48 protein-coding genes and 2 tRNA genes (2 of these 50 running past the window's edge) are annotated in these 57,671 nt (G+C 73.5%); 28 read left to right on the forward strand and 22 right to left on the reverse strand.

Annotation, left to right across the window (positions count from 1 at the left end; translation table 11 throughout):
* The 3 genes in view from HNR61_RS50215 to HNR61_RS35600 are tightly spaced (at most 15 nt apart) and all read right to left on the reverse strand, a layout consistent with a single transcriptional unit that may run on beyond the window.
* On the reverse strand, positions 1-3,062 hold the start of the coding sequence (locus HNR61_RS50215) for a DUF8616 domain-containing protein (RefSeq protein WP_182847543.1). The gene continues 7,567 nt to the left of window position 1, outside the view; 3,062 of the gene's 10,629 nt are visible here — the first part of the coding sequence; the start codon lies at positions 3,060-3,062; its stop codon lies off the left edge, out of view.
* Positions 3,063-3,077: 15 nt separating this feature from the next.
* Positions 3,078-3,383, reverse strand: a complete 306-nt coding sequence (locus HNR61_RS35595) for a WXG100 family type VII secretion target (protein WP_067813463.1) — start codon at positions 3,381-3,383, stop codon at positions 3,078-3,080.
* Positions 3,380-3,781, reverse strand: a complete 402-nt coding sequence (locus HNR61_RS35600; RefSeq protein WP_182847544.1) for a YbaB/EbfC family nucleoid-associated protein — start codon at positions 3,779-3,781, stop codon at positions 3,380-3,382. The genes HNR61_RS35595 and HNR61_RS35600 overlap by 4 nt, the downstream gene beginning before the upstream one ends.
* A 679-nt stretch (positions 3,782-4,460) precedes the next feature.
* Between HNR61_RS35600 and HNR61_RS35605 the strand changes: the two genes are divergently transcribed.
* On the forward strand, positions 4,461-5,636 hold the full coding sequence (locus tag HNR61_RS35605; RefSeq protein ID WP_182847545.1) for a cytochrome P450: 1,176 nt from the start codon (positions 4,461-4,463) through the stop codon (positions 5,634-5,636).
* Positions 5,637-5,779: 143 nt separating this feature from the next.
* On the opposite strand, the gene HNR61_RS35610 is transcribed toward HNR61_RS35605, so the two are convergent.
* Positions 5,780-7,024, reverse strand: coding sequence for an MFS transporter (locus HNR61_RS35610; protein WP_312898260.1), 1,245 nt, complete (start codon positions 7,022-7,024; stop codon positions 5,780-5,782).
* A gap of 200 nt (positions 7,025-7,224) precedes the next feature.
* Between HNR61_RS35610 and HNR61_RS35615 the strand changes: the two genes are divergently transcribed.
* Together HNR61_RS35615 and HNR61_RS35620 are read left to right on the forward strand one after the other, a co-directional pair.
* Positions 7,225-7,971: a sulfotransferase family protein gene (locus HNR61_RS35615; protein ID WP_182847547.1), complete on the forward strand. Its 747-nt coding sequence runs from the start codon at positions 7,225-7,227 to the stop codon at positions 7,969-7,971.
* Positions 7,972-7,987: 16 nt separating this feature from the next.
* Positions 7,988-8,809, forward strand: a complete 822-nt coding sequence (locus HNR61_RS35620; RefSeq protein ID WP_182847548.1) for a 3'(2'),5'-bisphosphate nucleotidase CysQ — start codon at positions 7,988-7,990, stop codon at positions 8,807-8,809.
* On the opposite strand, the gene HNR61_RS35625 is transcribed toward HNR61_RS35620, so the two are convergent.
* Positions 8,806-10,164 carry a DUF1266 domain-containing protein gene (locus HNR61_RS35625; protein ID WP_182847549.1) on the reverse strand — a complete coding sequence of 453 codons (1,359 nt, stop codon included), beginning with the start codon at positions 10,162-10,164 and terminating at the stop codon, positions 8,806-8,808. The genes HNR61_RS35620 and HNR61_RS35625 overlap by 4 nt on opposite strands.
* A 100-nt stretch (positions 10,165-10,264) precedes the next feature.
* Between HNR61_RS35625 and HNR61_RS35630 the strand changes: the two genes are divergently transcribed.
* Positions 10,265-11,074, forward strand: a complete 810-nt coding sequence (locus HNR61_RS35630) for a hypothetical protein (protein WP_182847550.1) — start codon at positions 10,265-10,267, stop codon at positions 11,072-11,074.
* A gap of 21 nt (positions 11,075-11,095) precedes the next feature.
* Here HNR61_RS35630 and HNR61_RS35635 read toward each other — a convergent pair whose 3' ends face one another.
* Positions 11,096-12,046 carry a DUF6177 family protein gene (locus HNR61_RS35635; protein WP_220510200.1) on the reverse strand — a complete coding sequence of 317 codons (951 nt, stop codon included), beginning with the start codon at positions 12,044-12,046 and terminating at the stop codon, positions 11,096-11,098.
* 164 nt (positions 12,047-12,210) lie between these two features.
* Between HNR61_RS35635 and HNR61_RS35640 the strand changes: the two genes are divergently transcribed.
* Entirely contained in the window at positions 12,211-15,168 is a 2,958-nt protein-coding gene (locus HNR61_RS35640; protein WP_182847551.1) for a glycosyltransferase family protein, read from the forward strand.
* Between the two features lie 27 nt (positions 15,169-15,195).
* Here HNR61_RS35640 and HNR61_RS35645 read toward each other — a convergent pair whose 3' ends face one another.
* From HNR61_RS35645 to HNR61_RS35665, 5 genes are all read right to left on the reverse strand, one after another.
* On the reverse strand, positions 15,196-16,989 hold the full coding sequence (locus tag HNR61_RS35645; RefSeq protein WP_182847552.1) for a DUF4434 domain-containing protein: 1,794 nt from the start codon (positions 16,987-16,989) through the stop codon (positions 15,196-15,198).
* A gap of 36 nt (positions 16,990-17,025) precedes the next feature.
* Positions 17,026-20,166 carry a hypothetical protein gene (locus HNR61_RS35650; protein ID WP_182847553.1) on the reverse strand — a complete coding sequence of 1,047 codons (3,141 nt, stop codon included), beginning with the start codon at positions 20,164-20,166 and terminating at the stop codon, positions 17,026-17,028.
* 48 nt (positions 20,167-20,214) lie between these two features.
* Complete coding sequence (locus tag HNR61_RS35655) at positions 20,215-21,360, reverse strand: glycosyltransferase family 4 protein (RefSeq protein ID WP_182847694.1); 1,146 nt, start codon at positions 21,358-21,360, stop codon at positions 20,215-20,217.
* A 110-nt stretch (positions 21,361-21,470) separates the two neighbouring features.
* The gene (locus HNR61_RS35660; RefSeq protein ID WP_182847554.1) at positions 21,471-22,757 is read right to left on the reverse strand and encodes a nucleotide sugar dehydrogenase; all 1,287 of its coding nucleotides are present in this window, start codon (positions 22,755-22,757) and stop codon (positions 21,471-21,473) included.
* Between the two features lie 29 nt (positions 22,758-22,786).
* Entirely contained in the window at positions 22,787-24,382 is a 1,596-nt protein-coding gene (locus tag HNR61_RS35665) for a glycosyltransferase family 4 protein (RefSeq protein ID WP_246444496.1), read from the reverse strand.
* A 181-nt stretch (positions 24,383-24,563) separates the two neighbouring features.
* Between HNR61_RS35665 and wecB the strand changes: the two genes are divergently transcribed.
* The 11 genes from wecB to HNR61_RS48595 all read left to right on the forward strand — a co-directional run bounded on the left by wecB (position 24,564) and on the right by HNR61_RS48595 (position 38,542).
* A complete protein-coding gene (wecB, locus tag HNR61_RS35670; RefSeq protein WP_182847555.1) occupies positions 24,564-25,646 on the forward strand; it encodes a non-hydrolyzing UDP-N-acetylglucosamine 2-epimerase in 1,083 nt (360 codons plus the stop codon).
* Positions 25,639-26,379 carry a hypothetical protein gene (locus tag HNR61_RS35675; protein WP_182847556.1) on the forward strand — a complete coding sequence of 247 codons (741 nt, stop codon included), beginning with the start codon at positions 25,639-25,641 and terminating at the stop codon, positions 26,377-26,379. The genes wecB and HNR61_RS35675 overlap by 8 nt, the downstream gene beginning before the upstream one ends.
* A gap of 258 nt (positions 26,380-26,637) precedes the next feature.
* On the forward strand, positions 26,638-28,806 hold the full coding sequence (locus HNR61_RS35680) for a glycosyltransferase (protein ID WP_182847557.1): 2,169 nt from the start codon (positions 26,638-26,640) through the stop codon (positions 28,804-28,806).
* A gap of 233 nt (positions 28,807-29,039) precedes the next feature.
* A complete protein-coding gene (locus HNR61_RS47010; RefSeq protein ID WP_220510202.1) occupies positions 29,040-29,900 on the forward strand; it encodes a helix-turn-helix domain-containing protein in 861 nt (286 codons plus the stop codon).
* A 255-nt stretch (positions 29,901-30,155) separates the two neighbouring features.
* A complete protein-coding gene (locus HNR61_RS35690) occupies positions 30,156-32,165 on the forward strand; it encodes a hypothetical protein (RefSeq protein WP_182847696.1) in 2,010 nt (669 codons plus the stop codon).
* 125 nt (positions 32,166-32,290) lie between these two features.
* Positions 32,291-32,362, forward strand: a tRNA-Gln gene (locus tag HNR61_RS35695).
* A gap of 36 nt (positions 32,363-32,398) precedes the next feature.
* Positions 32,399-32,471, forward strand: a tRNA-Glu gene (locus HNR61_RS35700).
* A gap of 66 nt (positions 32,472-32,537) precedes the next feature.
* Complete coding sequence (locus HNR61_RS35705; RefSeq protein WP_182847558.1) at positions 32,538-33,134, forward strand: class I SAM-dependent methyltransferase; 597 nt, start codon at positions 32,538-32,540, stop codon at positions 33,132-33,134.
* A gap of 170 nt (positions 33,135-33,304) precedes the next feature.
* On the forward strand, positions 33,305-36,253 hold the full coding sequence (locus tag HNR61_RS35710) for a helicase HerA-like domain-containing protein (protein ID WP_281400659.1): 2,949 nt from the start codon (positions 33,305-33,307) through the stop codon (positions 36,251-36,253).
* A 105-nt stretch (positions 36,254-36,358) separates the two neighbouring features.
* Positions 36,359-38,161: an AbeC-like domain-containing protein gene (locus HNR61_RS35715; protein WP_182847559.1), complete on the forward strand. Its 1,803-nt coding sequence runs from the start codon at positions 36,359-36,361 to the stop codon at positions 38,159-38,161.
* A 30-nt stretch (positions 38,162-38,191) separates the two neighbouring features.
* Complete coding sequence (locus HNR61_RS48595) at positions 38,192-38,542, forward strand: DUF5955 family protein (protein ID WP_182847560.1); 351 nt, start codon at positions 38,192-38,194, stop codon at positions 38,540-38,542.
* 4 nt (positions 38,543-38,546) lie between these two features.
* Here the strand turns inward: HNR61_RS48595 and HNR61_RS35725 are convergent, their stop codons facing one another.
* Positions 38,547-39,368: a hypothetical protein gene (locus tag HNR61_RS35725; RefSeq protein ID WP_182847561.1), complete on the reverse strand. Its 822-nt coding sequence runs from the start codon at positions 39,366-39,368 to the stop codon at positions 38,547-38,549.
* Positions 39,369-39,527: 159 nt separating this feature from the next.
* Positions 39,528-40,937, reverse strand: a complete 1,410-nt coding sequence (locus tag HNR61_RS35730; protein ID WP_182847562.1) for a hypothetical protein — start codon at positions 40,935-40,937, stop codon at positions 39,528-39,530.
* Between the two features lie 397 nt (positions 40,938-41,334).
* On the opposite strand from HNR61_RS35730, the gene HNR61_RS35735 reads away from it, so the two are divergent.
* Together HNR61_RS35735 and HNR61_RS35740 are read left to right on the forward strand one after the other, a co-directional pair.
* Positions 41,335-42,585 (forward strand): MurT ligase domain-containing protein, encoded by a 1,251-nt coding sequence (locus HNR61_RS35735; protein ID WP_182847563.1) that lies wholly within the window; start codon positions 41,335-41,337, stop codon positions 42,583-42,585.
* Positions 42,575-43,309 carry a type 1 glutamine amidotransferase gene (locus HNR61_RS35740; RefSeq protein WP_182847564.1) on the forward strand — a complete coding sequence of 245 codons (735 nt, stop codon included), beginning with the start codon at positions 42,575-42,577 and terminating at the stop codon, positions 43,307-43,309. Before HNR61_RS35735 ends, HNR61_RS35740 begins: the two co-directional genes overlap by 11 nt.
* Positions 43,310-43,337: 28 nt before the next feature.
* On the opposite strand, the gene HNR61_RS35745 is transcribed toward HNR61_RS35740, so the two are convergent.
* Both HNR61_RS35745 and HNR61_RS35750 read right to left on the reverse strand, forming a co-directional pair.
* Positions 43,338-44,351, reverse strand: coding sequence for a TerC family protein (locus tag HNR61_RS35745; protein WP_182847565.1), 1,014 nt, complete (start codon positions 44,349-44,351; stop codon positions 43,338-43,340).
* Positions 44,352-44,437: 86 nt separating this feature from the next.
* Positions 44,438-44,800 (reverse strand): DsrE family protein, encoded by a 363-nt coding sequence (locus HNR61_RS35750; RefSeq protein WP_182847566.1) that lies wholly within the window; start codon positions 44,798-44,800, stop codon positions 44,438-44,440.
* A gap of 191 nt (positions 44,801-44,991) precedes the next feature.
* Between HNR61_RS35750 and HNR61_RS35755 the strand changes: the two genes are divergently transcribed.
* The 4 genes from HNR61_RS35755 (at position 44,992) to HNR61_RS35770 (ending at position 47,822) form a co-directional block, all read left to right on the forward strand.
* Complete coding sequence (locus tag HNR61_RS35755; RefSeq protein ID WP_067820852.1) at positions 44,992-45,492, forward strand: heme-binding beta-barrel domain-containing protein; 501 nt, start codon at positions 44,992-44,994, stop codon at positions 45,490-45,492.
* A gap of 336 nt (positions 45,493-45,828) precedes the next feature.
* The gene (locus HNR61_RS35760) at positions 45,829-46,242 is read left to right on the forward strand and encodes a Fur family transcriptional regulator (RefSeq protein ID WP_182847567.1); all 414 of its coding nucleotides are present in this window, start codon (positions 45,829-45,831) and stop codon (positions 46,240-46,242) included.
* A gap of 21 nt (positions 46,243-46,263) precedes the next feature.
* Positions 46,264-47,244, forward strand: coding sequence for a CAF17-like 4Fe-4S cluster assembly/insertion protein YgfZ (gene ygfZ, locus HNR61_RS35765; protein ID WP_182847568.1), 981 nt, complete (start codon positions 46,264-46,266; stop codon positions 47,242-47,244).
* 74 nt (positions 47,245-47,318) lie between these two features.
* Complete coding sequence (locus HNR61_RS35770) at positions 47,319-47,822, forward strand: hypothetical protein (protein ID WP_182847569.1); 504 nt, start codon at positions 47,319-47,321, stop codon at positions 47,820-47,822.
* Positions 47,823-47,877: 55 nt separating this feature from the next.
* On the opposite strand, the gene dtd is transcribed toward HNR61_RS35770, so the two are convergent.
* Complete coding sequence (gene dtd, locus HNR61_RS35775) at positions 47,878-48,303, reverse strand: D-aminoacyl-tRNA deacylase (RefSeq protein ID WP_182847570.1); 426 nt, start codon at positions 48,301-48,303, stop codon at positions 47,878-47,880.
* A 44-nt stretch (positions 48,304-48,347) separates the two neighbouring features.
* On the opposite strand from dtd, the gene HNR61_RS35780 reads away from it, so the two are divergent.
* Both HNR61_RS35780 and HNR61_RS35785 read left to right on the forward strand, forming a co-directional pair.
* Entirely contained in the window at positions 48,348-49,151 is an 804-nt protein-coding gene (locus tag HNR61_RS35780; RefSeq protein ID WP_312898261.1) for a beta-keto acid cleavage family enzyme, read from the forward strand.
* 74 nt (positions 49,152-49,225) lie between these two features.
* On the forward strand, positions 49,226-50,200 hold the full coding sequence (locus tag HNR61_RS35785) for an asparaginase (protein ID WP_182847572.1): 975 nt from the start codon (positions 49,226-49,228) through the stop codon (positions 50,198-50,200).
* Between the two features lie 17 nt (positions 50,201-50,217).
* Here HNR61_RS35785 and HNR61_RS35790 read toward each other — a convergent pair whose 3' ends face one another.
* The 5 genes from HNR61_RS35790 to HNR61_RS35810 form a co-directional block, all read right to left on the reverse strand.
* On the reverse strand, positions 50,218-50,502 hold the full coding sequence (locus tag HNR61_RS35790; protein ID WP_182847573.1) for a hypothetical protein: 285 nt from the start codon (positions 50,500-50,502) through the stop codon (positions 50,218-50,220).
* Between the two features lie 89 nt (positions 50,503-50,591).
* Positions 50,592-51,839, reverse strand: a complete 1,248-nt coding sequence (locus tag HNR61_RS35795) for an MFS transporter (protein WP_312898262.1) — start codon at positions 51,837-51,839, stop codon at positions 50,592-50,594.
* On the reverse strand, positions 51,836-52,525 hold the full coding sequence (locus HNR61_RS35800; protein WP_182847574.1) for a FadR/GntR family transcriptional regulator: 690 nt from the start codon (positions 52,523-52,525) through the stop codon (positions 51,836-51,838). Before HNR61_RS35800 ends, HNR61_RS35795 begins: the two co-directional genes overlap by 4 nt.
* Positions 52,526-52,645: 120 nt before the next feature.
* Entirely contained in the window at positions 52,646-52,897 is a 252-nt protein-coding gene (locus HNR61_RS35805; RefSeq protein WP_182847575.1) for a hypothetical protein, read from the reverse strand.
* 80 nt (positions 52,898-52,977) lie between these two features.
* Positions 52,978-54,753 (reverse strand): DUF2207 domain-containing protein, encoded by a 1,776-nt coding sequence (locus HNR61_RS35810; protein WP_182847576.1) that lies wholly within the window; start codon positions 54,751-54,753, stop codon positions 52,978-52,980.
* 138 nt (positions 54,754-54,891) lie between these two features.
* On the opposite strand from HNR61_RS35810, the gene HNR61_RS35815 reads away from it, so the two are divergent.
* From HNR61_RS35815 to HNR61_RS35830, 4 genes are all read left to right on the forward strand, one after another.
* Entirely contained in the window at positions 54,892-55,785 is an 894-nt protein-coding gene (locus HNR61_RS35815; RefSeq protein WP_312898263.1) for a neutral zinc metallopeptidase, read from the forward strand.
* A 154-nt stretch (positions 55,786-55,939) separates the two neighbouring features.
* The gene (locus HNR61_RS35820) at positions 55,940-56,338 is read left to right on the forward strand and encodes a helix-turn-helix domain-containing protein (RefSeq protein ID WP_182847578.1); all 399 of its coding nucleotides are present in this window, start codon (positions 55,940-55,942) and stop codon (positions 56,336-56,338) included.
* A complete protein-coding gene (locus HNR61_RS35825; RefSeq protein WP_182847579.1) occupies positions 56,335-56,853 on the forward strand; it encodes a hypothetical protein in 519 nt (172 codons plus the stop codon). The genes HNR61_RS35820 and HNR61_RS35825 overlap by 4 nt, the downstream gene beginning before the upstream one ends.
* Before the next feature lie 190 nt (positions 56,854-57,043).
* Positions 57,044-57,412 (forward strand): DUF2516 family protein, encoded by a 369-nt coding sequence (locus HNR61_RS35830; RefSeq protein ID WP_245681721.1) that lies wholly within the window; start codon positions 57,044-57,046, stop codon positions 57,410-57,412.
* 71 nt (positions 57,413-57,483) lie between these two features.
* Here HNR61_RS35830 and HNR61_RS35835 read toward each other — a convergent pair whose 3' ends face one another.
* Positions 57,484-57,671, reverse strand: partial view of a TetR family transcriptional regulator gene (locus HNR61_RS35835; RefSeq protein WP_312898264.1) — the 3' end only. 454 nt of this gene lie beyond the right edge of the window; the window shows 188 of its 642 coding nt (coding positions 455-642); the start codon falls outside the window, past its right edge; the stop codon is at positions 57,484-57,486.

Raw genomic sequence — 57,671 nt, forward strand, 5'->3', positions numbered from 1 at the left:
GTCGGGTCGGCGCTCGTCGGGTCGTTGACGTCGCCGAGGGTCTGCGTTCTGAGCTGTTCCTGCTTCTTCGCGGTCAGCTCGGGGCTGTCCTTCGGCTTCCCCGTCTGGCCGTCGGCGTCCTCGTCGGCCCGTTCGCGCGGGTTCCCGTTCTCAGGGGCGCGGTCCGGGGAGTCCGGCTGCCGGCGGTCGTCGTCCTGCGGGGAGGGGGTGTCGTCGCGGCGGGGAGGGGCGTTCTCCTCCCGGCCCGGTGTGGAGTCGCCGTTGCGGGACGGTGTTCGGTCGTTCGAGGCGGGGTCGTCCGCCCTCCGCCCGCCGTCGCCGTCGGTGTTCGGGGCGTCCGGGCGGGGGTGGCCGGGGGCGAAGCCGTCGCGGCCGGACGGCGTTCTCGTGCCGTCGGGGCGGTGGGTGGTCCAGCCGCCGTCCGGGGGCCAGGTGGGCTGCGGGCTGTTGCCGGCGTCGGTCGTGGTGGACGAGGAGTAGACGCTGCCGTTGTCGTCGGTCCAGGCCTTGCCGTGCGGGGCGGTGACGGGGACGCCCAGGCGCTGGGCGAGCTGCCGGGCGAAGTCGCCGTCCCCGGTACGGCAGGAGATCAGCATGACCTCGCGGCCGTTCCAGTTCGGGTCGTTGCGGATCAGGTCGGCGACCTCGTCCACGGTCAGGTGGCGGCCGCCGGAGCGCATGCCGTCGGGGTTGCCGTGGCCGTCGAGGACGTAGCGGTTCGGGTCGGCGGGGACGCGCCGGGCCAGGTCCCGCATCTGGGGATCGGTGTGCAGGGAGCGCCCGGCGGGGGTCTCTTCGCTGTTGCGCCAGACGTCGCGCAGATTCTCCGGCAGGCCCTCCGGGACCGGCGAGGAGTCGTCGGCGCCGTTGTCGGTGGGGTCGGGCTCGGAACGCGTGGGGGCGTCGTCGGCCTCTCCGCGCGGGGCCGCCCCGGAGGAGGCGCCGACCGGGACCTTCTCGGAGCCCGAACGTTCGCGTGGCCCGCTGTCCGAGGGCGCGTCCTGCTTGTCGGTCGGGAAGCGCTCCGGTGCCTTCTGGGGCGGGGACGGCTGCTCGTTGGCGGGGGAGCGCCGGTCCGGGGCGTTGTCGGAGCCGGAGCGTTCGCGCGGCCGGGTGTCCGAGGGCGCGTCCTGCTTGTCGGCCCGGGGCCGGTGTTCCCCGGGGGGAGCCTTGTCGACGGGGGAACGCGTCGTCTCCGGGCGCGAGGGCGCTTCGGTGTTGGTGCGGGGGGCGCCGCCGGAAGGACGGTTTCCGCCGCCACGCGGGGCCGGGCCGGAGGGGACACCGGCGGGAACGGGGCCGGGCGAGGAAGTGCCGCTGGAGGGCGCGTTCGAGGGCGGGGTGCTCGCCGGGGCGCCGCCGACGGGGGTGCTGCTGGGGGTGGTGGCCGGTCCGGACGGAGTGGTGCTCGGTGCGGACGACAGGTTGGAGGCCTGCTGGTTCGAGGACGAGGAGGAGTTCGACGGCGAGTTGGGGGATCCGCCGTCGCCCGGGGAGGGGACGCTCGCGGGGGCCGGTGCGGGGGTGCTGGGCGCGGGGGTGTGGGAGGCGGGGCTGTGGGAGGCGCCGTCGCCGTTGTTCGTGCTCGCCAGGGAGGGGGCGGCGCCATCGTTGCCGCCGTTGCCGAGCAGGTTGGAGATGCGGTTGGTGTCGCCCGGGTTGTGCGAGTTGCCTCCGTCCCCCTTGCCGGTGCCGCTGTTGTCGCCGCCGCTGTTGCCGGGCGTGTTGCCCGAACCGTCGTTGGAGGAGGTCTGGGGAGAGCTGGTGTTCGTGTTCGAGCCGTTGCCGGGACCGCTGTCGGGACTGTTGCTCGAAGTGTTGGTGGACGAACCGTTGCTCGAAGTGTTGGTGGATCCGTCGCCAGAGCCGCCGCTGCTGTTCTGCGAGCCGTTGGAGCCGCTGCTGGATCCGTCGCCTCCGTGGTTGGAGGTCTGGGAGCCGCTGGTGGAGTCTCCGCCGGAAGGGCCGTTCCCGGTTCCTGAGCTGTTGCCGGACCCTGAGTTGTTGCCGGACCCTGAGCTGTCTCCGGATCCCGAACCGTTCCCGGATCTCGAACTGTCGTTGGGCCCCGAGTTGTTGCCGGAGCCGTTGTTCGAGCTGTTGTCGCCGGAGTTGTCGCCGCCGTTGGAGCCGTTGCCGTCGCCCGGTCCGCCGCCGTCGCCGCCCGCGGTGGAGGCCCGGTAGCCCTTGATGCCGTCGGTGCCGCCGCCGACCGCGCCGCCGGCGGCGCCGGAGGTGGCGCCCTTGGCGATGTCCTTCCAGCTCAGGTCCTCGCCGTTCATCCCGGCCGAGATGACGGTGCTGCCCACGCCGGCCAGGGCCTCGGAGGCGCCCTCGCGGACGGCGCCCTTGGCGAAGCCGCCCAGCGCGGAACCGCCGGGGCCGCTCAGGCCGGGGATCTTGCCGAAGCCGTGCCCGAGACCGCCCGACAGCGCGCCGCCGATCGCGCCGTCGATCACCGCGCCCCGGGTCTTCTTGCTGTCCCACTCGGTCCGGTCGCCCTTGATCGCCTGGATGGCCTGGATGAGCAGGTCCAGGCCGAGGCCCTCGGCGATGCCCATCGCCACGCCCATCGCGATGGCGCGCAGCAGCGCCCGGCCGATGAGGCGGGCGGAGAGCTGGGCCAGCGCCTGGACGATCGGAATGCCCGCCAGCGAACCGCCGAACGTGTGGATGGCGTTGGCGATCAGCCAGATGATCTCAATCGCCGTGATGATCAGCGTGGCGATGAACATGTACTTGGCGTACTCGATGTCGAGCGCGCCCTGGTCGAGCATCCTGCCGTAGCTGTCGCAGCCCTTCCGCAGGTTGGGAAGGTGCTGGGGGTCGACGCTCAGCCACTGCTCGAAGTACCAGCGGAACTCGTCGGCGCCCGCGCCCTCCAGGACGCTGAGGACCTCGTCGGTGGTCCGGCGCAGCTCCTCGATCAGCTCGTCGAGCTCGACGCCGGCGTCGTACCAGGCCTGCGCGGCGCGGCGCATGGCGGTCTCGTCGCCCTCGGGCCAGTCCGACCCGACGATCCAGGACAGCCACTTGACCGAGTCGGGGATCTCAAGACCCACTGATCACATCACCGGTCACCTGATGCGCGAACGTTCCTCGGCGTCCGCGTAGCGCTTAGCCATCAGCTCGATGTTGGCCTTGACCTTCTTGAGGCCGTCGGCGATGTCCGGGCCGCTGTCCTTGAACTCGTTCGCCTTGTTCGTGGTGATGTAGTTCTGGCTGAACTGCTGGCCGGTCTCGTCGCCGCCCCAGCACGCGCCCTCGGCGTCCAGACGGCTCCGGAGCCGGTCGAAGATGCGCCGCACCTGCCCGCTGGCGTCCTCGAACCCCTTGGCCGCCTTGCGCAGGGCCTCGGTCTCGACCTTCAGCTCGTTGCTCATTCGGGCAGCAGCCCGTAGTGCTTGCGGACGTCCTCGATGCTGGTCGGGGGGTCGGCCATCAGCCGGGCGAGGTCCAGGCCGGGCTTGGCGTCGTCGTCCGGGCGCAGGTCGGCCATCGCGTCCTGGACCTGCTGGGTGACGAGGGCGGCGGCGGCGTCGGACGCCTCCAGGATCGCCTCGGCGAGCTCCTCCATGCCCAGCCTGCGTCCGAGACGGGGGTTCAGCTCCAGCTTCCGCAGCCGGCCCTGGCGGTCCACGGTCACCTTGACCAGGCCCTCGGCGGCCTCTCCGGTCGCCTCGACCGCTTCGAGGCGTTCCTGCAGGTCCTTGAGCTTCTCGCGCTGCTTGGCGTAGGTATCCAGCAGTTCGTCGATATGCGCCTGCCACTCAGCGCGCACAGCGAACCCCTCACGGTCGTCGGAACACCTCACCGAGCCGCGACCATGGCGGGATCACAGACACGGATTCCGATCGTTTATAGGTCTTCGGGGTCGCGTGCGCAACTTGATCTATCTGTGACTCCTGGGGTGGTGCGAACGTTTTGCTACCTGCGTGGCGCTTTGGTGAGCGATGTGACATGCGCCGCAGCGGACCCCCGCCGGGCCCTGCCGCCCCGACGGCCGGGATGGCGAGGACGCGCCACCGGTCGCCCGTGCCCCACGACATCCCCGGTTTCCGCCAGTCCGGGCAAGGGCGAACGCGCGGTGACCTGATAAGCGGGAACCGATCCTTCGTGAACTTTGCACAATTGGCGACCATCCCTATCTGAAATATTCAGAGGAATGGCCAGGAAATTGAGTGCCGCAGGCATGCGCCGCGCCACCTCGGTGGCGGGGTGACATGCGAGGCCTTCCGGCGCAATGGAAACGTCCGGATACGGCCAGCCGACTGCCTCCGCGACTTCCGGGCCAGTAATACGCAGGATCAATCACGGACCGTTAGCGCACTTCCGAATTTATGATCCTTGACAGTCTTGATCTCTGCGGATGACCATGACCTGGGCCTGCTGGACGAAACCCCGACGGGGATCGCCGGCCCGGTTCCGGCGCCAATTCCTTGATGGCGACAGGAGTGCGCATGGCGGTTGTGGACGATCCGCTGGAAAGGCTGCTGACCCCGGCGGCCTTGGAAGATCCATCGGCGGTGTACGCCGACCTGCGCGACAACTCCCCCGTGTACTGGCATCAGGGCATCGATTCGTGGATCGTTTCGCGATTCGACGACTGCGCGCTCGTCATGAAGGACGACGCGCGGTTCGCCTGTGACGAACGGCGTTTTGAGGGAACGGCGTCGCAGAGCGTCGGCATTCCCGTCGAGTTGCTGAGCCTGCAGAGCCTGGATCCCCCCGAGAGCGGTCCGCTGAGGAGTCTGCTCGCCAGGGGGCTGCGCGCACAGATAACGCGAGAGTTCGAACGGAATCTGGCCGCGCGGGTCGAGCGGGTGGTCAGCCGCCGGGCCGGCCGGGAGTTCGACTTCGTCGCCGAGTTCACGGTTCCGATCGTGCTGGGCTCGATCGAGGAGATCCTGGGCGTCGAGCCGATGGAACCGTCCTGGTTCTCCGGAATCGCGGACGCCGTCACCGCGGCGATGGACTCGCCGTTGCGACCGGAACTCCACGAGCCGGGGGTCGCGGCGCGCGGGGTCCTCTCGGAGATGGTCGAGGGATGGTTCTCCCAGCCGCCCTCCGGCGGCCTGCTGGGGTACCTGGCCAAGAACCGGGACTCCGAGAAGGTGGACCGGAGAATACTGGTCAACTCGGTGCGCGCCATTCTGCACGCCGGTTACGAGAGCATGAACTCGGCGGTCAATCTCGCCATGGCGGCACTGCTGGACGCTCCCGGCGGGCTCGCGGCGCTGCCGGACGGGCGAAGCGATCCGGCGCTCCAGGAGCTGGTGAGGTTCACCAGCCCGGTGCGGATCGAGGGAAGGGTCCCGCTCGCCGACACCGTCCTTGGCGGGCAGCGGATCACCGCCGGGTCCTTCGTCACGATGATCATCGGCGCGGCCAACCGGGATCCGGCGCGCTTCGAACGGCCGGACGAGCTCGACCTGGCCCGGACCGGCAATCCCCATCTCGGGCTCGGCCGCGGACCGCACGCGTGCATCGGCACGCAGCTGGCCCTGACGCAGATGCGGGTCGTCTTCGCGACGCTCGCCCGGCTCCGCCCCACGGCGGCCCTCGTCGGCAGGCCGGACTACCGCTGCACCGCGACGATCCGCGGCATCGACCGCATGGTGGTCGCGTTCGACTGAGCCACCGGCACGGATCTCTGGCGAAGGGGAGGTGAGTGGTCATGCGGCACGTTCACTGATGATCGCGGATGAGTGTTCGGACGGGCCTGTCGGGCGATGGCGCGACAGGCCCGTCGCATGGGCGCCGCCGGAAGGCGGGGCGGTCAGGTGCTCCGCACGTCCGGTTCGTCGGCCTTCTCCGCCGCCAGGGCGTCCGGCGCCTCCCCGGACCGGCCCCGGGCCGAGGTCCGGGTCAGCCAGAGCGCGGAGCAGCCGGTGACGACGGCCATCGCGACCAGCAGGGTCCGGTAGTCCACGACCAGCGACACGCCCGCGCCGACCACGATCGAGATCGTCTGCGGCGTGCTCACGGACGCGATCGCCGCCGACACCGACCGGCCCTGCATGTCGGCGGGGGTCCGGTTCTGCACGGAGGTGATCAGGGCCACCGTCATCCAGCACATGCCGGCGCCGAACAGCAGCGACCCCGCCACGACGGGGGCGATGTGCGGCGCGAGATAGAGCACGGAGGCGAGGGAGCAGGCGGCGGTCCCCAGGATCACGACCTTCGTGTCGCCCAGCCGCCGGATCGCGTACCCCACCGAGAGCCCCGCCGCGACCGCCCCGGCGCCCTGCATGCTGACGAGGATGCCGACGAAGGCGGGCGTCCGGTGCAGGCCGCTGCCGACGATGGAGAAGATGAGCGTCTGGGAGAAGCCGGTGACCAGGTTGGCGAGGCCGAGCGCGATGACGATCCCGCGCAGGGCGGGCGTCGAGAACACATGGCGCAGTCCCCCCAGCAGCTCCTCCCGAACGGCGAAGGCGCCCACGACATGACGTTTGTCGTTCGGCGCCTTGATACGCCAGACGCAGAACGCCGCCATGAGAAACGTCGCCGCGTCGAGAAGGGCGATGACATGCCCGCCGACCAATGTGTAGAGTCCCGCGCCGAGTAGCGGGGCCAGGAGTTTCACTCCGTCGCCCGAGGTTTGCAGCAGTCCGTTCGCGTCCGGCAGTTCGGAACGGTCGAAGAGGGACGCGGTGAGAGCCGACTGGGTCGCGGTGATGATGACGGCCGAGAATCCGTAACACAGGATCATCACATAGAGCAACCACACCTGGCTCGCGTCGTGCACGGCGAGGCTCAGGAGCATGACGCAGGCCATCGCCAGGTTGGTGGCGATGAAGACCTGGCGCCTGGGGAAGCGGTCGATGACCACCCCGGCGAAGGGGGCGAACAGAAACGGGAACGCCACGAAGACGAAGGCCACGCCGGCGGCGGCGTCGCTGCCGGTCAGCTCCTTGACCCAGATGCCGAAGGCCAGGATGAGCGCCCGGTCGCCCAGCGTGGAGAGCGTCTGTCCCAAGAGCAGGTACCGAAAGCCGCGGTCTCTCAGCACAACTTTCACAGCGGGTCCTTTCCGGGCCGGAGGTTGCGGCGTCAGGGGCGGTCGATCGGGCGACCGGAACCGGGGCGAGAGGAAACCGGTGGTCGGGCTCTTGGCATAATCGGCCGCGATTCAACCATAGGATTGCCCGGAGGTTAACCTCGTGAAAGTGGCCGGAACAGGACAGATCATCTTCTATATGCCTTGGTACGGTCAAATGCGTGAAGGTGATCAGCGTAGGTTTCTTGCGTACTGGTACGACATCGACCAAACTCGCACTGGAACAGCTCGGTTTCGGGCCCGCCTATCATCTGCGAACTGTCGAGGGTGAGCCGTGGCGGGCCGAACAGTGGGTCGCCGCCGCCGACGCCGTGAAAAATGGGGAGCCGGTCGACTGGGAAGAGATTTTCGCCGGTTTCCAATCCACTTCGGGAGATCCGGCGGCGCCCTTCTGGCGGCAGATCGTCGACGCGTTCCCTTCGGCGAAGGTGGTCCTCACGGTCCGGGACCCGGAGGAGTGGTACCAGAGCGTCTCCCGCACGATCATGCCCGCGCTGAAGCCGCCGCCCCTGCCGATCCGCCTGCTGACCTGGCGTCCGAAGGGCCGGTACGCGGACCATCTGGACCAGGTCCACCGGATGACCTGGGACGGCGAGCTGGAGGGCCGGTTCGCGGACCGCGAGTACGCGATCGGGATGTTCGAGCAGCGCATCGCCGACGTGCGGGCGCACGTTCCCGCCGACAGGCTCCTCGTCTACGAGGTGCGCTCGGGATGGGGTCCGCTCTGCGGGTTCCTCGGCGTGCCCGAGCCCGAAGGCCCGCTTCCGCACGAGAACGACAGGGACACCTTCAACCGCCGCCAGCGGCAGGCGCTCGTCCAGCAGCTGGTCCCCCGCATGCTGGCCGGGACCACGGTGGTGGCCGCCGGCCTCGGGCTCGCGGCCCTGATGGCGCGGCGTCGGCGTTAGGCATCGGAGGGCTTCCATGACGAGATGGCCAGAAGACGATCATGAGCTGGCGGCGGCGCTCGCGTCCGCGGCGGGGGACGTCCTGCTGACGGTCCGGGCCGAGAGGGGACACGGCGACGCGCGGGCGCTCAAGGAGGCCGGGGACCGCCGGTCGCACGACTTCCTGGCCGGGGCGCTCGCCGAGGCGCGGCCCGGGGACGCGGTCCTCAGCGAGGAGGGCAGGGACGATCCGGCCCGGCTCGACGCCGACCGCGTCTGGATCGTCGACCCGCTCGACGGCACCCGGGAGTTCTCGGAGGAGGGGCGCGCGGACTGGGCCGTCCACGTGGCGCTGTGGGAGAAGGGGCGCCTGACCGCCGGCGCCGTCGCGCTGCCCGGCGAGCGCACCACGCTGCGGACGGCGGGTTCCGGGGCCCTGGCCGGAGACGCCCCTCTCGTGGCGCCCGCGCCCGACGCCTCGCGGATCCGCGTCGCCGTCAGCCGCACCCGCCCACCGGACTTCGTCCAGAGGCTGGCCGAGACCATCGACGCGGAGGTCGAGCTGGTCCCGATCGGCTCGGCGGGCGTGAAGATCTCCTCGGTCCTCCTCGGCAGGGCGGACGCCTACCTGCACGCGGGCGGCCAGTACGAGTGGGACTCCGCCGCGCCGGTCGCGGTCGCGCTGGCCTCCGGCGCCCACGCCTCCCGGATCGACGGCGCCGAGCTCCGCTACAACCAGCGGGACACCTGGCTCCCGGACCTCCTGGTCTGCCATCCCTCGCTGGCCCCGCTGCTGCTCGCCGGCGTCCGGGACATCGCGGACCCGCCGCCGGTCCCAGGGCTTTCGAGCACGGCCTAGGACCAGTCGCGTTCCAGGGGCAGGTCCCAGGGGACGCGCGCCCACGGCCCGTCCGGGTCGGCGCGCAGCCGCTCCACCGCCGTCTCGTGGCGCCGCTGGTCCTCGCCGCCCGACCACAGCAGGCGGCCCTGGAGGTAGCAGGTCGCCAGGTCGTCCCAGGAGGCGTAGCGGCGCTGGACGTCGATGGCCAGCGGCAGCATCCGGTCCCAGCAGTAGCCCTCGGTCAGCCAGTCCGCCATCCGGCCCAGCCGGTACAGCGTCAGCGCGCGGGCGTAGTCCCAGATCAGCAGGCGGCCGACGGTGGCGCGCAGCGACGGGTCGTCGGCCAGCAGCTTCAGCCGGCCCAGCTCCTCGGCCGCGTGGTCGCGGTCGTTGAACAGCGACCCGAAGAACACCGCCAGCTCCGCCCCCTCCGGCGAGACGTCCGCGCCCGGCTCGTCGCGCAGCAGGCCCGGGACCAGCCGCGCGTACGTCTCCCCGGCCGCGCCGTAGCGGACCCGGACCAGCTCCACCAGGCGTTCCACGAACGGCGGTTCCATCCGCTCCTCGGCGATCATCACGTCGATCTCGCGGAGCAGCCGGGCGTACTCCTCGCGTTCGGCGTCGGGACGGGCGGCCAGCTCGGCGTCCTGGGCGAACGCGGCCCGGTGCCCGTCCTGCACCAGCCAGTTCACGGCGGGCAGGAGCTGGTCGAGGTCGTCGACGTTCCACGGGTCGGCCAGCAGGGCGTGGGCGCGGTCGCGGTCGGCCGCCGTGCCCAGCCGGTCCACGGGCAGGTCGTGCGGCAGGCCGTAGGGGGCCGCCGCGCCGAGGATCCACCGCTGCGTGGGCGTCAGGTCGGGGGCGGAGACCATCTCGGTCAGCAGCCGGTGGAACTCGGCGGCCCGCCGCCGCTCGCGCGTCGAGAACGCCGCCAGCCGCCGCGACAGCGCCGGATGCCGCAGCAGCACCTGGAGGTACAGGGAACGTTCCCGCAGCACCAGGTGATCGGGGCGGATCTCGGCGAACGGGAGCGAGACGTCCTGCCAGACGACCGCGCGTTCCCGGGGGCGGAACTCCAGCGGCGGACGCATCGTCAACGCCACCAGCGCGAAGAACAGCACCGTGAACAGGGCGAGCAGCATCGCGCCCGCGCCGAGCGCGTACCCGGCCGCGCCGGACCTGCCGAACGCCAGCAGCACGCCGCCGGCCGCCAGCGTCAGCATCCCCGAGGCCCCGAGCGCACCGTCCAGGACCATCAGCGGCAGGTGGCCGTCGCGCAGCCGCAGCACCGCGGACCCGTCCACCACGACGGCCCGGACATCGCCCTCGGCGAGGCTGCCACGGGCGGCCTTCTCGAGTGCTTCGGGGTCCATGGCCAGGACCCTAGACCATCGTCTCGTGCCGGATCATCCCCCGTTGTCGGGGAGTGTCGGTACCATCCGGGTTCATGTCGAGACCTCGGAGGATATCCCCGTGAGTGCTCCCCCTCCCCCCGGAGGCCCCTATCCGCCGCCGCCGCCGTACGGCCCGCCCGGACCGCCCGGTCCCCCCGGGCCGTCCGGCCCGTTCGGCCCGCCACCTCCCCCTTCGGGCGGGAGCAGCGCCGGCCTGCTGCTGATCCTGGGCGCGGCCGGGCTGGCGGTCGTCGTGGGCATCGTCGGGTTCGTGGTGTTCGCCGCCGGCGACGACGACGATCCGCCCCGCACCCTCACCATGCCGAGCTACACGGCGCCGTCCATCCCCAGCATCACCAACAGCCCGTCCTACTCTCCCTCCCCCTCCCCGACGATGACGCGCCGGAGCGACGGCCGCGCGGACGTCGGGCCGAGCTACTTCGCCACCAGCGTCAAGACCGGATCCGGCACGTTCGTGAAGGCCGCGTGGTGGACGCAGAGCTGCACCGGCGCGGCCAAGCCGGGCCTGGCGTCGGTGCTGCGGGGCACCCCGTGCCGGGGTTCGCTGCACGGGGCGCAGTACCGGGCCCCGGACCGCGGCGTTTACGTCCAGCTGAGCCTGATGGAGTTCGACACCCAGGCCGAGGCCAAGCGGGTCGCCGACGCCATCAGCTCCGGCACCGCGCCGAAGATCCGCGTCTCCCGGGGCAGCGAGCCCGGCCACTGGTGGTCGGCCGCCTGGGCGGGCAACCACGTGCTGGTGCGCCAGTCGTTCCGCAGCGGCTCCAACCAGCCCGGCCCCCGCAGCGGCACCGTCCAGACCTACGGCGACGCGCTGCTGCGGATGATGCACGCCGAGCTGAAGAACATCTACCTGTGGAGCAACTGAGCCGTCTCCCGGGGCGCCCGCTCAGCCGCCCTGGAGGTGCTGGACCAGCGCCCGGTGGCGCTGCCAGCCCTCGGGGGAACGGCCGTCGCCCAGCGGGAACAGCGTCATCGGCGCGTTCGCCGGACCGACCTGACGGCCGGGCACGGCGGGCGGGCCGGTGACCGTCCCGACGACGGCCATCGCGACCGGCGCGGCCGCGCCGGACCAGCGCGGCTCGGTGGTCAGATCGGCCCGGCCCGGCGTGAGCTGAACGAACAGCGACACGACGGGCTGGTCGGCGGCCAGCCCGCCGACCAGCTGCGGCAGGTGCTGCAACGGCGGCGGGTCGTCGGGGCCGTACCCGAGCGAGACGGTGGTGTTCTCGGCGACCGCGCCGCCCTGGACGGTGGCGAACTCGGCGACGGCCTGCGCGGGCCGCGGCCCGTCACCGCCGATCATCAGCCGCGCCCTCTCCCGGCCCCGCACGTACTCGGTGAACCGGTCGGGCTGCCAGGGGTGCTCCATCGGCTCCGACGGACCCCAGCCGACCGGGTACTTGCCGGTGAGCAGCTGCATGAGGCGTTCCAGCGGACCGTGCAGGTAGCCGTCGGCGTTGTGCCGGACGCGGTAGGTGAGGGTGAGCTGGGACCCGATCGGGGCGCTGGGCCGGGTGGTGAAGCCGGGCGCGTAGTCACGGGCGTCCGGGACCGGGGCGAACGCCGACCCCGTCCACCTCAGCGGCCGTCCCGACAGACCCTCGTAGTAGCCGTCGCCGTGCCGCACCACCCACTGGACGCCGTCCGTCCCGTCCGCGGCCGCCAGCGAGCGCAGCGGCAGCGTCAGCCGCGACTCCAGCGGCGTGACCAGCTGAAGGGCGCGTCCGGAGCCGGCGCAGTCGTGCAGCGCCCGCACCAGCCACCCGCTCAGCGGAACCACGGGGCGGTCCTGCAACACGACCATCGACCGGTCCGTCAGCACGTCAACGATGCTCATCTCGCCCCGAGTCTATCGATGTGGACTCGGTGGGATATCGAACCTGGGTGAGGAATGGGACTACTGAGTAGACTGCGGTGATTTCTGGTGTTCATTCGGGGTGAAAGCACGCATTCATGATCAAAGTTAGTCGGCTGGGCGACTCGCCCGGGGATGGGGGCCTGATGGGCAACGGTGATCGCATCTCCGAGCTGTACAAGGGCGAGATCTGGAGCGAGCACGTCCAGCGTGCGGCGCGCGCCCGGATCGACTGGCTGGTGTCGCAGGCGTCGGGACAGGTCCTCGACCTGGGGTGCTCCCAGGGCATCGCCTCCATCCTGTGCGCCCGCAGGGGGCTGCGCACGCTGGGCATCGACGTGGAGGCCGACCGGATCGAGTACGCCCTGGCCGACCGCGCCCGCGAGCCGCAGATCGTGCAGGACCTGCTGGAGTTCCGGGTCGGCGACGCGCGCAGGCCCGACGTCCCCGCCGGGTCGGTGGACACCGTCCTGCTCGGCGAGGTGCTGGAGCACCAGGCCGATCCGGCCCCGCTGCTGCGCGCCGCCGGAGAGGCGCTGCGCCCCGGGGGCCGCCTGCTGCTGACGGTGCCGTTCGGCTACCACCCCCACCACGACCACCGGGCCACCTTCTACGTCGCCTCGCTGCTGGAGGCGACGTCCCCGTTCTTCACCGCCGAGTCCCTGGACGTGGTGGACGGCTACCTGCGCGGCGTTCTCGTCCCCGGCGCGATGGGCGACGATGATCGCCGCGCGCTGGTCATGGCGATGCAGCCCGCGTTGGAGCACGAGTTCCTGACCGTGGAGAAGGAACACCGCGAACTGGCGGAGCGCGCCCAGAGACTGACCGGCGAGATGGCCGAGGCCCGCGAGCGGGCGGACGGCTTCGCCCGCATCGAGGAGCGCCTCAACACCATCGCCGACCACCAGGACGGCGTGATCGCCGATCTGCGCGGCCGTACCGCCGAGCTGGAGCGCGAGCTGTCGGAGGCCCGCGCCACCATCGACCGCCTGCGCGCCGACCTGGCCAAGGAGAAGGCCAACGCCGAGGAACGCGTCAAGCTCGCCCAGAAGCGCAGCGCCGGGCTGGAGAAGGCCGCCACCGAGCTGCACGACCTCAAGGGCCGCCTCGCCCACCAGGAGTACCGCACCCGCTACCTGGACTGGCAGCTCAAGTCCACCCAGACCCGCCGCTGGTGGCGCGTCGGCGAGTCGCTGTTCAACGTCAAGAAGGAGGGCGGCAGGGCGCTGAAGGCGCTGCCCGCCGACATCCTGCGCGCCTCGGTGAAGATGCCGATGCCGATGCCGCCGCAGAAGCCGGCCCGCCGCGCCGCCCCGGCCAGGCCCCCGGCCAAGGCCCCGGCGGTGAAGGCCGCCGGCACGCCGGCCCCCGTCCCGGCGTTCGCGATGCCGGACATCCCCGAGGTGCCGATCCCCGAAGGGCCGATCGCGCGTCCGGACCTGACCGTGGCGGTCATCTTCGACACCTTCTCGGAGATGGCGTTCAGGTACGAGTGGCGGCAGGTCGCCCCCACGCCCGACGACTGGCGCGAGGTCATGGAGCGGGAACGTCCCGCGATGCTCTTCGTGGAGTCGGTCTGGCAGGGCAACGGCGGCGTGTGGCACAAGCACGTCCACGGCCCCACCGCCCCCAGCGACCAGCTGCGCGAGCTCGTCGCCTGGTGCCGCGAGCAGGGCATCCCGACGGTCTTCTGGAACAAGGAGGACCCGCCGAACTTCGACCTGTTCATCGAGTCGGCCCGCATCTTCGACTGGATCTTCACGGTGGACGCGGGCAGCGTGCCGAGGTACCGCGAACTGGTCGGGCACGACCGCATCGGCGTGCTGCCGTTCGCCGCGCAGCCGCGCGTCCACAACCCCGTCCAGGTGCCGGGCGGACGCGCCAACGACGTGGTGTTCGCGGGGACCTACTTCTCCCAGAAGCACCCCGCCCGGCGCATCCAGATGGAGATCGTGCTGGCTCCGGCGACGGAGTTCGACCTGCACATCTACAGCCGCGTGGACAGCAAGGACCCGCGGTACGCGTTCCCCGAGCCGTACGCGAAGCACGTGGTGGGCAGCCTCCCCTACGACCGGATGCTGGCCGCCTACAAGGCCTACAAGGTCTTCCTGAACGTCAACTCCGTCGTGGACTCGCCCACGATGTGCGCCCGCCGGATCTTCGAGCTGTCGGCGTGCGCGACCCCCGTGCTCAGCGCCCCGTCCCCGGCGATCGAGGCGACCTACCGCGGCCTGGTCCCGATCGCCCACACCTCCGCCGAGGCCCGCGCCCAGATGAAGGCCCTGCTGGACAGCCCGCAACTGCGGGACCGGCAGGCGCACCTGGCGATGCGCGAGACGTTCGCCGAGCACACCTTCGCCCACCGCGTGGACCACGTCCTGGAGACGATCGGGCTGCCCGTCCGGCGCGTCGAGCGCCCCGTCACGGTGATCTCCTCCTCCAACCGGTCCGGCCAGCTGAGCCACCTCATCGACCAGGTCGCGCGGCAGCGGTACCGCCCGCTCCAGCTGGTGCTGGTCCTGCACGACACGGACCTGGACCCGCAGGTGGTCCGGGAGAAGGCGCTGACCGCGGGGATCGAGGACGTCGTGGTCTTGACCGCCGACGCCTCCCGCAACCTCGGCCAGTGCCTGAACATGGCCGTGGACGCCGCCGACGGGGAGATCATCGCCAAGTTCGACGACGACGACCTGTACGGCGAGCACTACCTGACGGACCTGACCACGGCGTTCACCTACACCGACGCGCAGATCGTCGGGAAGGCGGCCTACTACGCCCACCTGGAGGAGAACGACGCGGTCCTGCTGCGCCGCCCGCACCAGGAGCACAGCTACGTGGACCTGGTGAGCGGCGCGACCCTCGTCGTGCGGGCCGACCTCCTGCGCTCGCTGCGGTTCGACGAGGTCGGCGTGGGCGAGGACACGGGCCTGCAGAACCGCGCGGTCGCCGACGGCGTGCGGATCTACTCGGCCGACCGCTTCGGTTACGTCCAGGTCCGCCGGGCCGACAAGGACACCCACACCTGGCGGATCACCGATGAGGAGATGCTCCGCACCGCCCGTCTGGAGTTCTACGGGAACCCGGAGGCCGCGGTCCTGTTCTGATCGGGCCCCGCGGCCCCCGGGCGGCCGTCAGGAGCGGAGACTGTAGCGGTTCGAGGCGACCTTCCCGGAGGCGTTCACCGCGTCGATGTGGATCCAGGAGCCTCGCGCCAGCCCCGTGTCGGGGAACGGCACCCAGAGCTCCCTCATTCCGGCCGGGAGCGGGGAGGCGCCGGGCGGCGGGGGCGGGCCGGGCATCGGGCGCACGATCCGGCTCTGCTCCCGCCGGTGGTCGTCCTGCCAGGTCAGGGTGACGCTGCTGCCGTCGCCGAGCTGGTAACCGCGGACGAGCACGCCGCGCTGGCCCTCGCGGCTGCTCCGCACGGCCCCGGCCAGGATCGGGCGGGCCGCGTCGGCGGTGATCTCGTCGGCCAGTGAGGACGGCCGGTTCTCCCGGCAGGTGTACAGGCCGTTCCACTTGAACGACACCACCTTGCCGACCTGCGCGCCCGCCGCCATGACCGCCTGGTCGAGCCGGACCTTGTCGGTGCGCCCCCGCGCGGTCCCCGGATCGCAGGGGCCGGTGGAGGCGGGCTCGAAGCCCTCGACGTTGGCCCACAGCTCCATGACGCGGCCCTCGCGCGCCAGCTCGGAACGCGCCCGCGCCGCCGCCGCGTAGTAGGCGCTGATCGGCGCGGCGTACGCCTGCCGGTAGGTCACCGCCCCGACCCGCTCCACCGGCCGCAGCCGCGGGTCCACGAGCTTGTCGGCCTCGTGGTCCCAGTACAGCGCGCCCTTGCCGGTGCCGCGGCCGTCCTGCGGCGCGACGATGTCGGCGCCGGTCCGCGCGACCTCCTTGATCCCGGCGGCGACCGCGTCGGGGTCGGTGACGTCCCCCGTCTTCTTGCGGGTGTCCCAGTAGGGACTGACCAGGATCTTCCGGCCGGGGAGCAGTTCGCGGACCGCGGCGTGCTGGGCGCCGTACGCCTGGAGGTTGACCTCCTGCGAGGGCTGGGACCACCGGCGCAACCGGACCTCGAACGTCTGGTACACCCCGGCGAAGGAGGCCCGCCCGCCGAGCCTGCTCGCGTAGTCCTTCAGCAGCACGCGGTTGAGCGCCAGGGCCACGTCGCGGTGACCGGTGTCGACGTTCCAGGTCTGCTGCGGTTGCCGGGGCAACGCGGGCAGGCCGACGAACACCTTCATGCCCAGGGCGTCGGCCTCCGCCAGCACCTCGTTCGTCCAGTCCGAGGTCGAGGCCGCGATGAGCACCAGCGCGTAGGCGCGCCCGGCGCGCAGGTCGCAGGCGCCGCCCGCCGGATCGTCGACGGGCAGCAGCATCCGCTGGAACACCTGCGACCCCACGGTGAACCGCACGTCCTGCCCGGGGCACCGCAGCGCCCCCGGCCCGAGCCCGTCCCGCGAGCCCACCGCGTAGATCTGGGTGATGGAGTTGGCGGGGTTCCCGGACCGCACGGCCTCCAGCGCCGCCTGGTAGCAGGTCCGCCCGTCGCGGGCGCACGCCTTGAAGGCGGGGTCCACGGATCCGTCGGGCCGCAGCAGCCGCCCGTCCATGTCCACCTGCCGCGCCTCGATCTGGGGACCCGAGGTGATGACCGTGTCGCCGGAGATCCGGCGCATCGCCCGCAACGCCTTGCGCGGTCCGCACGGGTCGTTGTCGGGGAACAGCCAGAATCCCGACACCGGATAGGAGACCGCGGGCCGCGGGTCCCGCGGCCCGCAGGGATCGGAGGCGCGTGGACCCCCGCCGTCCGCCCCGGACAGGACACCGGCGAGCAGGATGACCGATCCCACCAGCAGCCACAGCACAGCCGACAGGAGCAGGACACGGCCGGCCGACAGGGGAGCGGCCCTGCGAAGCAAGAAGGTTCCTTTCGACGGGAACGGGAAGGCGTCCGGTCAGGGGGCGGGGAAGCGCCACAGGGTGGTGCTGTCCCCGGCCGCGCTGGTCGTCAGCCCGGTACCGGTGACGGTACCGCCGGACTCGACGAGCCCGAGCACCTGCTGCGCGCCGGACCCCGACAGCCCGGCGCCCTGCGGCTCGGTCACCTGCCAGGAGGAGCCGTCCGCCGACGACCACATCCGCACGTCGTGGTCGGCGGCCTTCCCGGAGGTGCCGACGGCCGCGAACCCCTTGGCGGTGGCGACGACGTTCAGCGCCGGGCCGTGCACCTCCCCCTTGGGGTCCTGCCCCGGAAGCTCGGCGGGCGTCCAACTGCGGCCGCCGTCGGTGGAACGCACGGCGAACGCCATGGAGCTCCCGTCCGCGCGGAACGCCGCGCCCAGCGCCACGGCCGTCGAGTCCCTCACCGCCACCCGGACCAGGTTGCCGTGCGTGGCGCCCTGCGGAACGGGGAGCTTCTGCACGGACCAGCGCCCGCCGTCGCCCGACACCCAGACCGCGGGCCGGGACTGCCTGCCGCGTTCCCCGGCCGGGTCGGCGATCGCGCCGACGGCCAGGTACCCGGACGGCCCGGACGCCACGTCCGCCATCCACCGCCACGCGCCGCCCACGCCCCTGAGGTCGCCGGTGTCGCTCCTCGCCCACCTTCTCCCGTCCGGGGAGGTCCACACGATCGCCGACTGCTGCTCGTTCTTGGTGGCGCTGCCGACGACGACGTAGCCGCGCCTCCCCGCGGTGACGGCGGCGGTCCGCACCGCGACGCCCTTGCTGGCGATGAACAGCCGGTCCGTCACCCGCTGCCAGTTGTCGCCGTTCTGCGAGGTGGCGACCAGCGCGCGCCCGGCGTCGTCGCCGACCGCCAGCCAACCGGCGGGGGCGTTGGCGGCGTCGAGCAGCAGTTGCCGGCCCGGTCCGCCCAGCGCGTTGCCGCCCGCCCGGTGCCACGACGTGGCCCCGTCGGCGGAGTACCAGACGGCGGCGTCACCGGAGGTGCCGCCCAGCGCCAGGACCCGGCCGCCGTCGGCGGCGGCCAGCCCGCGCACGGTGCGGTCCGGGTTCACCGCGTCGGGGACCTTGGTGAGGTCGATCTCCTGGACCTGCCCGCTCCCGTCGGACAGCCCCAGGTAGAAGTTGCGGTCGGGCCCCTTGACCGCCCCGGCGACCAGGCTCGTGCCCGTCCCGGTCGGGGTCACGGCCGCGACGAACCGGCCGGCCGTCTTGCCCAGGTCGGTGCGCCGCCACCCCTCGCCGCCGTTCTGGAACAGCAGCATCCGGCCGCCCGCGGTCGCCAGTGCCGCCACGCCCCGCTCACCACCGGTGAACCGGTCGAACCGGGCGTTGCCCGGCGCGGTGATCCGGTCGGCCCTCGCCCACGATCCGCCGTCCTGCGACGCGACGAGCACGCCGTGGCCACCCCTGGGGTTCTGCCGCAACACGAGGAAACGGCCCCCGTCGAACGCCAGTCCGCGCGCCAGCCCGGCCGACCCGTCGGCCTGCGGCACGGTCACCTGGTCCCAGATGCGGCCGCCGTCGGTGGACCGCCAGAACCCGTCCACCGTGACGTCGCTCTTCTTGCCCTTGTTCTCCTTGGTGACGACGACGGTGCCCTGCATGACGAGGGTGCCGTTCCCGGACACCACGTGCAGCGCCTGCTCGGGCCTGCCGTCCTGCACCGGCAGGCTCAGCTTGCCGTCTCCGAGCCGTTCCCAGTTCGCGCCGTCGTTCGACCGCCACACGACCGGGCCGGGCCGGCGGCCCGCCTGCGTGTGGCCGACGGCGATCCAGCCGTCGGCGGTGCGCGCGGCCTGCTCGACGACGTCGCCCTTGACGAACGCGCCCGGCGCGACGGCGTGTTCGGTCCAGGACCTGCTGTCCTTGGAGGTCCAGGTCAGCATGCGCTCGGGGGAACCGCCGAGCGCCAGCCAGGCGCCCGCGGCGCCGGTGACCAGCTTGGGCGCGCTGCCGGACGGCTGGCCGCCGTCGGCGGTCACGCTGCCGAGGGTCCAGGTGCGCCCGCCGTCGGCGGAGGTCAGGAACCGGGCGCGGTTGCGCGGCCCGCCGTACTCGGTGCCGGCGGCGACGACGGTCTTCCCGGCGACGGCCGCGTCGTTGAACGCCTGCTCGATCGTGTCGAACCGGCTCTGCGGGCCGAGCCCGAACATGTCGTCGGCGATCCGGGCCTGCCGGGTGTCGCCGCCCTCGGGCTTCTCCGAGCCGGTGAGGAAGAACGCCGCGGCCCCGGCGACCGCGCCGAGCGCGACGAACGCCCCGACGCCGATCAGGGCCATCCGGGCCTTTCCGCCTCCGCCGCCCGCGCCCGGAGCCTTGCTCTTCTTCTCCTTCTTCGCCTTCGGGTTCAGCCACGGCTCCTGGCCGGGCAGGGCGGGGGCGGGGGCGGGGGTGGGGGCGGGCTGCGCGGCGTGGGGGGCCACTTCCCAGGGCTGCTGTACCGGTGGGGGTGGGCTGAAGGGTCGGTGGCCGCCGTCGTTCGGGGCGGGCTGGGGGGCGGCGGGGGCGCCGACCTCCCACGGCTGCTGTACGGGGGGTGGCGGGCTGAACGGCTTGTGGCCGCCGTCGGCCGGAGGCGGGGGCGGGGGCGCGCTGACCTCCCACGGCTGCTGCACGGGCGGGGGAGGGCTGAACGGCTGGGGCGCGCTCTGCACCGGCGGCTGCCCGTCGACCATGGTCGCGTCCACCGGGGGCTGGCCGTCCACCATGGTCGCGTCCACCGGCGGGTGGCCGTCGACCATCGTCGCGTCCATCGGCGGGGTGGGCGGCGGGGTGGGCTTCCGTGTCGGCACGACCTGGGTCTGGCCCTGGTCCGCCGGGGCCTCGGCCGGGTTCTCGGCGGGGGTCTCGTTCCAGGTGGGGGGCGGAGGCGGGGGAACGCTGCCCGCCGCGTCGTCCGCGTCGTCCGCGGTGTCGTCCACCGTCTCGGTCCCCGCGTCGTCCCCTCCGGCGTCCGGGCCGCTCGCCCAGGTGGGCGGCGGCGGAGGCGTGGGGGCGGGGGCTTCGCCGGGCCGACCGGGGTCGGCGGCCGGGGCCGCCCAGGGGGGCGGGGGCGGTGGCGTCACGCCCCAGCCCGGGGCGGCCTCGTCGGCGGCCTGCCGGTTCGCGTCGTCCTCTGGCGTGCTCACGGTCCCCTCCGGAGGGAATGCGTCGCGGGTCAAATCAGCGCAAACACTTTATGGGGTGCGCCCGCATGGGTTATCGACGGCCACGCGGAAGGCGCGGGTCCGCGACCGTCGCGCCGCGGCCCACTCCTCCAGTTGGGCGACGAAACGCTTGCCCTGGTCGGGCCAGTGGTAGCGCATCCGGGCGGCGCGGTGGCCGTTGGCGGCGAGGGCGAGCCGCAGCCGGGGGTCGTCGCGCAGGCGCAGCACGGCCGCGGCGGCGGCGCGCGGGTCGTCGAACGGCACCAGCAGCCCGCTGCCGTCGCGGTCCAGGATCGAGGCCGCGGCGGGCAGCGGCGTGGAGACCACCGGCACGCCGTGCGCCATGTACTCGATGATCTTCGTGGGGACCGAGTGGCGGTAGTTCGGCTCGTCGCGCAGCAGCGACAGCCCCGCCAGCGAGCCCTCGACCAGCCGCAGCGCGGCGTCGTTGGGCCGGTAGCCGTGCCAGCGCACCAGCCCCTCCCGCTCGGCCGCGCGCAGCGCCGCGGAGGTGTCCGGGTCGGCCGCGCCGATCATCTCCACGCGCACGCCGTGCGGGCGCAGCAGCCGCGCGACCTCCAGCATCTCGGCCGCCCCGCGCGCCCGCGTCAGGTGCCCCAGGTAGACGACGCGGTCGGCGCCGGGCGGGGGCGGGGCGTGCAGCGGAACGCGCGTGGTGTTGGGAACGACCGGGTGCTCGCGGCGGAACCGGGGCCGGTAGCCCTCCTCGGCCAGCAGCAGGTGCAGGCGCCGCTCGGCGATGCGCTCGGCCCACCGCACGAACGGGTACGGCGCGCGCCGCAGCGGCCGGGGCAGCCAGGTCTTGGCGACCAGCGCGGCGGCGGTGTCCTCGTGGACGTCCCACACCGTCGGCGGGCGGCGCCGCACGAACGGCAGCGTCAGCAGCAGCTCGGGGTCGTGCAGCAGCAGCACGTCGGCGTGCGGGGCGTGCCCGGCCAGCGCGCGGCGGGCGGCCAGGAACGCGCGGAGCCGGCGGCGGCCGCCGGCGCGCGGCACGTCCACCGCCGTCACCTCGGGCCACGGCGCGGTCCCGGAGTGCCGGAACGGCGCGATGTAGGTGACCTCGTGGCCGGCGTCGAGCAGCGCGCGGATCTGCCGGTGCAGGATCCGGGCGTCGGCGGCGTTGTGGACCACCGTGCACACGCACACGCGCATCGGGCTCACCGCCTCCAGGGGGTCGGGTCGTTCAGTTGGACGCCCGAAGAGTGATCAAGGATTACCTCTCACCGGTCACGGGGGTCATGGGGAAACGCCGCACTCCCCGTTCACAGGGCCTCGACGGAGTCGCCGGCCGGGACGGCCCCGCGGGTGTCGAGCAGCAGGCGCGCGCGGCCGGCGAGCTCGGCGGCGTCGTAGTCGCGGTGGTTCTGCAGCAGCAGCGTCAGGTCCGCGCCCGCCAGCGCCACGCCCAGGTCCTCGGCGCGCGGCACCGCGAGGTCGTCCACCTGCCAGGACTCGACGAACGGGTCGTGGAACAGCACCTGCGCGCCCAGCTGCCGCAGCCGCCGCGCGACCGGGGTGGCGGGGGACTCGCGCTGGTCGGCGATGTCGGGCTTGTAGGTGACGCCGAGCAGCAGGACCGTCGAGCCGCGCAGCGCCCGGCCCTCGCGGTTGAGGAGTTGCTGGGCGCGTTCGACGACGTAGCGGGGCATGCGGTCGTTGATCTCCTGGGCCAGTTCCACGAAGCGGAAGGGGTAGCCCAGGGAGCGGACCTTGTAGGACAGGTAGTTGGGGTCGATGGGGATGCAGTGGCCGCCGACGCCGGGTCCGGGGCGGAAGGCCTGGAAGCCGAAGGGTTTGGTGGCGGCGCAGTCGATGGCGTCCCACAGGTCGATGCCCAGCTCGTGGCAGAAGACCGCCATCTCGTTGACCAGGGCGATGTTGACGTGCCGGTAGGTGTTCTCCAGCAGCTTGGCCATCTCGGCCTCGCGGGTGCCCTTGGCCTGCACCACCTCCTCCACGAACTTGCCGTAGAGGGCGGCGGCCGCGGCGGCGCACGCCGGGGTGTGCCCGCCGACGATCTTCGGGGTGTTGGCGACGCCGTACACCGGGTTGCCCGGGTCGATCCGCTCGGGGGAGAACGCCAGGTGGAAGTCGGTCCCGGCGGTCAGGCCGCCGGCCTCCAGCAGCGGCCGGACGACCTCGTCGGTGGTGCCGGGGTAGGTGGTGGACTCCAGCACCACGAGCATGCCGGGGCGCAGGTGGGCGGCCACCGCGCGGGTCGCGCCGACCACGGCGGTCAGGTCGGGGCCCTGGTCGCTGGACAGCGGCGTCGGCACGCAGATCACCACGGCCCGGCCGCGCCCGACCACGGTCTCGTCGGCGGTCGGGTGGAAGCCCCCGGCCAGCATCGCCGCCACGTCCCCGGGGGACACGTCGTCCACGTGCGAGGCGCCGCCCGCCAGGGTGTCGACCACCTCCGGAGAGCGGTCCAGCCCCGCCACCCGCAGGCCCGCGCGGACCGCCTCCCTGGCCAGGGGCAGACCGACGTACCCCAGACCGACCACCACGAGATCGAACCCGGTCGTCCCGTTCCGCTCGACGTCGCTCACCGACGTTCCCCCTCAGCCCGTGCGGCCGGTCAGCAGGAGACCCCCAGGGACCGGTAGGCGTCCAGGAGACGTTCCATGCCGATGCGCCAGGTGCGTTCGTTGCGGACCCACTCGCGTGCCGCGTGTTGCATGTGTTGCGAAGACGGACTGTAAAGGATGTTTTGCAGAGCTTTGGCAAGCAGGTCGGGATTTTGGGGAACTGTTAGCAATCCGGTTTTCTCGTGCGTGATGATCTCGCGCAGCGCCGGAAGATCGCTCGCGATGACCGGCACGCCGCCCGCCATGGCCTCCAGCGGCTTGAGCGGGGTGACCATCCGGCACACCCGCTCGTCCCGCCGCGGCACCACGAACGCGTCCAGCACCGCGTGGTAGCGGCGCACCTGGTCGGCGGGCACCCGGCCGGTGAAGATCGCGTCGGTGAGGCCGAGCTCGGCGGCGCGGGCCTGGAGCGCGGCGCGTTCGGGGCCGTCGCCGACCAGCAGCAGCCGGACCGGGTGACCCTGGTCACGCAGGGCCGCCCCGGCCGCCAGCAGGGTGTCGAGCCCCTCGTAGGAGAAGAAGCTGGTGGTCGTCCCGGCCACCTTCTCGTCCGGCGCGATGCCCAGCTCGGCGCGCAGGCCCGCGGCGTCGGGCAGCGGCTCCAGGAACGCCTCGTCCACGCCGTTGGGGATCACCACGACCTTCCCGGCGGGCACCCCGCGCGCGACGATCTCCTCGCGCATCACCTCGCCCAGCGTCACCACCAGGTCGGCCGCGCGCATGCACGCCGTCTCCAGGTCCCGGCTGAACCGGTAGAAGTCCCGGTCGGTGGACCGCCGCGAGTCGCGCGACAGCCACGACTCCTCCAGGAAGCCGCGCATCTCGTAGACGACGGGGACGCCGTGCCGCTCGCGCAGGGCCAGGGCGATCTGGGCGTTCACATGGTTGCTGGCGGCGTGCAGGACGGCCGGGCGCAGGCGCTCGACCAGCCGGGACGCGGCCGCCACGTTCGCCTCCAGCGCGGCGCGCGAGTGCGGCGGCAGCCGCCAGGGCACCAGCCGGTGGTAGGGCACGCCGTCCACCTCGGCCCCCGGCCGCGGGTCGGGCCTGCCCTGCACGACCGGATGCCCGAGCCGCGTCACCACGTGCGGGTCCAGCCCCAGCGCGCGCTGCGTCGCCGCGATCCGGTGGGTGCGGACGGTGTACCCGGCGTTGGTGGCGGGCAACGCGTTGGTGACGATGTGGAGAACACGTCCCGGCTCCGGGGTGACGGGCCGGGGCGGCGTGACGTTCGTCGCCGGGCGCCAGGTCAGCGCCTCCACCCGTCCCGACAGGTCCCGCCGCAGCCGCGCCGCCGACCGCGTCCGGCCCCGGCGGACGGTGTCGAGCGCCTCGGTCAGCCGCCCGTCCTTGGACGCCAGAAGTCCCGTCAGATAGGGCTTGGCGGGATCCCGGTCGGGCAGCCCGGCCAGCAGTCTCACGGCGGTGTCGGGACGTTCCACCGCGACCGCGAACCCGGCCAGCCGCCGCAGCCGGCGCGGCCCCGCGCGCCGCGCCGCGGCCTCCACCACCGCCAGCGCCTCGTCCTGTCGGCCCTGGTCCCACAGCCCGTAGGCGCTCGGCAGGGGACCAGCACGCAGTAGCATTCCGCGCGTAATCCGTCGAACCGGCGCAGGAAGCACCCGCAGCGCGAGCAGGGGGGTGCGACCGGGCTCGGTTCGCAGATGCCGGACGGCCACCTGCGGGGCGAGCGTTGTCGCTTTCACCCACGGCATCGCCTTCACCCAGGACATGAGCCGTAAGTCAACCAGAACCTCCGGAGGTTCGATGCCGTCGCCCGTCCTGCACGTGATCGGCGCCCGACCCAACTTCATCAAGGCGGCCCCCGTCGTCGCGGCCCTCGGCGAACGCGGGGTCGCCCAGCGGGTGGTCCACACCGGGCAGCACTACGACGAGCGGATGTCCGACATCTTCTTCCGTGAGCTGGGGCTTCCCGAGCCCGACGTGGACCTCGGGGTGGGGTCCGGCAGCCACGGCAGGCAGACCGGCGCGCTGCTGGCGGCGCTGGAGGAGGAGTTCACGGCGTCCTCCCCGCGGTCCGTGATTGTTTACGGAGATGTCAACTCCACGTTGGCCGCCGCGCTCGCCGCCGCCAAGCTCGGCGTCCCGGTCGCGCACGTGGAGGCGGGGCTGCGGTCGTTCGACATGACGATGCCGGAGGAGATCAACCGGCGGCTCACCGACCAGCTCGCCGACCTGTGCCTGGTGACCAGCCCGGAGGCGGTCGGGCACCTGGCCAACGAGGGGATCGCGGTGGACCGCGTCCACCTGGTCGGCAACCCGATGATCGACACGCTGCTGGCCAACCTGGACCGCTTCGATCCCGCGGCCGTCCAGGCCGCCCACGGCCTGCCCTCCCGGTACGTCGCGGCGACCCTGCACCGGCCCGCCAACGTCGACGACCCCGGGACCGCCGCCCGCCTGGTCGCGCGCCTGCACGAGATCGCCGACCTGGTGGACGTGGTGATCCCCGTCCACCCGCGCAGCCGCGGCACCCTCACCGCCGCCGGGCTGGACCGGCACCCGAACGTGCACGCCATCGAACCCCTCGGATACGTGGAGTTCGTGGGGTTGGTGCGGGGCGCGGTCGCCGCCGTCACCGACTCGGGCGGCGTGCAGGAGGAGACGACGATGCTCGGCGTCCCCTGCCTGACGCTGCGGCCCAACACCGAACGGCCGATCACCCTCACGCACGGCACGAACCGGCTGGTCACGCCGGACGAGGTCGTTCCGGCCGTGCGCAAGGTGCTGGAGCAGCGGCACCCGGTGCCGCGCGAGACCCCGCCGCTGTGGGACGGCAAGGCCGGACCCCGCATCGCCGACGTGATCATCGGGAGCCTGGGTGAGTGATCCGACGGGCCAGGAGGAGATCCAGCGGCTGCGGCAGCAGCTCCGCCGCCGCGAACGCGAGCTGCGCGACCGCGACCGCCTGCTCCGCCAGACCCAGGAGCGGCTGGTCGCGCTGGAGGCGTCCACGGCGCTGCGCGTCGGCCGCCGCCTGGCCGCCGCCGCCCGCAAGCCCGCCAAGGGCCTGATCGGGCTGCCCCGCGACCTGTACAAGATGGCGAAGGGCCGGTCCACGGCCGGCCGCACGGCCGCGCCGTCCGTCACCGACGTCACCGGCTGGCCGCGCCTGCGCACCGAGGTGGGGCAGGACGAGCGGATGCTGTTCGGCGCGGGACTGCGCCGCCACGACCGGCCGGTCATCGCCGGGGCGTTCACCGCCGGGACCCGCGCGGCCCTGGCCGCCCACGCCGAGGTGGTCCCGCTGCGCCCCTACGACGCCGGGGTGGTCGTGGACCAGTGCGACCCCGACGTGGTGGTCTTCGAGGCCGCCGCGTGCGTGGCCGGGCACCCCTGGGCCTACCTGGGCGACCCCGCGATGCTGGACCGGCAGCGCGCGCTGCGCGACGTCCGCGAGGCCGCCCGCCCGCTGAACCGCCCGGTCGTGCTGTGGAACAACGCCCCCGACGCGTCCCCGGTCGCACCCGCGCTGCCCCTGCTGGGCTGGGACGCCGTCCACGACGCCGAACCCGGCGAGGCCCCCGCCCTCGACACCCTGATCCGATCGGAGGCCCGATGACCGCGCCCGTCGCCGCGCCTCCGCGCGGCGGTTCCCGGCGCTTGGGCTCCGGGTCTTCCCTCGTCGCTTACGAGATCGCTCGCAGGCTCCCGATCGGGACGCTCCCCAGTCCGGACCAGGAGGCGCCATGACCCTGCTCATTGCCGCGCCTCCGCGCGGCGGGTCCTGGCGCTGGGACTCCAGGTCTTCCCTCGTCGCTTACAAGATCGCTCGCAAGCTCCCGATCTTGACGCTCCTCAGTCCAGACCAGGAGGCGCCATGACCCACCCCACCGTTCGTCGGGCCCTGGTGTACGGGGACGTCGACCTGAACCTCATCGACGGCTCGGCGATCTGGGCCCAGTCGATGGTGCGGGCGCTGCGCGAGGCCGGGTGCGAGGTGACCCTCGTGCTGAAGGCCCCCATCCGCACCGGACGCCTGGTGGACCCGCTGCTGGCGCTGGACCGGGTGACCGTCCGCCGTCCCCACGCCGAGGGCCTGGTGGAGGGCGAGGCGGGCATGACGGTGGCGCAGGCCCACCGCGTGCTGGCCGCGATCGACGCCGAGCGCCCGCACGACCTGGTCGTGGTGCGGGGCCGCGCGCTCGCCGCCTCGCTGGCCGGGGACGGGGCGTTCCAGGGGCGGATGTGGAGCTACCTGACCGACGTTCCGCAACTGCTCGACGGCCTGGACAACGCGGTCCTCGGCGAGCTGGGCCGCATCGCCCGCGCCTCCCGCGTCCTGCTGTGCCAGACCGAGGAGCTGCGCTGCCACCTGGAGCAGGCCGTGCCCGCCGCGTGCGGCAAGTGCGTGCTGTTCCCGCCGGTGGTCGTGCTGCCGCCGGAGCTGGAGGGCCGCGCGGCCACCGCCCCGAACGGCCCGCTGAGGCTGGTCTACACGGGCAAGTTCGCGCTGCGCTGGAACACCTACGAGATGACCGGCCTGCCCGGCCGCCTCGCCTCGCGCGGCGTGGACGCCGAGCTGCACATGGTCGGCGACAAGATCCACGACGAGCGGTCCGACCCGGGCTACGCCGACCGGATGCGCCGCGCCCTGGAGGCGGGCCCCGGCGTGGTCTGGCACGGCGGCCACCCGCGCGAGAAGGCGATGGCGATCGCCGCCGACGCGCACGTGGGCCTGTCCTGGCGGCGCCCCGAGATGGACGCGAGCCTGGAGCTGTCCACGAAGGTGCTGGAGTTCGGCGCGCTCGGCCTGCCGGTGGTCCTGAACCGCAACCCGATGCACGAGACGCTCCTCGGCGCCGACTACCCGCTGTTCGCGCGCACCGAGAACGACGTGGTGGACGTGCTGGCGCGCGTCGCCCGCGACGCCTCCGCCTACGCGCTGGCCGCCGAACGCTGCCGCGAGGCCGCCGCGCGCTTCACCCTCGCGCGGGCGGCGGACCGGCTGCGCGACCGGCTGGCCAAGGTGTTCCCGGCCCCGGTCGGCGACCCGGCCCGCCCGACCCGCGTCGTGGTCGCGGGCCACGACCTGAAGTTCTTCACCCGCCTGCTGGAGCACCTGGAGGCGCTGCCCGACGTCGAGGTCATCGTCGACAAGTGGCGCGGCCTGGCCGAGCACGACGAGGTCCGCAGCCGCAACCTCGCCGCCTGGGCCGACGTCGTGATCTGCGAGTGGTGCGGCCCCAACGCCCTCTGGTACGCCGAGAACAAGCGTCCCGACCAGCGGCTCTACGTCCGCCTGCACCGGTTCGAGCTGACCTCCGGATGGCCGCGCAAGCTCGACATCGACAAGGTCGACCAGGTGATCTGCGTCAGCCCGCACTACGCGTCGCTGACCCGCGCCGACACCGGCTGGCCCGCCGAGAAGGTCACCGTGATCCCCAACTGGGTGGACGTCGACCAGCTCGACCGGCCCAAGCTCCCCGACGCCCGCTTCCACCTGGGGTTCATCGGCGCGGCCCCGTCCCGCAAGCGCCTCGACCTGGCGCTCGACGTGGTCGAGGAGCTGCGCCGCCGCGACCCCCGCTTCACGCTCTTCGTGAAGACGAAGATGCCGTGGGAGTACTGGTGGATCTGGAAGCGCGCCGAGGAGCGCGCCCACTACGAGAAGCTGTTCGCGCGGCTGGCGGCGTCCGGCCCGCTGCGCGACGGCGTGGTGTTCGACCCCTACGGCCGCGACGTGGCGTCCTGGCTGCGCCGCGTGGGCTGGGTGCTGTCCACCAGCGACGACGAGAGTTTCCACCTGGCCCCGGCCGAGGGCATGGCGTCGGGCGCGATCCCGCTGCTGCTGCCCTGGCCCGGGGTGGGAACGATCTACGACGCCCGCTGGATCCACCCGGACCCGACCGCGATGGCCGACGCCGTCGAGATGACCGTCAAGACCGGCCGCTGGGGGGAGGAGCGCGAGCTGGCCAGGCGGCAGCTCCGCGAGACCTACGCCCTGGACGTGGTCGCCGACGCCTGGACGCGCCTGGTGCGCGGCTGACGCCGGCGGCGCGAGCGGCCGGCCGGTGGCCGCGCCCCGGCGGCCACCGGCCTTGGACCGATCCAAGGCCGGTGGTTCCCCCGATGGCCGACGCTGGACAGAACGTGATCAAGCGGGCGGAACCTGGCTAGGGTGTGGGCTTGGTCGCGGGGGCGTACCGCGAGGTTCCGGTTGACCGGCCGGTGGGGACCGGCCAGGGGGCGGCCTGTTCGAGGCTGAAGGGGAGTGACCGCGTGGGCGCTTGGCAGGCTCTTCCCGTTTCCGCGGAGCCCGCGCTCCGGCAGCTGACGGTGCGGCTCCGGGAGCTGAAGGACGACACCGGGCTGAGCCTGGCCGCGCTGGCGCGCAGGACCCCGGCCAGCAAGTCGGCCTGGGGCCGCTACCTCAACGGCCAGGCCCTGCCGCCCCGGCAGGTGGTCGCCGCGCTGGGCGAGCTGGCCGGCGCCGACCCGGCCCGGCTCATGGCGCTGTGGGAGCTGGCCGCGCACACCCACCGCCAACCGGACGCCGCCGCGGGCCCGCCCGCCGACCCGGTCACTCCCGCCGCCGGTCTCGCCCTCTCCGCCACCACCGTCGCCGACGGCGGTCCCGGGGACCCGGAGCCCGCGGACGCGCCCCCCGGTGACGACCCGTCCCAGCCCGCCGGTGACCGGGCGCCGGCGCGCCCGCCCCGGCGGCGCCCGGCGGGATCCCTGTCCCACGTGCTGGCGCTGGTGATCCCCACCGTGCTGTCCACGGCCGCCCTGACCATCGTGATCACCCTGGTCTGGCATCCCGGCTTCGGCTCGGCCCCGCCGGCGCCCCCGTCCGGCCCCTCGACCCCTCCGGCCGCCACGACGACCCCCACGGCCGCTCCCACGCCCTCGCCGCGAGCCGCCCCCACCTCCTCGCCCAGGACCCGCGCGCCGGGGACCGTCGCCCCCGTGCAGCGCCGGCTCCGCTCCTCCGAGAAGGTGCGTGAGATGGAAGGACCCTACGAGCCGCCCATCTACACCCCCGGCCCCGAGGAGATCGAGACCTGGACCGACGGCCCGCCGCAGCCTCCCGACCCTTCGCGGCAGCCCTCGTCCGGCACTCGGCGGCCTTCCGGGTGACGCGCCGCCCCGTCGCGGGACGATCGTGGCCGGATCCGGCCAATCCGGTGTGACGGGACGTCCGTTGTTTGCCGCAGGTGAACCCAGTGACCGAATTGAAGCCCAAAGTCGGTCATCGGGTCCGGTGTTCGGTTGAACGTGACACGTAGCGGGACGAACCTCTTTACTCTGTCGGGTGGAGGAAACCCACGCGACACGTCCCCCAGACGTTCATCATCATCCCGTTGATTCCAGGGGTCTCACGACGTGACGGACATGGCGAGCGGGGCCGCGATGACGCGGTTCGTCCAGCCCGACCGCGTCTACGTCGGCTGGCGCTACGCACAGATGCATCCGGACCCCGGGCCACCGCCCACGCCGCCGGAGCCTTCCCCCGCGGCGCCGCCGGAGCCGCTGGCGCGGCGGCCGGGCGAGGAGATGGCCCGCCGCCCCACGCGCATCGCCCTGGCGGGCATCGCCGTGGGCGCGGGGCTGTTCGCGCTCTGCTGGACGGCGGGCGTGCTGCCGGGGTCGTTCGCGGTCGTCGGCCTGGCGGCCTGCGCGGTCCTCATGGGCCTCGTCTGGTCGGCGCAGTGGCGCGACGAACGCGGCGTCCGCGCCCGGCTGGCCGCCGAACGCGACCGCGCCGCCCGCGAGCGCGCCGCCCGCGACCGGGCCCGCGCCGAGGCCGGGCGCGCCTACGAGCGCGCCCGCCGCGACTGGGAGCGGCGCCGCCGCGCCTACGAGGGCCAGCGTGAGTGGTACCCGGTCGCGGTGCCGCCGGGCGTGGACCGCGTGGACGTCGTCGGCGGCACCCTCGCCGGCTGGTCGGCCGCCGTCACCACCATGGGCGCGGCCCGGCTCGCGGTCGGGGCCCGCGTGACGGTCATCGACCTGTCCGAGGGCGCGGTGGCGCACGACCTGCTCCGGCTGGCCGCCAGCCGCAACGACGACCCCCTCGTCTGGGTGCTGCCCGCCGACCTGCCCCGCCTGGACGTCACCCGCGGGCTGGGCCCCGAGGCGCTGGCCGACGTGCTGTCCCTGGTGGTCAGCGCGGGCGAGGAGCAGGCCAGCACCCGCGACCTGTCGTTCGACAACTCGATCCTGGAACGCGTCATCGAGGTCCTCGGCGCGGACGCGACGATCCCGCGGATCACCGCGGCGTTGCGCGTGCTGGCGCAGGTCGGTGACCCGCGCGCGGACCTGCGGCGCGGCCTGCTGACCGACGAGGAGTTCGAGCGCGTCGCGACCCTGTTCGGCCGCAACGCCACCGACCGCATCGTGGTCCGCCACGCGTGGGCGCTGGAGGCCCAGCTCCGCAAGCTGGAGAAGCTCGGGACCGAGCCGGTGCACCTGCCGCCGTCCCGCCTGCACGTGGTGTCGATGGACCGCCGGGCCGGGGTGCTGACCAACCGGGTGCTCGGCACGTACGTCACCACGGCGCTGACCCACCGCATCCGGGAGTCGCCGCCGGGCGGGCGCTGGGACCACACGCTGTTCCTGTGCGGGGCGGAGAAGCTGCGCGGCGACGTGCTGGACCGGCTCGTCGACGCCTGCGAGGCGACCGGGACCGGCCTGGTCCTGATGTACCGTTCCATCCCCTCCCACGTGCGGGAGCGCCTGGGGCGCCGGGGCCACGCGGCCGTCGGGTTCATGCGGCTGGGCAACCCCGAGGACGCCCGGATCGCCGCCGAGCACATCGGCGCCGACCACCGCCTCCAGGTCGCCGAGATCACCGACACGGCCGGGGAGACGCTGTTCGACGTGGCGGGCGAGACCTACGCCAGCACCGTCGCCTACGCCCGCGCCCGGGGCGACGTGCTGACCGACCCGGCGTGGAGCCCGCTCCCGGCCCCGATCGCCGACGACACGGCGCTGGTGGAGGGCATCAGCTCGGCCACCGCCTGGGGCCGCACGATCCGGCCCGGTGAGGCGACCCGGCAGAGCGTCCGCGAGCTGCTGGTCGAGCCGCCCCAGCTCCAGGAGCTCCCGCCCACCGCGATGGTCTTCACCCACGCGGGCGGCACGGGCCGCCGCATCCTGCTGGTGGACGCCAACCCCGGCATCATCACGCTCCCGACCGCGCACTCGATGGAGTTCGAGGAGTACCTGCGGCACGAGCAGACGCGGGAGCAGCCCCCGGCCGAGCCGGAGGAGCCCGCCGACGAGGACGACCCCAACGACGGCATCCTCCTGGACGACCTGACCGACGCGGCCCGCCCCCGCCGGGCGCTGCCGCGTTCCCGCCGCAAGACCCCGGGCCGGCACGCGGCGGACGGGCCCTGAACGGCCGATTTCTTGGGGAATAGAAAGCGTTTTGGCGTGCCCCGGATCCTGCGCTAACATCTTCCGTGCGCGAGCGGAACGCCCCCAGACCCCCGAAAAGGGAAACGGAAGTGAAGATCGCGCTTTGGGGTATGGTGTAATCGGCAGCACGACTGATTCTGGTTCAGTTAGTTTAGGTTCGAGTCCTGGTACCCCAGCAGGTTCGCCCGCCTTCCGGCGGGGGAACGCGACGGGCCCCCGTCGTCTAGTGGCCTAGGACGCCGCCCTCTCAAGGCGGTAACGGCGGTTCGAATCCGCTCGGGGGTACATATCGGCAAAAAGGCTCCGACCATCCGGTCGGGGCCTTTTCCGTACCGTTCCCAAGGTGTGCGCATGGACCCGATGGCGGCGGCGTTCGACGCGTTGGCCGACGACTATGACGACGTTCACCACGACGCGGTGGCGCGCGCCCTGACCGAGGCCGTGCGGCCCGCCCCGGACGCCCTGGTCGCCGACGTGGCCTGCGGGACGGGCGCGGTGGCCCTGGTCCTCGCCCGCACCCGCCCGGCCACGGCCGCCCCGGTCCTGGCGGTCGACCTGTCACCGGCGATGGTCGCGCGCGGCCGGGAACGCGGCGCCGGCCTGCCCGTCGACTGGCGGGTGGGCGACGCGGTGCCGCTGCCCGTCCCCGACGCGTCCCTGGACGCGATCCTGTGCGCCTCGTCCCTGCACTTCCTGGGCGCGGCGGCGCTGGCGGACTGGCGAAGGGCGCTGCGCCCCGGCGGCCGGGTCGGCTTCACCCTGCCCCCGGCGGCCCACTTCCGCCCGTCCGGAACGTTCGCCGCCCTGGTGGCCGAGGACCTCCCCCTCCCGCGCACACCGGCCGACGCGGTGACCCTGGCCCACGCCGCGGGCTTCACCGACGCGACCGCGACCCTCGTCGACACCGGCACCCGCCCCACGATCGTGACCACGACCGTCCGTCCCTGATCCCCGAAGACCTCCACCGAGATTCCCGTGGTTCGGCGGTGGTCTCGGCTAGGGAGGGTGGGTGGGGCGGGCGTTCCGGTGGGGGGTGGGGTGGGGTGGCGACGGTCCTGTGCGGAGGGGCGGCGGGCCGGTGGCGGACGGGGCCATGAGCGGGTCAAGATGCTGGGGTGATGCCCCCCGGTATGCAGCACGGTCCGCCGTCCCCCGACCCGGCGGCCCTGCCCGGTCCCTGGTACCGGATCCAGGCGATACCCGCCCCCGAGCGCGCCGCGTCCGCCGAGTGGGACTTCGTCAGCGTGCTGCCCGCCGCGCTGTCGGCCGCGCGCCGCCGCCAGCCGTTCGTGGTGGGGTGGCTGTCGCCCGGCGGCGGCGCGCCGCTGGAGCTGATCACCAACGCGGGGGCCGTCGGCGTCCGCGCGAACGGGGAGGCGCGGGGCGTGCTGTTCCCCAGCGGCGCGCGCGGCGTGCCGGTCGGGGACGGCTGGCTGCGGCAGGCCAACCGCATGGTCTGGACGCGCTGCCCCGGCCGTCTCGCGCCGCCCGGCCAGGGCGGTGGCGGCGAGGGCAGCCTGTTCGAGGCGACGCTGGTCACGCTGATGGAGCAGCCGTTCGGCTGGTTCGTGGTCGCCGACCCCTGCGACGAGCGGCTGATCGACCAGGAGATGCGCGAGCTGCACCTGGAGATGCAGGTGGCCTCGCGCGGCGAACGCGGCCAGTCGCGGCTGGCGGTCGAACGCGCCGAGCAGCGCCTGGCCGAGCTGGACGCGTTCCGGGAGGCCGGGCTGTGGCGGGTGCGGGTGCTGGCGGGCGCGGCGTCGCAGGCCGAGCTGGGCCAGATCGCGCCGGTGCTGGTCGGGTCGATGGAGCTGGGCCACCACCCCTACCGGCTGCGGTCGGGGTTCGGCAGCGGGTCGTTCGCCGAGGTGCTGCGGCCCGACCCCGCGCCCGCGACGCTCCGGCCGCTGGAGAACGAGCAGCGCTACCCGTTCGTCGCGACGGCGGGCGCGCTCGCGGCCCTGGCCGGGCTGCCCCGGCGGGAGGTGCCGGGGCTGCGGGTGCTGGAGGCCGGGTACTTCGACGTCACCTCCGAGACCGAGGACGTCGGCAACGGCCCCCGCATCGAGCTGGGCGCGATCCTGGACGGGCAGGACCGGCAGGTGGGCCGGTTCACCGTGCCGCGCTCGACGATCAACCGGCACGTGTTCGTCACCGGCGCGACCGGCGCGGGCAAGTCGCAGACGGTGCGGCACCTGCTGGAGCAGCTCACCCGCGCGGGCATCCCGTGGCTGGCGATCGAGCCCGCCAAGTCCGAGTACGCCGCGATGGCCGGGCGCATCCAGGACCTCGGCGGCCCCGTCACCGTCGTCAACCCGTCCGACCCCGCCTCGGTGCCGCTGTCGGTGAACCCGCTCGCCCCCGAGCCCGGCTACCCCGTCCAGGCGCACATCGACATGGTGCGGGCGCTGTTCCAGGCCGCGTTCGACGCCGAGGAGCCGTTCCCGCAGATCATGGCGCAGGCCCTCCAGCGCGTCTACGAGGCCAACGGCTGGGACGTCGTCACCGGCGCGGGCGTCCCCGGCTCCCTCATCGAGCCGACCGTCCCCACCCTCGAACAGCTCCAGAACGCCGCCCTCCAGGTCATCCGCGACGTCGGCTACGGCCGCGAGCTGATGGCCGACGTGCAGGGCTTCGTGGACGTGCGGCTGCGGTCGCTGCGGATCGGCTCGGCGGGCCGGTTCTTCGAGGGCGGCCACCCCGCCGACATCGGCGGGATGCTCCGCGACAACATCGTGCTGGCCATCGAGGACGTCGCCAACGACGAGGACAAGGCGTTCCTCATGGGCACGCTGATCATCCGCATCGTGGAGCACCTGCGGATGCGGTCGCGCGGCGGCGTCACCACCCCCGGCCTGCGGCACGTGATCGTCATCGAGGAGGCGCACCGCCTGCTGCGCAACCGGGGCCCCGAGCGCACCAGCTCGCACGCCGTGGAGCTGTTCGCGGGGATGCTCGCCGAGATCCGCGCCTACGGCGAGGGCATCATCGTCGCCGAGCAGATCCCCACCAAGCTCGTGCCCGACGTCATCAAGAACACCGCGCTGAAGGTCGTGCACCGGCTGCCCGCGTTCGACGACCGGCACCAGGTCGGCGCGGCGATGAACCTGGACGAGGACCAGTCCCGCGAGGTGGTGTCGCTGCGGCCGGGCGTCGCGGCGGTGTTCGCCGACGGCATGGACCGGCCGCTGCGCGTGAGGATCCCCCTCGGCGAGGGCCGCGAGGCCGTCCTGCCCGGCCCGCCGCCCCCGGTGGACGGGCGCCGGTCGGCCGCGTGCGGCTGCGAGTGCCGCTCCGGGCGCGCCTGCACGCTGCTGGAGCTGCGCGAGGCCGACCTGCACGCGGGCCATCCCGACTGGGCGTGGCTGCGGCTGTGGGCCGACACCCTCGTCCTCGCCCACGTCGTCAACCGGCCGCTGCCGGTCGTGCCCGCCGACCTCGGCCGCGCCTGGTCGCGCCTGGCGCCCCGCATCCGCGAGTGCACCCTGGCGACCGTGCTGGAACGCGCGGTGTCGCGCCGTTCCCAGGCGCTGCGCACCGCCTACCCGCCCGCCGACCTGACCGCCACCGTCGCGGGAGTCGCCCACCAGCTCCTCGGCGGCTCGGCGACCCTCCCCGGAACGCTGCCCGGCGTCCAGTGGGTGATCCCGCAGATCCGCTGGCTGCACGAGCTGGACCGGCTGTTCCCCTACGTCGGCGGCCTGCCCGACAAGCACGCCCCGGCCCCGCCGCTGGACTACCAGCTCGCCGGGCTCAAGCAGCCGCCCGAGCCGAAGGTCGGGCACCGGTTGCGGGCGCTGCGCCGCCACCCGCTGTCGATGGAGCTGGAGCGCAACCGCCCCCTCGCCCTCACCGCGCTCGCCGGGGACGACGACCACGAGGGCTTCTACCGCGACCTCACGCTCGTCACGATCGGCCTGGCCGAGCACGAGCAGATCGCCGACGTCGCCGAGACCATGCGCGCGGGGTCCTGGCTGGAGCCGGTGCTGAGCTGGCCCGACCGCCTGATCCTGCCGTTCGAGGACCCGTCGGCGGGACCGCCGTTCCTGGACGCGAGGGAATGAGCGACGGTTGCGTCACGATCCGGCACTGACCTACCACGCGGCGCGCCTGTCTCGTTACTTTTCTTCCAGCCGAGCCGCCGACGCCTCGTGAGGGGAAGGCCACGGATGACCGAAGGGCCCCACCACGGCGAACCGTACTTCAGGCACGCCCCGCGCGCCCCCGGCGACCGCCCGCTCCAGCACGCGACGCGCTACCTGTCGGCGGGGGCGTACCTGCGGGTCCGGTTCGAACGGCGCGTCATCTCCGAGCTGCTGTACGAGCCGAACCGCGCCGTCGTCCCGTCGTTCGGGTTCGACCTGGAGGTGGTGCTGCGGCACGCGCTGCGCGCCCGGCGGCTGCGGCTGGCCCGCGACATGACGCTCATCGTGCTGTGGACGCTGGCGTACCTGCCGGCGCCCCGGCAGACCGTCGGGGTCGGCATGACGCTGTTCGGCGTCGCGGTCGTCATCGCGGGGGCGCGGTGGCTGGGGCGGGCGGGAGCGCGGGCGCGGCGCAACGCGCTCGGCGCGCTCCTGCTGCTCGCGGCGGGCTACGGCGGGCTGGTGTGGTTCGGCGGGCGGCTCGACGGCGGTTCCGGCTACGACTCCTCTCCCCCCAGCGTGCCGATCGAGGACGTCGGCGCCGAGAACGGCCTGCTGACGCCGGTGACGCTCCTCGCCCTCGCCGTCGTGGTCCTCGGGCACCGGGCGCTGGTGCTGCGGTCGCTGTCGCGCGCGCTGGCCCCCGGCGCGATGGGCCCCGGCCCCGCCGTCAGAGGCGACCGCGCCGAGCAGGCCCTCGCCCGCATCGGCTCGGCCCAGAACGGCAACATCACCCTCTACGGCGGGGAGAACCCGTTCCTCGGCGCGGGCCGCTTCGACGCCCGCCGCACCGTCGCCTGGTCGATCGTGCTGGAGCTGGACCGGCCCTCCGGCAAGGGCTCCCCGGACCTGCGCAAGGAGCGGGCGCGCCCCGACCCGGTCGCCATGTACGCGCGCGTCCGCGAGGAGATGCAGGCCATGCGCGACGAGTGGCCGCCGCACCGCCCCGGCGCGCCCGAACCCCGCCGCGACCAGTGGCTCCCGCCCAACGAACGCGTCGTCAGCATGGTGATCACCGACCATGTCGTCGGCCACGGCGAGGTCGACCACCGGCGCTCCCCGGCGTCCCCCGACGGAGGCCACCCGCTGGTCGACCCGCGCGGCGGCGGCGTGCCCTACTCGGTGGCGACCCCGCCCGCCATCGAGGCGATCATGCGGCATCCGCAGGCCGGTGCCCGGTACTACCAGCGGATCACCGTCGGCGCGCAGTCCCAGCAGGTCGTCGGCCGCGCGGGCGATCCGGTCCTGGACGCCGAGGAGCAGGACTACGCGGTCAGCACGTTCCTGCACCTGGCGATCGAGGGGCGGATGCTGTACGCGCAGTTCGCGGCCGTCCCGCTGCCGCCGGTCCGGGACGAGTTCCGCGTCGTGGACGTGGCGTCGTCGTGGACGCCCGCCCACCTGGTCGGCCACACGCTGCTGGCCGGCTGGAGGGACGCCGCCGCGACCGCGCTGCTGGCCGTCCCGCGCACCGCCCGCACCCTGGCGGAGATGGCCTCGGGGGCGCTGGCCGCCCGTTACGGCCGCCCGCCGATCACCCGCGTGATCCACGACTACGGGGCGCGGCTCAGCGTCCGCGAGCTGGGCGCGGCCCGCGGCTTCGGCACCTACATGCAGGAACTCGACGTCGTGAAGTACACGCGGCTGGTCCAGCAGCGCGTCAACGACGCCGTCCTGGACTACCTGGAGGGCGAGTGCGGCGTGGACGTGTCCGCCTACCGCGCCCAGGCCGCCCAGATCACCAACAACAGCGTCACCATCACCGGCGACGTCTCCGGCCAGGTCGCCGTCGGCGGCCAGGTCCAGCAGAAGCAGGGAGACGACTGACGGCGCGAGCCGGGACAGGGAGCACAGCCCGTGAGCCAGAACGACGACTACCGGATCAACATCACCGGGAACGTCTCCGGTCAGGTCGGCAGCGGCCGGAACGTCCACCAGACGCAGAACGTCGGGGCGGCGCGGGCCGACGAGGTCACGGCCGCGCTGGACCGGCTGGAGGACCTGCTGCGGCGGCACGCCGACCGGCTCGCCGAGGCCGACCGCGCCACCCGCGACGTGGAGGCCCTCCGCCGGGAGCTCCAGGAGCCCGACCCCGACCCCGAGGCCCTGCGCGACACCACCGGCCGCCTGGCCCGCCGCGTGGCGGGCGTCACGGTCCTGGTGGAGGCGGTGAACGGCCTCACCGCGCTGCTCGGACTGGGCGGCTGACCGGTCAGATGTCGCTCTCGGAGCGGGACGGCAGGTCATGCTCGGCCGCCACCGAGTTCCAGTAGCCGATGAACTCCTGCTTGGCGCTGGTCGCGCGGTGGTCGTCGGGCAGCGGCGTGGCCGGGCAGCCCTCCGACCGGCGGATCCGGCTGGACTCCGCCGACGCCTCCAGCGCCCGGACCAGCGCGCTCCGCATCTGCGGGCCGCTGGGGAGCTTGTCGAACGCCATCGACCGCGCCCGGTCCAGCTGCGACTGCCGCTGCGCGGCGATCCGCCCCAGCCCCGAGCGGTCGCACTCGGCGACGATCGGCTGGAGCTGGGAACGGGTCGAGGTCATCTCGCTGAGCAGCCGGTCCACCGCGCGGGCCTGCTGGGCCGCGTCGCCGGACGCCGTCGTGGGCGTCGTGCCGTCGGGGGGCGTCCCGGTGTCGTCCCCGGTCGGGGTCTGGGAGGTCTGCTGCGGCTGCGGTCCGGCGCCCGACCCGTTCCGGTCGTCGCCCGAGGGCCACACCACGATCAGCGTCGCGACCGCCGCCAGCGCGACCGCCCCCACGGCGATCAGCAGGTAGAGCTTGACGTCGCGGCGCCGGGTCTGCTGCGGCGGCTGCCAGATCGGCGGCTCGTCCCACGGCTCGGGCGACAGCGAGATCGACGTCTCGCCGGGGTCCCCGGACGGCGGGGGCGGCGGGGTGTTCCAGCCGGGCGGGTCCTGCGGCGGAGCCGACCACGGCGGCGGGAGGGGCTGGCCCTCGTTCGGGTCGCGCCGGGTCGCCTCCTCGCCGGACGCGCCGCCCAGCGGGGTGTTGCACCGGGTACAGCGCGGCAACGCCGGGGTCGTGTCGCTACCGCATCCGGGGCACCGCATAACAACCCCTATCCGTGAGGTATCAACGACCACAAGATACTGCGCGGTGCTCGGTCAAGGACGGCCCACGCCCCGGTCGCAATCCGGTTGTGATCGGACGCGCTGCGGTACCGGCCCTGATCAGATGGCGGACCAGGGCCGCTTGGGCAGGCCGTTGCGGGTGGCGACCGGGTTCCACATGGCCACGAACCGCTGCTTGGACACCGTCGCCTGGCGTTCGGCCCGGGCCCGGCCGGGCGCCTGGGCCGCCGCCGGGCGCGGCTTGCCCTTGCACTTGGCCCGGTTGCGCTGCGCCCACGCCAGCAGGGCCCGGTCCACGTCCAGCGACGCCTGGAACGACTGCCGCAGCGTCAGGCGCAGGCGCTCGCCGTTCGGCAGCTTGTCCACCTTCAGCGTCTGGGTGGCGCGGAGCTGGGCCTGCCGCCGCTGCGCGACCTGCTGGAACCCGGTGATCGCCTGGGGCAGGGTCTTGCAGGCGCGGGCCGCCGCGAGCCCGCCGACCAGGGCGCGGCGGGCGTCGCCGCTGGCGTCCAGCACCGAGTCGACCTTCTCGGCCTGCTCGCGCTCCAGGCTCTTGCTGTTGTTGACCTGCTTGCTGGGCGGGTCGGTGGCCTGCGGCCGGGTGGCGGTCCCCTTCTCGTCGCCGGGCCACATGACCACGCCGACGGTGACGGCCGCGACCAGCACCAGCGCCCCGACCCCGATGATCATCGGCTTGCCCGCCCGGCCGCCGGGGGCCGGCGGCGGGGGCGGGTAGGCGCCCTGGTCGCCCGGCGTCCCGAACGGCTGCTGCGGCCCGCCGAACCCCGGCTGCGGTCCGAACCCCGGCTGCGGTCCGAACCCCGGCCCCTGCGGCGCGCCGAACCCCGGCTGCGGGCCGGCGTCCAGCCGCTGCGTCTGCGGGAACCCGTGCTGTGGCTGCGTGGCGGGCGTCGGGGAGACCTGCGTCGCGTCGCCGCCCGGCACGGACGCGCGGCCGAAGTGGTCCTCCCGCGGCGGGGCGGGCGGCGGCGTCCAGCGCTCCGGACCGGGCTCGGGCTCGGGCCGCGGGCGGCGCGGCTTGGCGTACCACGACTCGGGAACGATCTCCTCGACCGGCACCGGCGGGGGCGGCGGGGCCCACGAGGGCGGCGGGGGCGGCGGCGCGGCCTCCGGCACCGCCTCGTACCCGCCCGACGGCTCGTCGGGGTCGAACGCCCACGGCGCCGTGGACTCGGAGTTCCCGCCGTCCTCCCCGTCGCCCTCGCGGGCCGGGGCCTGCGGCGGCGCCGGGGAGGGCGGGGGCTCGGCCGCCCAGGAGGGCGTCGGCGGCGGCACCATCATGGTCTTCTCTTCCACGATCTGCGCCGGGGCCGGGTTCCGCGGCGGATGCGGCGCCGGGCCCTGCGGCGGCGTCACCATCGTCTTCTCGCCGAGATCCGGCGCCCCCTCGGCGACCGGCGCGCCCAGCGGGACGTTCAGCGGAGAGTCGCAGCTTGCACATCTGTCGAGCGTTCCGGGCGTGTGGGAACCGCACGTCGGACACTGCATCGCTCAGAAACCTCGCCTCGTCGCCGCTACCGTCGTCCGGGCCCGCCCGGAGGCGGGGGACCGCTCTCCCGGCGCATGAACCGCCAGGGACCCCGACAAAGTACTGCGTGACACCGCTCTCGGGTGTCTCGATGAGAAGTTCGCGACCCTCGCGCACGCCGCGACCGGTCTCGCACCGAACCATGACCCCGCCCCGCGGGTCAAGATCGCGCCATCTGGTTTACCACGCCCCCGTGTGATCCTCGTCGCATCCCGGCGCCCCGGGCCGGGCGCCCGGCAGGCCCGCCGCCCACCCGGAGGGAAGATCCGGGACCCCGCCCCGACCTGGGCCGGTGAACGGCTAGGCTCGGAACGATCTGAGGCGATCCCCAGGCTCACAACCGGAAAGACGGAGGCAATGAGCGATCTTCCGCTGCGTTCGCAGCTCGCCGTCGCGCTCGGTCGTACGGCCGCGAAGATGTCCCGGCTGGCGGGCAAGGGCGACGGTTCGGTGATCGGAGGCCGGATCGGCCTGCGCCTCGACCCCGAGCTGCTGACCCGGCTGGCCAAGGACCGCAAGCTGGTGCTGGTCAGCGCCACCAACGGCAAGACCACCACCACGCGGCTGATCACCTCGGCGATGACGCCGCTGGGCGAGGTCGCCACCAACGCGTTCGGCGCGAACATGCCGACCGGCCACGTGTCGGCGCTGGCCTCCGCCCCGAGCGCGCAGTACGGCGTGCTGGAGTGCGACGAGAAGTACGTGCCGCAGGTGCTGCGCGAGACCGGCGCGAGCCTGGTCGCGCTGATGAACCTCAGCCGCGACCAGATGGACCGCGCCGCCGAGATCTGGCAGCTGGCGGGCAAGTGGCGGCGGGCGCTGGCCGAGTCCCCCGGCACCCACGTGATCGCCAACTGCGACGACCCGCTGGTGACCTGGGGCGCGTCCACCGCGTCCGGCGTCATCTGGGTCGCCGCCGGGCAGCACTGGCGCGAGGACTCCTGGTGCTGCCCCGAGTGCGGTGGCCCGCTGGACCGCCAGGAGGGCGAGGAGAACAGCGACTGGGCGTGCCGCCAGTGCCACTTCCGGCGGCCCACCCCGCAGTGGGCGCTGCACGGCGACCACGTGGTGGACCCGCACGGCCGCCAGATCCCGCTGGGCGGGATCCAGCTGCCCGGCCGCGCCAACCGCTCCAACGCCGCCATCGCGCTGGCCGTCGTCGCGCAGTTCGGCGTCCCGCCCGAGCAGGCGCTGCCGCTGCTGGCGCAGGTGAAGTCGGTCGCGGGCCGGTACACCACCGTCGAGCACCAGGGCCGCACGCTGCGGCTGCTGCTGTCGAAGAACCCGGCGGGCTGGCTGGAGGCGTTCGACGTGCTGCAGCCCGCGCCCGGCCCGGTCGCCCTGGCGGTCAACGCGCAGGGCCCCGACGGCCGCGACACCTCCTGGCTGTGGGACGTGGACTACCGCATCCTGCGGGGCCGCCCGGTCTTCGTGTCCGGGGAGCGCCGCATCGACCTGGCCGCCCGGCTGGAGGCCGCCGACGTCCAGTTCACCGTGGTGGACGACTTCGAGCAGGCCGTGATGTCGGTGCCGCCGGGCCATCTGGACGTGATCGCCAACTACACCGCCTTCCAGGACATCCGAACGAGGTACGGCCGTGTCGTCTGACCGCATCAAGATCGTCTGGATCTACCCGGACCTGCTGTCCACCTACGGCGACCAGGGCAACACGATCGTCCTGGAGCGCCGCGCCCAGCTACGCGGGATCGCCACCGAGACCGTCCACCTGCGGTCCGACGAGCCGGTGCCGCCGGACGGCGACGTGTACCTGCTCGGCGGCGGCGAGGACCGCCCGCAGATCCTGGCCGCCCAGCGGCTGCGCAACGACGGCGGCCTGCACCGCGCGGTGCAGAACGGCGCGACCGTCTTCGCGGTGTGCGCGGGCTACCAGATCCTCGGCCACGAGTTCGGCGGCGAGGAGGGGCAGCCCGTGCCCGGTCTCGGCCTGCTGGACATCCGCAGCTACCGGGGGCAGAACCGGGCCGTCGGCGAGGTCGTCTCCGAGGTGGCGTCCGAGCTGAACGTCCCGCGCGTCACCGGCTTCGAGAACCACATGGGCGCCACCGCCATCGGCCCGAACGCCCGCCCGTTCTCCAAGGTCCTGTCCGGCGTCGGCAACGGCGACGGCCAGGGTTTCGAGGGCGCCTACCAGGGCCGCATCCTCGGCACCTACATGCACGGCCCGGCGCTGGTCCGCAACCCGGCCCTCGCCGACCTGGTGCTGAGCTGGGCGCTGGGACGCGAGCTGCCGCCGCTGCCCCCGTCCTGGTCCGAGCGGCTGCGCGAGGAGCGCCTGTCGGCCGTCCTGCCGGCGGCCAACGGCCAGCCCTGACGTCCGGCGCCGCCTGACGCCCCGTGCGTCAGGCGGCGGTCTCGGCGGTCTCCTCCCGGTGCTTGCGCCCACCGCGGCACCGGCCGTGCGCCTTCTCCTCCGGATGCGCGCGCACCCGCCACAGGCTCGCGGCCGTCGTGGCCGCCAGCACCAGCAGGATCACGCCCAGCGACACCGGGGTGGGGATCTCGGGGACGCTCTTGGACACGTTCTCGTGCGCGAACGCCATGATCAGCTTCACGCCGATGAACGCCAGGATCAGCGCCAGCCCGACCGACAGGTAGACCAGGCGTTCCAGCAGCCCCTCGATCAGGAAGAACAGGGCCCGCAGCCCCAGCAGCGCGAACGCGTTGGCCGCGAACACGATGAACGCCGACTCGGTCACCCCGTACACGGCCGGGATGGAGTCCAGCGCGAACAGGATGTCGGTGCTGCCGATGGTCAGGAAGACCAGCAGCAGCGGCGTGGCGACCCGCCTGCCGTCCTCGTGCGCGAGCAGCCTGCCGCCGTGGAAGTCCCCGCTGACCGGGAACAGCTTCCGCGCCCGCCGCACCAGCCAGTTCTCACCGACCTCGGGCTCGTCGTTGCGGTGCCGGACGAGCTGCAACGCCGTCCACAGCAGGATCAGCCCGAAGATCACGAAGGTGAACGAGAACAGGCTGATCGCCGCCGCCCCGATCGCGATGAACACCGCCCGCAGCACCAGCGCGGCCAGGATGCCGAACAGCAGCACCCGCTCCTGGAACTCCGGCGGCACCGAGAACCGCGACATGATGATCAGGAAGACGAAGAGGTTGTCGACCGACAGGCTCTTCTCGACCACCCACCCCGCGAAGTACTCGGTCCCGGCCTGCCCGCCGACCACGACCCACAGCGCGACGCCGAACAGCAGCGCGATCCCCACGTAGAGGACCGACCAGAAGGTCGCCTCCCGAAGCCCCACCGCATGCGGCCGCCCCACGGCGACGAACAGGTCGAACGCGAACATCGCGATCACCAGGCCGATCGTCGCCCACCACACCCACACCGGAATCTCGACCACGCGTCACTCTCCCCAAGGATTCGGAGGCGTGACAGCCTTTGTTTCCGCTCTCGGGGCTTCAAACCGGAACGCGCGGCGACCCCGGCTCAGTAGACGAGCGCCTGGGCGTCCTCGGCGGTGATCTCCTCGACGAACGTCGGCGCGCCCGCGATCCGCACGCCCGGGATCACGTCGTCGGGGCCGATGTCCCGGCGGGCCGCGCACTGGGTGCACAACGTCACGGTGCCGCCCGACAGCACCACCGCCAGCAGGTCCTCCAGCGGCGTCGCGTGCGGCAGCTCGAACTCCTTGGCCCGGCCCGGCAGCGCGTACCAGGCCGCCTCGCCGGTCAGCCACAACGACACCGGCACCCCGCTCGCGATCCCGGCCGCCGCCACGGTGAACGCCTGGTTGCACCGTTCCGGACCGTCCGCGCCCGCCGTCACCTTGATCACCAAAGACCTCGCCATACCCCGCACCCTACGGCCTCGCGCCCGCCGCGCCCCGCGGGCGGGACCGCTAGGCTGCCGTGCCGTGGGCGGAATGGTGAGCGCGGGAGCACTGGTCCTCATCCTCGGGCTGACGGCGGTCGGGACGGCGCTGCTGGTGGTGCGGTTGTCCCGGCTCAAGTAGGCCCCGGGCGTCGCTACGCTCTGTCCTCATGGAGCCTGAGCTGCACCCCGATCTGAAGCCGCTGGAATTCCTGCTGGGCACGTGGAAGGGCGCCGGGGTCGGCGACTACCCGACCATCGAGGCGTTCAACTTCGGCCAGGAGGTCTCCTTCACCCACAACGGCAAACCGTTCCTGATCTACTCCAGCCGGAGCTGGCTGATCGAGAAGGACGGCTCGGTGGGCCGCCCGCTGGGCACCGAGACCGGGTACTGGCGGCCGCAGCCCGACAACGCGCTGGAGGTCACCCTCGCGCACCCCACCGGCATCGTGGAGATCTACCTCGGGCGGGTCGCGTTCCACCGCATCGACCTGCAGACCGACGTGGTGGCCCGCACCGCCACGGCCAAGGAGGTCACCGCGGGCACCCGCATGTACGGGCTGCTGCCGGAGGAGAACGGCGCGCGCGACCTCGGCTGGGTCTACGAGATGGCGGCCATGGGCCAGGACCTCCAGCCGCACCTGTCGGCGAGGCTGAAGAAGGTCGACTGAGCACGTCGGGAGAAGGGAAAGGTCCCCGGACCTTCCCGCATGGGCGGGTGATGGGAGGACTACCCATCGGTCCGGGGACCCGGTGTCTGCCTGGTAATCGCCGGTCGCGTCGCGACCGGTTCGCCTACCCCTGAAGGCGGCTAGCTCGCCCGCAGGAACGGTAGGGCCGAGGCGTGACGGCGACCTAGCGGACAGCCACCTCGCAAGTCCTACTGTCACTCATAAGTTAGGACCACCTCCTTTCCTGCGTAGCCGCAAGTTATGCGACCCCCGTGGGGGAAGGCAAGCGGAATTTCGGAGGGGCCCCCGGTGAGCTCGGGCACATACACTTCCGGCATGGCTGAGACGTGGCAGGAGGAGCTGCGGGCGAAGGGGTACCGGGTCACGCCGCAGCGCCAGCTGGTCCTGGAGGCCGTGACCAACCTGGAGCACGCGACCCCCGAGGAGATCTGCACCGAGGTGCAGCGCACCGCCCGGGGCGTCAACATCTCCACCGTCTACCGCACCCTGGAGCTCCTGGAGGAGCTGGGGCTGGTCAAGCACGCCCACCTCGGCCACGGCCCGCCCAACTACCACCTGGCCGAGGACGCCGAGCACATCCACCTGGTGTGCCGCGAGTGCGGCCGGGCCGAGGACGCCGACCCCGCCGTCGCCGAGGGCCTGGCGGAGCGGCTGCGGGAGGGGTTCGGGTTCGAGACCGACGTGCACCACCTCACCGTCTACGGACGCTGCCGGGAGTGCCGTTCCTGATCGGGTCGTAGTGTGGAGGCCATGGAGAGCCCGCTGTTGCAGTCGCGGGGCGCCGTCGCCGCCGACGCGCCCGACCAGGAGATCGCCGCCCACTACGGGGAGCCGATGCACGAGCAGCGCGCCCTGGAGGCGGGCGAGGCGTTCGTGGACCGGAGCAACCGGGGTGTGATCCGGGTGGACGGCCCGGACCGCCTGCGCTGGTTGCACAGCCTGGTCAGCCAGCACCTGGAGGGGCTGCGGCCGGACGAGCCCACCCAGGCGCTGCTGCTCAGCCCGAACGGCCACATCGAGCACCACATGCACCTGGTGGACGACGGCGAGGCCGTGTGGATGCACGTGGAGCCCGGGACCGCCCCGGAGCTGGCGGGGTTCCTGGACCGCATGCGGTTCATGCTGCGGGTCGAGGTCCACGACCTGAGCGGCGAGTACGCCGTGGTGACCGGGCCGGGGGAGGGCGTGGCGACGTTCCCGGACGTGGCGGGCGCCGTGACCCGGATCGTGCCGCGCGACGGACTGGCCCCCGGGGACCTGCGCCCGGCGGGGATCTGGGCGTACGAGGCGCTGCGGATCGCCGCGCGCGTCCCCCGGTTCGGGCTGGACACCGACCACCGGACCATCCCGCACGAGGCCGGGCTGATCGGCACGGCCGTCCATCTGAACAAGGGCTGCTACCGGGGCCAGGAGACCGTCGCCCGCGTCCACAACCTGGGCCGCCCGCCGCGCCGCCTGGTGATGCTGCACCTGGACGGCAGCGTGGACCGGCTGCCCGCGCACGGCGACCCCGTCGAGATCCCCGGGGGGCGCGCGGTCGGGTTCGTCGGGTCGGCGGCCCGCCACCACGAGCTCGGCCCGGTCGCGCTCGCGCTGGTCAAGCGGAACGTCCCGGTGGACGCCGACCTGCTGGCGGGCGGGGTGGCCGCCGCGCAGGAGGTCGTGGTCTCCCCGGACACCGGCGCCAACGCCCAGATCGATCTTCGACGGACCGCCGCGAACCGGGCGTAAAACCCCGGCGGCGGGGGCAAAATCGTCTGGCATGGGGGGCGTTCATCCGCCGCAGGGGAAGGTGGGACCCGGCCATGGCGACGAACCTGGGGAACGAGGGGCCTCCGCTCGCCAGGAAGAGCCTCATGGGCAGGAGACGCCGCCGCCGGCGGGAGTCGGCGCTCGTGTGGTGGATCGGGTTCGCCGTGCTGGTCGCGGCGACCGTCCACCTCCGCTCGTGGGTGCTGGCGCTGCTGACGCTCACCCTGTGGTGCCTGTACGAGTTCGTGTTCGTGCCGACGCTGTGCCGGGTGGTGCCGCGCAAGGGGCACGCGTGCCCGGAGCCCGCGCGGGGCCGCCTGTTCGCCTGCGAGCCGCACCACCAGCAGCTCAAGAACGACGCGCTGTGGCGGATGGCGCTGCTGAGCAACCCGTTCCGCAAGCCGTCCCGCCCCGACCCCAACCGCGAGACCGGGACGGTCGTCGCGGCGGGGAAGAAGGGGCGGGCGACGCTGACGCTGTGGCCGGACCGGCTGCTGATCATCGCCGCGGCGGTGGGGACGCTGGCGGCCGTCGCCGGGATGCTCTACCGGCTGTGAGCACCGCCGGTGAGCCGCGGCCCCTCCGGGCGGCCGCGCGTGCGGGCGGCGCGCCTCAGAGCTCCAGGACCAGGGTGATGGGGCCGTCGTTGACCAGGGAGACCTTCATGTCCGCCCCGAAGATCCCGGTCTCGACCTTCGCGCCCAGCGCCCGCAGCTCCGCCACCACGGCGTCGACCAGCGGCTCGGCGACCGGGCCGGGCGCCGCGGCGGTCCAGGACGGGCGGCGGCCCTTGCGGGCGTCGCCGTAGAGCGTGAACTGGCTGATCACGAGCAGCGGGGCGTTCAGGTCCGAGCAGGACCTCTCGTCCGCCAGGATCCGCAGCCCCCACAGCTTGGCGGCGAGCCTGCGGGCCTGCTCGGGGGTGTCCTCGTGGGTCACCCCGACCAGGACGCACAGCCCCGGACCCTCGATCGCCCCGACCACGCGACCGTCGACGGTCACGCTCGCCTCGCTCACCCGCTGGACTACTGCTCGCATGACCCTGCATTCTGCCTGGTATGGGAGCAACGACGCTCATTACGGTGGCGCCCACCGGCGCCGAGTCCGCGAAGGCCGACGTCCCGGCGCTGCCGGTGACCCTCGACGAGCTGGTGAAGACCGCTCAGGAGTGCGAGGCGGCCGGGGCGGCGGTCATCCATGTCCACATCCGCGACGACGACGCGCGGCCGACCCTGGATCCGGCGCGGCTGCGCGACACGGTCCAGGCGCTCCGTGAGGGAACGGGGCTGATCGTCCAGCTCTCGACCGGCGGCGCGGTCACCGACCCCTACGAGGACCGGCTGCGGGTGCTGGAGGCCGAGCCCGACGGTTGCTCGCTGACCTGCGGGACGGTCAACTTCGGCGACGAGGTGTTCATGAACCCGTGGCCGTTCATGGCGGAGCTGTACCAGAGGACGCAGGACCTCGGGGTGGTCCCGGAGTTCGAGCTGTTCGACCTGGGGCAGGTCGCCGCGCTGCACCGCCTGCTGGACCGGTACGGGCCGCCGTTCGGCGGGCGCGTCCACTGCGACCTGGTCATGGGCGTTCCCGGCGGCATGCCCGGCGACGCCCGGACCCTGGTGGCGGCCGTGGAGGCGCTGCCGGAAGGGGCGTCCTGGTCGGCGACGGGAGTGGGTCGCACCTCGCTGCCGGTGCTGTTCGCGGCGCTGTCGGCGGGCGGGCACCTGCGGGTGGGCATGGAGGACACCCTCACCTACGCCAAAGGGCAGCCGGTGAGCTCCAACGCGCAACTGGTCGAGCGCGCCGCCGCCCTGGCCCGCTTCGCCCAGCGCCCGCCGATGACCCCGGAGGAGGCCCGCGCGTTCCTGGGGATCAAGGCACGCTGATCTGAGGGATTTCCTCTCCTCCGTCCCGATTATCCTGGTGCGGGATCTGACAACGGCGTCGTCGGGGGGAAGAGTTGAGCGCTGCTCCGGTGCTGGTCGAGGTGGAACGCTCCGGCTTCGTGGAGTCGCGGCACCGCGGCTCGGCGGTGGGCCTGGCCGCCGACGGAACGGTGGCGGTGACCGCCGGGACCCCCGACGAACCGATCTTCCCCCGGTCGGCGAACAAGCCGATGCAGGCCGTCGCCATGGTCCGCAACGGCCTGCCCCTCGACGGCGAGCTGCTGGCCATCGCGGCGGGCAGCCACTCCGGCGAGGACTTCCACGTCGAGGGGGCCGAACGCATCCTGGCCTCGGTCGGGCTGTCGGCCGCCGACCTGCGGTGCCCGGCCCAGTGGCCGCTGGACCAGGAGGTCGCCCTGGCGGTGGCCCGCACCGGCGAGGACCGGTCCCGCCTGCGCATGAACTGCTCGGGCAAGCACGCCGCGATGCTCGCCACCTGCGTCGCGGCGGGCTGGTCCACCGCGGACTACCTCGACCCCGGCCATCCGCTCCAGGTGGCCTCCCGCGAGGCCGTCGAGGGGCTGGCGGGCGAGAAGGTGGCCGCCACGGGCGTCGACGGCTGCGGCGCCCCGCTGTTCGCGGTCTCCGCGACGGGCGTGGCCCGCGCGTTCCGCGCCCTGGTCACGGCGGTTCCCGGCACTCCGGAGCGCCGGGTGGCCGACGCGATGCGCGCCCATCCGGCGTGGACCTCGGGGACCCGCCGCGAGGAGCGCCGCCTGATGGACGCGGTCCCGGGCCTGCTGGTGAAGTGCGGCGCGGAGGGCGTGGACGCGTTCGCCCACCGGGACGGCCGGGCGGGCGTCATCAAGATCGACGACGGTGCCATGCGGGCCCGCACCCCGGTGACGGTCGCGCTGATCCGGGCCCTCGGCGTCGAGGCGGCGGACGAGGCGGTCCTGACCGAGCTCGCGACGGTGCCGCTGTACGGCGGCGAGGCGCGGGTCGGGGAGATCCGCGTCGCCCCGGACGCGTTCCCAGAGGCGTTCTGAGAGGCGTTCCGGCCCCTCTACCCCGGGGGCGGCGTGCGGCGCTGCTCGGCCGCGATCTCGGCCGGGGAGGTCCTCGTGTGGGAGTACATGCCGGGGCGGTAGGTGTAGAAGCCGCCCTGGAGGGGGCCCCGGTGGTTGCTCTCGGCGCGGCGGGTGGTGAAGCGGTGGCCGGTCTCGGTCATGCCGACGCTGATGATGAACAGCATCGTGACCAGGGCGAAGGCGATGATCACCGGAACGAGCCAGAGTCCGAAACCCGCGCCCAGCCGCGTGTTGTCGATGGCGGCGGCCAACATGTCCATCAGATCCCCCCAAGCAGCGCGAGAACCGCACCCCGCATGGGATGAATGCCCAGTTCAGGGGGATCGATGCCTGTCGTGAGGGTTTTCCGTCAGGTCCTGGCGCGCGGGGCGGGTTCCTCCGGGGCGGGCGCGGGGGCTCCCACCGCGCGGTCGCGGCCCACCGCCAGGCCCGGCAGCAGCAGCCAGACCGCGATCGCCGTCGTCACCGCGAGCGGGACCGTCCAGCCGTGCGTGGCGTCGTGCAGCGCGCCGATCGCCAGCGGGCCGAGCGCGGCGATCACATAGCCCACGCCCTGCGCCATCCCGGACAGCTGCGCGGCGATCTGGGCGTCGTGGGCGCGCATCCCGAGGAACGCCAGCGCCGCCGCGAAGCCCGCGCCCTGCGCGAGGCCGAGGACGACCGCCCAGCCCCAGACCGTGGCGACCGGGGCCCAGCCGATCCCGACGAAGCCGACCACCGACAGCGCCACGACCGCCGCCACCAGGGGGCGCTGGTCGGCGAAGCGCCGGGCCACCACCGGCACCGCCAGCGAGCCCACGGCCTGCATCAGGCTCGACAGCGCCAGCACGTACCCGGCCGACGCCTCGTCCAGGCCCCGGTCCTGCGCGATCGTCGGCAGCCAGCCGATGACGACGTAGGCCAGCAGCGACTGCGTGCCCATGAACGCCGTCACCTGCCACGCCAGCTTCGACGTCCACACCGCGCGGCGCACCTCGGAGCCCGGCCTGGCCACGGTGGTGGAACGGTCCATTCCCGGTCGGCGGTCCCCGCGGCGCGCCCGCAGCAGCGCCGGGAGCCAGGCCAGCGCCGCCAGGGCCGCCGGAACGGCCAGCAGCGCCAGCGGCAACCGCCAGGTCCCGTCCAGCAGCTTCTCCACCGGCACCGCGAAGCCCGAGGACGCCGCCGCGCCGACCGTGACCGCCACCGAGTAGAGGGCCGTCACGGCGGGGATGGCGGCGGGATGGTCCCGCTTGATGATCGCGGGCATCGCGATGTTGCCGATGCTGATCGCGACACCGGCGACCAGCGACCCGGCGAACAGCGCGGCCGGCGCGTCCAGCAGCCGCAGCAGCAGCGCCGCCACCAGCAGCGTCATGCCGGTGACCAGCAGCGTCTCGCTGCGCGGGGGACGCCGCAGGAACGGCGCGAGCAGCCCGTAGGCCCCGAAGCACACCAGCGGCAGCGTGGTCAGCGCCCCGGCGGCGGTGCCGGACAGCCCGAAGTCGCCGCGGATCTCGGTCAGCAGCGGGCCGACGGCGGTGATCGCGGGGCGCAGGTTCAGCGCGACCAGGACGATCAGCGCCAGGCCCAGCAGGTGGCGGCGGCGCTCGCTCACTCGGCCTCCTCGGGCATCAGGGCGTCCAGGGCCGCCAGGGTGGGTTCGACGATCGCGGCGGCGGCGCGGGCGGCGGCGTCGGGGTCGCGGGCGGCCAGGGCGTCCAGCACCGCCCGGTGGGCCCGCTGGCTGGCCTCGGGCAGCTCGCGGTCCAGGCGCAGCGCGGCCATCGCCTCGCCGAGGCGGCGCTGGAAGAACCGGCTGGCCTCGACCAGCAGCGGGTTGCGGGTGGCCTCGATCACGCCGACGTGGAAGCGGGCGTCGGCCTCGCCGAACGCGGCGGCGTCGGGCGCGGCGCGCCGGTCCTCCAGGAACCCGGCCAGGCGCTCCAGGTCGGCGTCGGTGCGGCGGCGCGCGGCCAGCCGGGCGGCCTGCACGTCGTAGGCGAGCTGCACCTCGAACACGTCGCGCAGGCTGGCGCGCTGGACGTGGCGCAGCAGCGGCCGGGGGTCGGCGCCGCTGCGCACGTAGGTGCCGTCGCCCCGGCGCACCTCCAGCACGCCGACGTGGGCGAGCGCGCGGATCGCCTCGCGGACGGCGGGACGGCTCACTCCGAGCCGCGCCGCCAGGTCCAGCTCGCCGGGGATGCGGTCACCGACCCGCCACGCGCCGTCGCTGACCTCCGCCTGGAGCTGGTCGAGCACCGCCTCGACGGTGGATCCCCCCGGAACGGGACGCAGGGCCACGGGCCACCTCGCTGGTCGAAGAGAGGACAGATGTCAGACATCTTACCGCGCGCGGGTGCCCGGATCCTTTCCGATGACCGCAGGAGGGGGTGGCGGCCATCGGAAAGGTCGCCCAGGGCCTCAGCCCCGGTCCGTGGAGCCGGGGCGGCCCGCCTTGCGCTGACCGGGGTCGCCCTCGACGACCCCGCCGTGCACCGGTCCGCGCGCCGAGCCCGGGTCGGGCTCCCCGCGGTGGATGCGCTTGCGCGAGGCGTGGCGGGTCAGGGCGATCCAGGTGACGATGACGGCGGCCACCACGATCGGCGCGAGCCACAGCCAGTAGTTCATCCCGGTGGGCGAGGACTCGGCGAGGACAGGGCCTGCGATGAACATGGGTGACACCTCCTGCCGGGCTCGTACCCGACAGGAGGCGTTCAACCCCGCGGGGCGGCGCGCGCCGCCTCACCCGCGCGTCACAGGCCCCGCGACTGGGAGATCGCCCCCGAGGTGGCCAGCGTGAACGTGCGCATCGACTCGGCGAAGTTCGACAGGTCCCACTCGGCCGGGCCCTCGTACCAGTAGAGGTTGTCGGCGCCCTCGGCGCGCTCCCCGGCGTCCTTGACGACCTCGGCCCACTTGGGCACCACGCCGAACACCACCGCGTACGGCAGGAACCGCGAGAACAGCGCGATGCGCTGCTGCGACGGCAGCTCCCCGCCGGACACCTCACCGCGCTCCAGGAACGCCCGGAACCCGATCGTGTGCGCCAGCACCGTGGAGCCGCGCGCGGTCTTGGCCGGCATGTACTGGCCCGCGTACGCCATCGCCGCCCCCGCGATGATCACCGCGAGCCCGGCCAGCGCCAGGTCGGTGGTGAGCGCGAGCGCGACCGTGCCGAGCACGCCGAGCCCGGTCAGCACCAGCCCGAGGACCGTCCAGCGGGACCGCACGGTGTCGGGCCGCCGCGCGAACCAGCCCTGCTCCACCACGTCGTCGTACATCGCCGACCGCACCCGCGCGAGCTGCGTGGCGAACGTCCCGCCCAGCTCCGACAGCTTCACCGACGGGCGCGGCGCGCCGTCCGGGGCGGTGAACAGCGCCTCCAGCAGCAGCCGCTCGTAGGTCAGCAGGTCGTCGTTCCCGGCGGGCCGGTCGAGGCGGACCAGCGTCCAGTCCAGCCGGCCGGTGACGTTGCGGTCCTCCTCGTCGATCAGCAGGTGGCCGCGCACCGCCAGGTCCACGATGGTGGCGGTGACGTCGATGACGTCGGCCTGCTCGTCGATCAGCGTGCCGATCTGGCCGGGGCGCACCCCGTCCGGCGGTTCGAAGTGGTCGCCCGCCACCGGCGCGTGGTCGCCCTCGGCGGCCTTCTTCCCCACCACCCGCGCGTCCCGGCCGCGCAGCAGGTAGATCCCGACGAACCCGCCGAGCAGCAGCAGGACCAGGCCGAGCAGCGCGCCGACGGTGATGCCGTTGACGGAGAACGCGGTGGCGACGGTGTGCCGCCGCTCGGTGATCGGCTTGCCGCCGGTCGAGGCCGGGGGCAGCCCCGCCACCACCGTCAGGTACTCCTCCGGCAGCAGCTGCTGCTGCACGAACAGGCCCTGCGTGCGCACGTGCCCCATGGAGAACTGGGTGCAGCCGACCGCGCTCTCCAGCGGCCCGGCGAAGCAGTTGACGCTGCGGATCGCGGTGCCCGCGTTGACGGTGACGCGCGCCTCGTCGACCGGGACCTGCCAGCCACCCGCCGCGGGCCACTGCAGCTCCTCGCCCGAGCCGACCGGGGCGACCGCCCCGCGCACGTCGTACTCCAGGACGACGGTGTGCCGCCCGGACGTGGCGCCGCCGCTGACCGTGACGGTGGTCCGGGTGTCCTGCTCCCCGCCGACCGTCACCTTCGTCGGGCCGCCGTCGGGGCTGGAGGCGCGCACGTTCTCCAGCCGGAACACCCGGTCGCGGGTGATGCTCTCGTGTCGCCTGGTCACGAACGTCCGCTCCAGCGAGCCGGAGCCGCCCGAGAAGTCGTAGGACACGGTCTCGCGGACGCGCGCGACACCGCCGGGGCCGAGGGTCAGGGCGACCTCGTCCTTGAGGACCCGTTCGGCGGCCCGGAGCGACGGCGCCCGGTCCGGGGCGTGGTCCGCGGCGCGGGCCGGGGTCGCCAGGGCGAACGGGAGGAGCACGGAGGAGATGGCGAGGGAAGCGGTCAGGGGCCGCAGCAGGCCCGACAACGCCGCATAGCCAGACATGGCCGCAAATCGTAGCGGCAAGCCGTGGGATGATTGCTCGCTATGGCAGGTCAACACCCCTCACCGGCCCGGACGCCCGCTCCGCCGCCCGGCCTGCCCACCGGGGGTCAGCACTCTTCGCAGCCACGCTATCACCACGTGCCATCACGCCGTCCGCCGCGCCGCAGCGCCGGGGGGACGGTCGCCGGCGTCGTCGGCGGCCTGGCCGCGCTGGGGGTGCTGGGGGCGCTGGTGATGGCGCTGTTCACCGGGAACGAGGGCGGCACGACGCGGGCCGGCGGCCAGGCGCCGCCGAACGTGAGCCGCGAGACCGCGACCGCCAGCCGGCTCTACACGACCGGGACGCTGGACCCCGGCGGCTGCCGCCTGCCGCGCATCGGGCCGAGCGCGGAGTCGATGCGGCGGTTCATGGACGTGCTGAGCGACTGCATGGACCGGACCTGGACGCGGCAGTTCGGCAAGGCGGAGCTGCCGTTCGCGCCGCCGAGGCGCGTGTTCTGGGAGCAGCCGGGCCGCAGCCCGTGCGGGACGTACCCGACCCAGGGCGCCTCGGCGTTCTACTGCCCGGCCAACAACACGATGTACGTGGGGCTGCGGCACATCGTGGAGACCTCCGGCGGGGAGTCGCTGGCCAACTTCGCGGTGTTCGCGCGCGTGATCGCGCACGAGTACGGCCACCACGTGCAGGACCGTTCGGGGATCCTGCTGTACGGGCAGCGGGAGATGGAGCAGGCCCGCGACGCCCTGTCGCGCGCCGAGACCAGCCGCCGCCTGGAGTTGCAGGCGCAGTGCCTGGCGGGCGCGTTCCTGGCGGCCGAGCGCGCGACGCTGCCGCTGACCCGCGCGCAGTACCAGGCGATGATCCTGGACGTGCGGGGCCGGGGCGACGAGCGCAACCCGCCCGAGGAGCGCGACCACGGTTCCGGCCGCGCCTACGCCGGATGGGTCGTCCAGGGGTTCAGGGGGCAGACCGCGGGACGGGGCCTGGCGGTCTGCAACACCTGGACCGCCGCGCCCGCCACCGTTTCATAACAGTCCGAAAAGTGCTTACCGGACCATCCGGAACTGGGGCTTGCAAGCACTTGGAATCGGCTGACATCGCATAATTCCAGCCTGTGACCGTTGTCACGGGAAGAGTGCTAGCTGAGTGCTTGCAATAGCAAGCACCCTGACGCAGGGTGGAGACATGGCAGGTTCGAAGGTCGGCTCCATCGGGGAGTACATCCGCGAGCAGCGCACCCGGGCGAAGATCTCGCTGCGCCAGCTGGCGGAGGTCTCGGGGATCTCCAACCCCTACCTGAGCCAGATCGAACGCGGACTGCGCAAGCCGAGCGCCGAGATCCTGGCCCAGATCGCCAAGGGTCTGCGGATCTCCGCCGAGGTGCTGTACGTGCAGGCCGGGATCCTGGAGGAGCGCGAATCCGACACGGACGTGCAGGCCGCCATCCGGGCCGACCTCCTCCTGACGGAGCGGCAGAAGCAGGTGTTGCTCGACATCTACGAGTCGTTCCTGAAGGAGCACCGGGAGAACGCAGCCGACGACGCGAACCCCGCACCATCCCCAGGAAAGGAAGAGGTCCAGTGACGCTTTCCAGCACCTTCCGTGACAACAAGGCCGTCTACACCATCGCCGGGGCCGGCGACCTCGCCGTCGAGAAGCTCCGCGAGCTTCCCGAGCAGGCGACCAAGGTGCAGTCCGACGTGCGCGACAACGTCGGGAAGTACCGCGTCGAGGTCCGCAAGACCGTGGACCGCTACCGCGTCCAGGCCCGCAGGAACGTGGAGAAGTACCGCGGCGAGGCCCAGGAGAACATCACCCGGCTGCAGGACCGGATCGAGGTCAAGGACCTGCCCGGCGCGGCCGTCGCCTACGCCACGCACTTCGGCACCCGCGCCGTCGAGCTGATCGACGAGCTGGCCGAGCGCGGCAAGAAGGTCGTGCACCGCACGGCCGCCGAGGTCGCCGAGTCCGCCGAGTCGGTGGCCGAGGTGACCGCCGGCGACCAGGCCAAGCCCGCCTCGGCCGCCAAGGCGACCCGCGCCCGCAAGGCCGCCGCGCAGCAGACCAAGTCGCCCGCCAGCGCCAGGAAGAACAGCTAGCGCGTGACGGCGTGACCATGGAGCGCGCCGCCGGAGGGACCCGGCCGGGAACGACCGGCCGGGTCCCGTCGTCTTCCCGGGTGGGACGGCAGTGCTCGCGGCCCCGCCGGACCTGCGCATAGGGTTGGGGGAATCGCGTGGTCACGCGGCGCGCGGCGTCGCCCGGGACGGACAGGAGCGTTGATCGACAGTGAGCGTCAGCTTCAGCGTGCTGGACTACTTCTTCTGGCTGCTGCTGATCATCGCGTTCGCCGTTGAGGCGTGGGCGCTGGTGGACAGCCTGCTCACCCCCGCCGGGGCGTACGAGGCCGCGGGCAAGCAGAGCAAGCGGCTCTGGACGATCATCCTGGTGATCTGCGCGGTGGTCGGCGGCGCGGCGGCGGCGATCCCGTTGAACGGGGCCTCGCCGATCGGCGTGCTGCTGGGCATCCTGCCGGTGGCCGCGTTCATCGGGGCGGCGATCTACCACGCCGACGTGCGCCCGGCGGTCCGGCCCTACAAGGGGCGCGGCAAGGGCGGCGGCGGGCGCTCCAACATGGGCCCCTACGGGCCCTGGTGACCCCGCGCGCGGAGAAGAGCCGATAGGACCGGACCCGGCCGCGGGCGCCACCGCGGCCGGGTCCGGCGTTCTCAGGGGGCGGGGTCGCGCATCCCGGGCACCGTGCCGAGCCCCTCCTCCACGACCGTCAGCGCGCGGTCCAGCGCCGCCCGCGCCTCGTCGGCGCCGTAGCCGTGCCGGCGGCAGTGCACGATCACCGCCTGCATCCCGCCGACCGCGATCCCGGAGGCGGCGACCGCGTCCACGTCGTCGATGCCGG

The organism is Actinomadura kijaniata, from assembly GCF_014138665.1.
Classification (GTDB): domain Bacteria; phylum Actinomycetota; class Actinomycetes; order Streptosporangiales; family Streptosporangiaceae; genus Spirillospora; species Spirillospora kijaniata.

Bases quoted from the DNA above. Each gene is read 5' to 3' on its own strand.
- ygfZ (WP_182847568.1), top strand. From the start codon at position 46,264: ATGGAGAGCCCGCTGTTGCAGTCGCGGGGCGCCGTCGCCGCCGACGCG.
- wecB (WP_182847555.1), top strand. From the start codon at position 24,564: ATGCCGTCGCCCGTCCTGCACGTGATCGGCGCCCGACCCAACTTCATC.
- HNR61_RS35810 (WP_182847576.1), bottom strand. From the start codon at position 54,753: ATGTCTGGCTATGCGGCGTTGTCGGGCCTGCTGCGGCCCCTGACCGCT.
- HNR61_RS35690 (WP_182847696.1), top strand. From the start codon at position 30,156: ATGGCGAGCGGGGCCGCGATGACGCGGTTCGTCCAGCCCGACCGCGTC.
- HNR61_RS35635 (WP_220510200.1), bottom strand. From the start codon at position 12,046: ATGAGCATCGTTGACGTGCTGACGGACCGGTCGATGGTCGTGTTGCAG.
- HNR61_RS35710 (WP_281400659.1), top strand. From the start codon at position 33,305: ATGCCCCCCGGTATGCAGCACGGTCCGCCGTCCCCCGACCCGGCGGCC.
- HNR61_RS35760 (WP_182847567.1), top strand. From the start codon at position 45,829: ATGGCTGAGACGTGGCAGGAGGAGCTGCGGGCGAAGGGGTACCGGGTC.
- HNR61_RS35605 (WP_182847545.1), top strand. From the start codon at position 4,461: ATGGCGGTTGTGGACGATCCGCTGGAAAGGCTGCTGACCCCGGCGGCC.
- HNR61_RS35680 (WP_182847557.1), top strand. From the start codon at position 26,638: ATGACCCACCCCACCGTTCGTCGGGCCCTGGTGTACGGGGACGTCGAC.
- HNR61_RS35665 (WP_246444496.1), bottom strand. From the start codon at position 24,382: ATGCTACTGCGTGCTGGTCCCCTGCCGAGCGCCTACGGGCTGTGGGAC.
- HNR61_RS35770 (WP_182847569.1), top strand. From the start codon at position 47,319: ATGGCGACGAACCTGGGGAACGAGGGGCCTCCGCTCGCCAGGAAGAGC.
- HNR61_RS35620 (WP_182847548.1), top strand. From the start codon at position 7,988: ATGACGAGATGGCCAGAAGACGATCATGAGCTGGCGGCGGCGCTCGCG.
- HNR61_RS35735 (WP_182847563.1), top strand. From the start codon at position 41,335: ATGAGCGATCTTCCGCTGCGTTCGCAGCTCGCCGTCGCGCTCGGTCGT.
- HNR61_RS35715 (WP_182847559.1), top strand. From the start codon at position 36,359: ATGACCGAAGGGCCCCACCACGGCGAACCGTACTTCAGGCACGCCCCG.
- HNR61_RS35625 (WP_182847549.1), bottom strand. From the start codon at position 10,164: ATGGACCCCGAAGCACTCGAGAAGGCCGCCCGTGGCAGCCTCGCCGAG.
- HNR61_RS35705 (WP_182847558.1), top strand. From the start codon at position 32,538: ATGGACCCGATGGCGGCGGCGTTCGACGCGTTGGCCGACGACTATGAC.
- HNR61_RS35640 (WP_182847551.1), top strand. From the start codon at position 12,211: ATGGGCAACGGTGATCGCATCTCCGAGCTGTACAAGGGCGAGATCTGG.
- HNR61_RS35750 (WP_182847566.1), bottom strand. From the start codon at position 44,800: ATGGCGAGGTCTTTGGTGATCAAGGTGACGGCGGGCGCGGACGGTCCG.
- dtd (WP_182847570.1), bottom strand. From the start codon at position 48,303: ATGCGAGCAGTAGTCCAGCGGGTGAGCGAGGCGAGCGTGACCGTCGAC.
- HNR61_RS35820 (WP_182847578.1), top strand. From the start codon at position 55,940: ATGGCAGGTTCGAAGGTCGGCTCCATCGGGGAGTACATCCGCGAGCAG.
- HNR61_RS35790 (WP_182847573.1), bottom strand. From the start codon at position 50,502: ATGGACATGTTGGCCGCCGCCATCGACAACACGCGGCTGGGCGCGGGT.
- HNR61_RS35755 (WP_067820852.1), top strand. From the start codon at position 44,992: ATGGAGCCTGAGCTGCACCCCGATCTGAAGCCGCTGGAATTCCTGCTG.
- HNR61_RS35805 (WP_182847575.1), bottom strand. From the start codon at position 52,897: ATGTTCATCGCAGGCCCTGTCCTCGCCGAGTCCTCGCCCACCGGGATG.
- HNR61_RS35655 (WP_182847694.1), bottom strand. From the start codon at position 21,360: ATGCGCGTGTGCGTGTGCACGGTGGTCCACAACGCCGCCGACGCCCGG.
- HNR61_RS35595 (WP_067813463.1), bottom strand. From the start codon at position 3,383: ATGAGCAACGAGCTGAAGGTCGAGACCGAGGCCCTGCGCAAGGCGGCC.
- HNR61_RS35730 (WP_182847562.1), bottom strand. From the start codon at position 40,937: ATGCAGTGTCCGACGTGCGGTTCCCACACGCCCGGAACGCTCGACAGA.